We start from the raw sequence: 55,654 nt of genomic DNA on the forward strand, positions 1-55,654 counted from the left end.
GTTTCCCTTTGTGAAAGCAGGATGTTGCCGTGCAGCTCTTTTTTTTTATTTTAATTTGGAGGTTTAGCTCAGTTGGGAGAGCATCTGCCTTACAAGCAGAGGGTCAGCGGTTCGAGCCCGTTAACCTCCATAGATCCACGAGCCGTTAGCTCAGTTGGTAGAGCAACTGACTTTTAATCAGTGGGTCACAGGTTCGAATCCTGTACGGCTCATCAGCAAGTGATCATCCTATTATATTGCGTCCTTAGCTCAATTGGATAGAGCACCTGACTTCGGATCAGGCGGTTAAGGGTTCGAGTCCTTTAGGGCGCGTAGGTCAATATCAACTCAGCTGTTAAAAGGCTTCAGATTAAATTCTGAAGCCTTTTTTGTTACATGTAAAAGTGCAGAGCTTTGCGGCTTCTCTCTTTTCATTTTTTAGTTTTATTGTTATAATTAACAATAGTCAAAAATAGTCAAACAACTGTCGATACCTTAAATCTTCAAGAAAAGGAGGATACTAAAAGGACTTGATTCACAAAGGTAAATTAGGTAAAATTCAAGTCAATACTTTTAGTAGCGATTCGATATGGACAATCAGAATATGACGGACATTATTGAAGCCTATTTAAAAAAAGTACTGAAACAGAAAGAACAGGTGGAAATCAAGCGAAGTGAGATTGCGCAAATCTTTGATTGTGTGCCGTCACAAATCAATTACGTGATCAACACACGATTCACAATTCAAAAAGGTTATCTAGTGGAGAGTAAGCGTGGAGGAGGAGGCTATATCCGAATCATTAAAGTCCAGGTACTGGACGACCTGGATATGCTGAATACCATGATCGATATTATTGGTGAAACAATTACGGAAAAAGACGCACGATCTGTTGTTCAGAAACTTTACGATGAGGATATCATTACAAAAAGAGAGGCCAAGCTTATGCTAGTGGCAATGGACAAATCGTTGTATACAGGGGACCGGCGAATTGACGACCGGGTCCGGTCAAACCTGCTACGAACCATGCTGGCCAATTTAAAATACGAAGAGCCAAATAAACGAAAGGCGGACAACTGATGAATGAACTATTTACGGAGAAAGCAAAGAAAGCATTACTGATTGCTCAGGAAGAAGCTAAATCTTTCCGCCATCGAACTGTTGGAACAGAGCACTTGCTGCTTGGCCTGATTATTGAAGAAGAAGGTATTGCAGGGAACACGCTAAGAGAACTGAATATTACTGAAGAAGACATTAAAGAGGAGATTGAGCATCTATCGAGTCCTGGTACTGACGAAACAGCAGTAAAGAATGCTGTTCTGCCCTATTCTCCACGGGCAAGACAAATTATCAAGTATGCTACGGATGAAGCGCGCCGGATGAAAAGGCCGCTTGTTGGGACGGAACATCTACTCTTGGGATTACTGCGTGACGAAGAAATACTGTCTGCCAAGATTTTAAACAATTTGGACATCAATCTTGCCAAGGCCAGACAGCTGGTTTTGAAAAAACTCGGGGCACAGGAAACGAACAAATCCAGGACATCCGGCCGTCGTTCAGTTAAAGCACAACAAGCAGCTGCAGGAGGTACGCCGACATTGGATTCACTGGCACGCGACCTGACTCAGCTGGCGCGAGACAATCGGCTGGATCCAATCGTTGGACGAAGTAAGGAAGTACGTCGAATTATTCAGATACTCAGTCGCCGGACCAAAAATAATCCTGTATTAGTCGGAGATCCGGGGGTCGGGAAAACGGCTATTGCAGAAGGACTGGCTCAGAAAATTATTTCGGGTGAAGTGCCACCAGTTCTTTCAAACAAACGTCTAATGACACTGGATATGGGGTCTTTGGTAGCTGGGACTAAATACCGTGGCGAATTTGAAGAGCGTATGAAAAAAATCATTGATGAGATCTATCAGGACGGGGAAGTCATCCTGTTTATTGACGAACTCCATACACTGATTGGAGCAGGTGGAGCGGAAGGAGCTATCGATGCATCTAATATCCTGAAGCCTGCGCTGGCTAGAGGGGAACTGCAGACGATAGGTGCGACCACTTTGGATGAGTATCAGAAGCATATTGAAAAAGATGCTGCCCTTGAGCGGCGCTTTGCTTCTATTCAGGTAGATCCACCAACAGAAATGGAAGCAGAAGAAATTCTGCTAGGCCTGAGAGACCGTTATGAAGACCATCATGGAGTCAAAATAACGGATGAGGCAGTCAGAGCAGCTGTTCATCTATCTACCCGCTACATCACTTCAAGACAATTGCCTGATAAAGCAATTGATTTGATGGACGAATCAGCGTCCAAAGTCCGTATGGATCAAAGCGACGCGCCGACTCCTTTGTCCAAAACTACGGAGTCTCTAGAAACCCTCATTCGTGACAAGGAACGGGCCATCCAGTCGCAGGACTTTGAGCGGGCTGCGATGATCCGGGAAAAAGAAATGAAGCAGCGTAAACGGCTGGAAAAACTGCTTAAACAAGATAAGAAACCGGAGAAACATGCACTGGAAGTCACTGATTCAGACATTGCAGAAGTGGTTTCACAGTGGACCGGCATTCCTATGAATCAAATGGAGCAGAAAGAAAGCGACCGGCTGCTTAACCTTGAAAAAGAACTGCATCAGCGTGTAGTCGGTCAGGAGCAGGCAGTTGTAGCTGTATCCAAAGCAATCCGTCGCGCAAGAAGCGGACTGAAAGATCCGAACCGTCCGATTGGGTCATTTATGTTCCTGGGACCAACGGGTGTCGGAAAGACAGAACTGGCTAAAGCACTGGCCGAGTCCATGTTTGGCAGTGAAGAAGCGCTAATACGCGTTGACATGTCTGAGTACATGGAAAAATACAGTACTAGTCGTCTGGTTGGTTCGCCACCTGGTTATGTCGGTTATGATGAAGGCGGCCAGTTGACCGAAAAAATCCGCCAGAAGCCTTATTCAGTTATTTTGCTAGATGAAGTAGAAAAAGCCCATCCGGATGTGTTCAATATCCTGCTTCAAGTTCTTGATGATGGCTTGCTTACAGACGGTAAGGGACGCAAGGTGGACTTTAAGAACACCATTCTGATCATGACCTCCAATCTGGGTGCAACGGCCCTCCGAGATGAAAAGTCAGTCGGTTTTGGAGCTGTCGACAAGCGCTTCGATCATGCCTCAATGGAGAAGCGGATTCGGGAAGAACTGAAGAATGCTTTCAGACCTGAGTTTCTTAACCGTGTGGATGATACGATTGTATTCCAGTCTCTCAAGAAAGAAGAGTTGCGTGAAATTGTCAAACTGCTGACGAAACAGATCATCACACGCATGGAGGAAATCGGAATTCAGCTGAAAATCACCTCGGCTGCCATGGATGTTATTGCAGAAGAAGGTTTTGATCCGGAATACGGTGCACGTCCTTTGAAGCGCGCCATCCAGAGAAAAATGGAAGACCGGTTAAGCGAAGCCCTTCTGGCTGGTGAAATCAGTCTCAAAGACCAAGTCACTCTCGGTGCTTCCAAGGGAGAAATCACTCTTAGAATAAAAAAGCCCAACAGTAAAAAAGGCAAAAAAGAAGCACTGAAAAACTGAAACGAGCATAAGCGAAGCAGTAGTGAATTTTGAAGCCCATACAAGAGACTCCCGGCGCTGGATGAGCATAAAGTACAGCACGGGGGTTTTTAGTAGGCGTATAACAAGCGTGGCGTATCAGCTTGCCTGAGCGGCTCTTTTACTGACCGAATGCTTTTGCTTGGTATAAATGCAAGGTTTTTGATAAGATTAGACTAACACAAAATGGGAGGATGGAAACTACATGAACAACAACTACAAAATGAACGACACAGAAAAAAGTATCCTGATTGGGGTAGGTGTAGCCTTTGTTTTAGGCATAGCGACCTTTTTGCTGACATCAGGATCCACAAAAGAAAAAGCACAGGCGGCAATGAACCGTCAAAAAGCAAAATACTATATCAATGACACGTTCCACAATAAAAATGCCAAAAAGCTTGTAGACAAGCTGTCTGATGATGAGGTATCCAAGTTGGTTGCAACAACAGATAAAGTCAAGGACCTTGAAGACAAATTTGGAGACATGTCTGACGACTTGAAGGATTTCATGCAGGACAAGTCTAAAAGCGCTAAAAAAGCAGTGAAAAAAATTAAAAAATAAGCAGTCAAATAACCAGCAGACCCATCAGGGGTTTGCTGGTTATTTATATATATACTTATGTCGCATGGCAAGACCACTTTAGCTGCTGATTGTTAAGGGACAACTGCTGTTTTTGCAGTTACAGGATCAGCAAATAACAGACCAGTAACTCATTCATGTTTTTAAGTGACAGGCCGGTCTGTTCGTAGAAACGGTCCATTCGATACTGTAGAGTATTACGGTGGATAAAGAGGTTTTTGGCAGCGACTGAAACATTTCCCTGACTTTCCCATAAAGAATAAATCAGTTCTCTCCAGTCTTCTGAGGACTCGATTTGCAGCTTGAGTGCACTCATCAGCTGGCTTTGGGACAAAGCTTCCTTCGTAAAGTAACGCAAGGCGATTTCAGGCAAAGAGCCCACCTGATTATGCAGATGCTTGACTTCCTGCTGAAAAATGACTTGTTCTTCGCGTAAAATATCCTTAAGGTCGCCTTCTGTCGACCAGTAGTGTCCAATATAAGCATGGGTCCGTATTGAAAAATCATCTTCCAAAGTCTGCAGCAGTCCCTGCATCTCAGCCGTCTTGAATGTTGGAGCTGATGTGTCCTGAATAACCAGGCAGGTGTCGCTAGAAATAAAAAAGACATCCAGAACAGGATCTAGCAGCTGCCTGATTGAATCGATCCATATGGAATAGTCGAACTGGTTGTCCATTTTTTCCAGTAAAAATTGAGTCATACGGATACTTTCGACTTTGTCAGGTGGGGTGTCTCTTTTGCCTTCGAGATAAGCATGCCATCTGGATTGAGTTAGTGGGGTCTTTGATGGCTCTACTTCCTGTTTCAGAAGGCTCAGCAGCTGCCATTCTTTATCGCTGAGAGAGGCAGTCGGAATATGGATCCATTTGTTTTTGTACGGAATACGAAAGGTTTCTTTTTCTAGAAATGGAAAGCTGGACAGCTCAGCTTCGGGATACAGGTGCTTCAGTTTGATATAGTCCAAATCATTTCCTCCTTGGTGTTAACTTTATCATTTTACCATTGTTTAAACTAAAGAGAAACTGGGGTATAATGAAAAAAAGTGCAAGTTTGGAGCGACAAAAAATGAAGGAATTAAGCAAAGAAGAAATAAACTTCTGGATGCAGGCGGCTATCGAAGAAGCACGAAAAGCGGAAGACATCCGCGAGGTCCCAATTGGGGCGGTAGTTGTTAAAGATGGTGAAATCATCGGCAGAGGACACAATTTGCGGGAGACCTCACAAAACGCAACAACGCATGCCGAAATGATTGCGATTCAGGAAGCGAATCGGACACTGGGGAATTGGCGACTGGAAGGCTGTCAGCTCTTTGTGACGCTGGAACCTTGCGTTATGTGTGGAGGAGCTATTGTTTTATCTCGGATTGAGAGTGTTTATTATGGGCCGGCTGACCCTAAAGGTGGAGCGGCCGAGTCTTTGATGAATGTCTTGCAGGACGACCGGCTGAATCACCACTGTGAAGTCCACAGGGGCGTAATGGAAGAAGAGTGTCGAGATATGCTATCGAGTTTTTTTAGACGGCTGAGGGCTGAAAAAAAACAGCAGAAACAGCAGAAAAAAGAGCAGCAGGGCTGAGGCCTGCTGCTCTTTTTACTGTTCGGACATTTGCCGGTCTTTTTCCATCATCCGGTCAAAAGAGGTAATCAGTGCGTCAGAGAAATCGCTTTGGAGCAGGCTGGTGACCGCTTCAACTGTAATACCACCCGGAGAGGAGACACGGTCAATCAGATTCCAGGGAGAATCATCTGAGGCGATAAGCGTTTTACCGCTACCCATAACAGCCTGAGAGGCAATCTTTACTGCCTTGTCTTTAGGCATACCGTACTTGACGGCACTGCGGGCCAATGTATCGATGAACATAAAGACAAGGGCCGGAGAACTGCCGGCCAAGCCGATAAATATATTGAGCTGTTCTTCCGGCAGGAATACAGTCTCTCCTACGGCCTGGAATAGAGTATCTGCCTGCTGTTTTTGTTCGTTCGATACTTCTGGATTTTCAACGATAGCTGTCATCGAGGCTTCAACCTGAGCATTCAGATTGGGCATAACCCGAAGGATCTGCTTGGCGGACAAATAATGATGAAGTTTTTCCACGGTAAAGCCGGCAGCAACCGACAGGACCAGCTTGTCTTCAGGAATGCTCAGTTGGCTCAGGACATTGTCGATCTGGTGCGGTTTAACTGCTAGAATAAGGACATCTGAAAAATCCACAACCTGCTGATTTGATTGAGCGCCTTTCAGCTTCCAACCTTTTTCAATCAACTGACGGGATTCAGCTGAATAAGTGGAGAACAGCAAGTCTTCTCTATTGACTAGCTGCTTGTTCAGCAAACCTTTGGCAATTGCTCTGGCCATATTTCCAAAGCCTATAAACCCTATTTTCATCTCAATCACCTTTTCTTTACTATTTTCCTCCAGTGTAGCACATTTAAGAAGCGACAGCTAAACAGACTGAAGGATGGGAAAGCGAGTCGTCGGGGGCATGTAAAGTGTCATTAGAAGGATATTTTTTGGAAATTTAAATAAAAGTAAATCTCTGCTATAATAAATTCAGCTAGAAAAAGGGGAAGAAAAGGGGATTTTTATGACAAAAGAATTAGACTGGAAGAATTTAGGTTTTTCTTACATTAAAACGGATTACCGCTTTATCTCGCACTATAAAGATGGCCAGTGGGATAAGGGAGAACTGACCAGAGACAACCGCCTGCATATCGCTGAAGGGTCCACCGCCCTCCATTATGGCCAGCAGTGTTTTGAAGGCATGAAAGCCTACCGGACGGCTGACGGTTCAATCAATCTATTTAGACCCTATGAAAACGCTCGGCGAATGAAAAAAAGCTGTGACCGTCTGCTGATGGAAAGCTACCCTGAAGAGCAGTTTGTTGAAGCCGTCAAACAAGTGGTAAGGGCAAATGAGAAGTGGGTCCCGCCATATGGAACGGGAGCTTCCTTGTATATCCGTCCTTTCATGATTGGGGTAGGAGACAATATCGGTGTCAAACCAGCAGATGAGTATATCTTTTCTGTGTTCGCCATGCCGGTGGGCTCTTACTTTAAGGGAGGACTGAAAGCATCGAACTTTATTGTCAGCCCCTACGACCGGGCGGCTCCCCGAGGAACAGGTGCAGCTAAAGTCGGCGGAAACTATGCAGCCAGCTTGCTTCCAGGAAAGGAAGCTAAGGAGCGCAGTTTCAGTGATGCAGTCTACCTCGATCCGGAGACCCATTCCAAGATAGAAGAAGTCGGTGCAGCAAACTTTTTCGGTATAACCCATGACGATGTCTTTATCACACCGAAATCGCCGTCCATCCTGCCAAGTATAACTAAATACTCCCTGCTGTGGTTGGCAGAAAACCGCCTGAACCTTAAAGCGGAAGAAGGGGACGTATACATCGATGATCTAGATCAGTTCAAGGAAGCTGGAGCTTGCGGAACAGCTGCAGTGATTGCTCCTATCGGTGGACTGCAAGTAGAGGAAGATTTCCACGTTTTCTATTCGGAAACAGAGGTCGGTCCGATTACCAAGAGACTGTACAATGAACTCGTAGGCATTCAGTTTGGAGATATCGAAGCACCGGAAGGATGGATTGAAAAAGTCTGATTTCTGGCTGCAGGATGAACATCGCGGGGAACGAGAACAGGAGTGAGCGCATGGCTTATTTAAAACAGATGCATCTGAAAACCAGTCAAAAGCAGGATCTATACAAGCTGGACAGTTATCTGAAAGAGGCTCTTAAGGACTCAGGAGTCAGAGACGGTGTAATGACCGTCTACTGCCCCCATACGACTGGAGCTGTCACAATCAATGAGAATGCTGACCCGGACGTGCAGACAGATTTGAAAAAAGCACTGAATGATACCTTTCCCCATCACGACTACTTTGTCCATGCGGAAGGCAATTCAGATGGCCACCTGAAATCTTCTCTTATCGGAGCGAGTGAGACTCTGCTCATCAATCAGGGGGAACTGATTTTAGGTACGTGGCAGAGTGTCTATTTTGCTGAATTTGACGGCCCGAGAAATCGGCAATTTTATGTAAAAATTATGGAAGGCTGAAGCGGAACCTGAACAGGTCTACTTCTCCAAAGCCCAAGTGGAACGCGTGAACCTGACTAGTCTCAGTATTCACGCGTTTTTCTATTTTCTTAACCAGTGAAAGTAGTTCCCTGGACGGATGCATCCTGTAAGCGTTTAGGGTATACTTTAAATGAGCTGAGGATTTAAGCCGTACATATAAAGACAGAAAGGAAAGTGGAAACTACTATGCTCGAAGTGAAAAACCTGAATAAGACATTTGGGGAACTAACAGCTGTTGAAGCCGTTAGTTTCAGTATAAAGCCCGGGGAAATCATGGGTCTGATTGGACAGAATGGTGCAGGAAAGACGACTACCTTTCGGCTGATTCTGGATTTACTGACTCCGGATCAGGGAGAGGTGCTTTGGAAAGATCAGTTTTTGTCTAAACAAATGTTCAATACAATTGGCTATCTGCCGGAGGAAAGAGGCTTGTACCCTAAAGTATCCATAGAGGATCAAATTTTGTATTTTGCACAGCTGCGTGGCCGAAAGAAAGCTGATATCAGGCCGCAAATCGATGAATGGCTGAAACGTTTCGATGTGAAAGGTAAAAAGACGGATAAGGTTAAAACACTGTCCAAAGGAAACCAGCAGAAAGTTCAGCTGATCTGTACATTGATTCATGAACCGGAACTAATTATACTGGATGAGCCGTTCAGTGGACTAGATCCGGTTAACGCAGACCTGCTTGAAGCCGGCATAAAGGCGGCGCAAAAAAGAGGGGCCTGCATCATTTTTTCCAGTCACAATATGAACAATGTAGAGGAACTGTGCGACAGTCTGATTATGCTCAAGGACGGCAAGCAAGTCTTAAACGGCTCAGTGCATGCGATTCGCCAGAAGTTTGGACGGACTAAGCTTTTTTTGGAGTCAGATCTTACGACCGACGAGCTGCTGGCATTCCCTGGAGTACAATTCGTCAAGAAGAACAGGGAAGGTATCGATGTTGTTCATTTAAGCGAAGAGAGCAAGGGCCAAGCTATTTTTGATGCTGCTACAGCACAAGGATATATACCGACATTCAGTCAGCAGCCGCCGACATTGGAAGAAATATTCAAGAAAATGGCAGGTGAGTCGAATGAGTAAGTTCTGGGTGATCACCAAGGAAGTGTACAAAAAAAATATCAAGTCTTTCGGCTTTATCGTTATGGTACTGGCACCCATCCTGCTGGTCGGCTTCATCGCAGGGGTCGGCTACTATTTTTCTCAGCAAGATCAAACCAGTGAACCGACATCAGTGGCTATTTTGTCTAATGATCCGGAACTCCAGGCTTTATTCGCTAGTGAAGAATGGAACTTTGCAGTAGTTGAGGAAATTGAAAGTGAGCAGGATGCGCGTTCTGCTCTGGAAAATGAACAGATTGAAGCCTATATGATCATTGCAGCTGAGGGGCATACGTTGCAAAGTGAAATCGTGCATACGAATGCCTTATCCAGTCAGATACCGATGATTGCAGAAGTGCTGTCCAACTATCAGACAATGATGCGGGCGAATGAAATGGATATGTCGCCTGAAGAGGTTCAGACCCTGACAGAACCAGTGGAAATAGATGAAAGTGTGGTAAGTGTCTATGAAGGAGCAATGACAGAAGAAGACCTGTCGGGTCGGCTGATTCAGGAGTGGAGCGCCTACGCCATCAGTATTGCCATCGTAGTCTTTATCATGACCTATTCAGGGATCATAGCGGAGGAAGTGGCCAATGAGAAAGGTACACGCATTATGGAAATTATTCTGTCTAGTGCCAGTGCTACCAATCACTTCTTTGGCAAGCTGGCAGGAGTAGCGCTGGTCATGCTGACTCAACTGACAATTTATGCGGTCGTGGGAACGGGCACTTATCTTTACTTCAGAGATACTGCTTTTGTCAGTGGGCTGATTGGGGAGCTGGATGTTGTGTCCGTCTTGCGTGAACTGATGGGCTATACCCTGATTTTCTTTGTGGCCGGTGTCCTGATGTATGTTATCCTGGCGGCCTTCTTTGGATCCCTGGCAACAAAAATGGAAGACGTCAACAAGGCGGTGACTCCCATTGTCTTTATTGCGTTGGCAGGTTTTTATTCCGGAATGTTTGCCTTTGCCTCACCGGAAAATTCAATGGCGGTAGCCCTATCCTATGTTCCGCTCTTTACCCCCTTTGTTATGCCGTTCCGGATTGCATCCGGCACTGTGGGCACAGGTGCTGTCTGGTTGTCAATTATCGTGACATTCGGCTTTACTGGAGTGATTTCTGTCATTTCTCTCATGTTCTACCGATCCAACGTACTGGTCTATTCTGACACAAATTTAATCGGCACAATCAGACGATCCTGGAGCATCATGCAGAGTAATAAGCGTGCCAGAAACCTGAGAGCCTGATAAAAATTGAGCAGCTTGAGAGACGTCAAAAGCCTCCGTATCAATATTGATACGGAGGCTTTTTTTCTTGAGTTATCTGTAACTTAAGGTCATTCAGATAAAAATTAGCAAAGTGGAGTAAATGATCAGCCCGGTCATGAAGGAGGTCAGACCGTTTCCACGGCAGGCAGGAAGTTCGTCTTTTAAAGCATTGAGCACCAGACCTCCAGCCACAAAGGCTTCGAGCAAGCCAACATAGACATGAGGAACATGGACAAGCAGGCCAATCAGCCAGCCAAGGGTCACGGCTGCGGCCAGTAGATTGAGTCCATAACGGTCGAACTGTCTTTGAAAGTGATGGCGCAGGACCCAGTCATTGGTCACAAAGTGCACGCCGATGGCGACGAGGTACAATAAGGCTGTCAGAGTCGTTTCAAAGCGGTGCTGAGCCAGCAGGATACCTACAATAAAATTATACAGAGAATAAGAACCGATATGTGCCCAAAATATGCCGGAAGTGGAAAAGTCCCGCTTTGCCAGCTTCAGCCGGGAAGACTTGAGAGCCAGCTCCAGAAAGTAAAAGACTACGATTCCCAGCAGCATGGAGCCAAAGATCAGGTGTGAGGCATTCTGAGCAGAAACATGAAAAGTTTCCATGACTTCATGCTCATAGGCTTGAACAGCAGGAATCAGGTGAAAAAACACATAAGCTAGAGAAATCCCGCCAACAAAAGAGGTGAATTGATTTACCGAGAAAAAATGCAGTTTAAAATAGCGGGAACTTAAATGAATAAATGAAAAACCGAGTGCAACGATCAGGCCAGTAAATGGCATGTCCATTCCTTCTTTCAGATGTATGATGTTTAAACTAAAGTCAGCAAAAGTGCTGAGCGGATTTATTATAGTCCTCGGTTCGTCAATAGTCAATATCCTTACATGAAAGTTTCTGAAAAACTTCTGAAAAAGAGTCTAAACTCCTTTCTGACGCTATTTCTGCTTTCCTCTGTATAGCAAAAAATGGTATGCTTTTAAGGTATGAATAGAGGGGGAGAAAAATGGAAAGTATAAAGGTTTTACTGGCCAAGCATAGTCGCATTGAGTCACAGCGGCTGATCCTGCGCCCGGTCACACTTAATGACAGTAAGGATATGTATGAGTATGCCAGCGATGCAGAAACAGCGTACTATGTCTTTGACCGGCACGAGTCACTAGAGGCCACTGAAGAGTCGATTGTCAGCTACTTTATCGAACAGCCGCTAGGCAAGTTCGGTATTGAACTGAAAGAGACAGGCAAGATGATTGGAACGATCGATCTGAGGGTCAAGGACCGAAATAAGCGTGCCATCGTCGGTTATACACTCAATAAGGCATATCAGGGCAAAGGCTACATGACCGAGGCTGGCAGACGGATTCTGGAGCTGGGATTTGAAACACTTGGCCTGCAGTGTATCGCTTCTTTGCACGACGAGCGAAACAGTGCCTCGGGGCGGGTGATGCAGCGCATGGGGATGACACAAGAAGGTATACAGCGCTATGTCAGCACCTGGAAAGAAGGGGAATGGTTCAATGATGTGTATTATTCTATCCTTAAATCAGAATATGACGAACAAAACGTTCTAAAATAACAAGGGATATGGTTTGCAAACACCTGTCTGTTCTTTCTATACTGAGATTAGTAACCCATTATCAGAAGGAGGAGAACCATGCAGGAAACACGCGCGTTCCCGAAAGAAGATGGCCTGGAAAATGGGCTGAAGGTCCTCAGAGAAGGCTACATGTATGCACCGAATAGACACAAGATTTATCAGTCGGATGCTTTTGAAACAAGGCTGCTGGGAGAAGCGGCCATTGTGATCGGTGGAGAAGAGGCTGCAAAGCTCTTTTACGATGAAGATAAGTTTAAAAGAGAAGGTGCAGCACCGGAACCGGCAAAGGCGACGCTTCTCGGTAAAGGCGGTATACAAGGGCTGGATGATGAAGCTCACCGCCACCGAAAGCAGCTGTTCATGAGCCTGATGTCTAAAGAACGAATCGAAATCTGGTCCAAGCTTGTAGAAAAACACCTTCTCAAGGCTACCCGTGAATGGATGGACCAGGAGTCGATTATCTTTTACGAAGAGGCACAGAAAGTCCTCACCCGAGCGGTGTGTGAATGGTCAGACGTGCCCCTTCCAGAAAAGGATGTAGAAAAGCGGACAAGGCAGTTGGTCAGTATGTTTGAATCTCCCATGGCGGCCGGCAAACGTCATATAGAAGGGCGTATTGGCCGTAAGCAGGGTGAATCCTGGCTGAAAGAGCTGATCAAACAGGTCAGAAACGGTCAGCTGCACCCTAGAGAAGAAACCGCACTTTACCAGGTAGCCTGGCACAAAGAGCTGGATGGACATTTGCTGGATGAGAAAACCGCCGCTGTTGAGCTGTTGAATGTGCTGCGCCCGTCAGTGGCTATTGCCATTTATTTTGCCTTCACGGCTTTAAGTCTGCATCAATTCCCTGAAGTTAAAGAAAAAATCAATGGCGAAAACCCTTATTACCTGCATATGTTTATTCAGGAAATTAGACGCTATTATCCTTTCTTTCCATTTAATGGGGCTATCACAAGGAAAGATTTCACCTGGAACGGGTACACGTTCAAAGAAGGAACGCTGGTTATCCTAGACTTTTACGGGACCAATCATGATTCCCGGATCTGGGAGCAGCCCGGGCAGTTCAATCCGGAACGCTTCAACGACTGGCATACCAGTCCGACTGACCAAGTACAGATGAAACTTGTATCTCAGGGAGGTGGCGATTATGATACGGGCCACCGCTGTCCAGGCGAGTGGAATACCGTCCGGGCAATGGAAATTCTAACAGACTTTTTGATCAATAAAATCAGTTATGAAGTCCCGGAACAGGATGTTGGCTTCAGCATGGTCAAAGTACCGACCATACCGAAGAGCGGCATGGTTTTAAAAAATATCGAGTTTATCGGCTGAATCTTACCACTGCTCTTGAGACAGGAAGGAGAGCTATGAATGAAAAAAGTTGGTCTGGCCTTTTTGCTGATCTGTATCGGCCTGATTGGCGGTATGGGTGGTCCGCTAACATCAGACCAGTCAGTAGAAAAAGAATACCGGTCCGAGAAAAGGCAAGTAGACAGACAAAAGGTCAAAACCCAAAGAATGTGGTTTTGACCTTTTGTCTGCGTTGAATAAGGAGAGATACTCAATCGAAAAGCTTACTTTGGTTCATGGCTCCCTTTCCTTTCAGTGAGCCATGCTTTACAATAAGAGCGTACACGAAGCATAGTGAATATCAGCTTTTATGTGCTGTATTTTATATTTCTGTAGCTGCTTGTCTCACGTGTGCCGGAGCATCCGCTTGTTTTTAGTCTGGCAGTTCTGTCCGTAGGTGTTCTTAGTCCTCTAATGGCCTCTCAGTCGGCTGGAGTCGTCACGAGAAAAGTGAATGGCTTCGGCTGTTCGCGGTAACAGAAAGCTGTTTCCGCTGGGATCAAAGAAACTGGAAGGCAGATTGTCTTGGTCTGCCTGCAGTGTTGAATAAGGCTAGCCTGGAGGATCTATGCCGGACTTTTATGGTAAGAGAAAAACGAGTCGGTCGGCTAATTTTAAAAATACCTTTAAAAATCATGTGAGGTATGCTAATATAGTAATTGCCGAAAGGCCACATGACAATGGTGGGCGTATGAACCGTGTCAGGTCCGGAAGGAAGCAGCACTAAGTACTGCTCCACCATGTGTTATGTGATACATAGCTACGAATAATGCACTTCATTCATATAAATGCTCCCTTTTCGGGGGCATTTTTTTTGTTTTTGAAGACTTTGGGTATAAAATCCCTTCAGGTGGGGGAGAAATCTATGGGGACGGTTTGGACGTTGAGGACCGGAGGAAAGTGTCAAAATACTCCTTATATTTGCTCCTGATTTCCCCTATAATAGAATAGAGAAGACTTAAGAAAAGAGGGAAAACATGAGTTATCAAGCCTTATACCGGGTGTGGCGTCCGCAGCGTTTCTCAGATGTTGCCGGCCAGGAAGCTGTGACGCGTACGTTGAGAAACGCGCTAAGTCAAGGGAATACCAGTCATGCCTATTTGTTTTCCGGACCTCGGGGAACGGGCAAGACAAGTGCAGCCAAAATATTTGCCAAGGCAATGAACTGTCCGCATGCCCAGGATGGTGAGCCATGTAATGCCTGTGAAATATGTGAAGGGATCACAATGGGCAGATTGAATGATGTGATTGAAATTGATGCTGCAAGCAACAACGGGGTCGAAGAAATTAGAGATATCAGGGAAAAAGCGAACTACGCACCAACACAGGCTGAATACAAAGTATACATTATTGATGAGGTTCACATGTTGTCGATGGGAGCCTTTAACGCGCTACTGAAGACACTCGAGGAACCTCCACTGAATGTTGTCTTTATTCTGGCTACAACTGAGCCGCATAAAATTCCTCTGACAATCATCTCCCGTACACAGCGCTTTGATTTCAGACGAATTTCTGCCGGAGATATTGTCGAACGGATGGCGTATATTTTAAAAGAAAAAGCGGTGGACTATGAAGAGGATGCTTTGCTGGCGATTGCCAAGGCAGCCGAAGGTGGAATGCGTGATGCGCTCAGCATACTGGATCAGGCTTTGTCTTTTTCAAATGGACTGATCACTCTTGAAGAAACCCTGCGGATTACCGGCAGTATCACGCAGGATTTGCTGGGAGAATATGTGTCGTCAGCTTTGAACAGTGACACGGAAAAAGGGCTTGAACTGCTTCATCATATTCTTCAGGAAGGCAAAGATGCCAATCGCCTAGTGGATGATGCCATCCTTTTCTGCCGGGATCTTCTGATTTTTAAGAAAACCGGTGAAGAAACGGTACTGAAGATGAGTAAGGCAGACGACCGTTTCAAGAAGCTGGCCGAAGCTGCAAAAGCAGATAAATTATATGAAATCATTCGGGTCATGAACCAAACCCAACAGGAGATCAGGCTGTCGAGTCATGCTGAAGTCTATCTGGAAGTCGCAACAGTGAGACTGACTCAGCCGTCCGCACACAGTCAGGATCCGGTAGTGCACGGGGCTCCGGCAGACAGCCAGGAGCTTTCGGCGCTCAAAGGGAAGATGCAGCAGATGCAGAAAATGATTGAGCAACTTCAGGAATCAGGGGCCAAAGGACCCGCTCCTAAACCGGCTGCTGTTCAGGCCCGTAAGCCAAGAAAGCAGCAGGCTTTCAAAGTCAATAACGTTCAGGTTTTCAAGATTCTGGACAAGGCGACTAAAGATGACCTCAACAAGTTGAAAGATGTCTGGCCGGATCTGATTGACTACCTGCCCGCCGGTCAGAAAGCGATCATGAAGACCTCAAACCCTGTTGCAGCCAGTCCAACAGGCTTGGTTGTCACCTTCGATTATGATATTCTATGTGAGAGAGCGTCCACCGATACTTTTCTCCTGGAATCGATTGGTGACTATCTCGAGAAAGTAATTGGCCACCGTGCTGAACTCTGTACGGTTCCGAGCGAACAGTGGCCGACAGTCCGACAGGCCTTCATCAAGCAGATGAACGGCAATGGATCAGCTGATGATAGTAGCGGTGATGATGGGCAACAGGACCGTCAAGAAGACACAGCTCCGGCTGAAGAGGATGCGCTGGTCAGTGAAGCAATCGGACTGTTTGGGAAAGATATTGTACAAATCAAAGAATGAGAGAGGATGACTGCCCAATGCGTGGTGGAATGGGAAACATGCAAGGTATGATGAAGAAAATGCAGAAGATGCAGAAAGAAATGGAGCAGGCTCAGGCTGTGCTGAATGAAACAGAATTTACAGGAACAGCTAATGATGACCTGGTGACTGTGACCTTTACGGGCGACAAGAAGTGTAAGCAGGTCAGCATCAAGGAAGACATCATTGACCCTGAAGATGTCGAAATCATTGAAGACCTGGTCCTACTCGCCGTAAACGACGCACTCGGCAAGGTTGACGAAGAAACAGAAAAAACGATGGGTAAATACTCTAAAGGTTTGGGCATCCCCGGCATGTAAGCAGCCGGACTTGCCTACTGCAGGGATGGCCGATTAGCGGACTACAACTGCAGAAGAAAGGAAACGGTCATGCATTATCCAGAACCGATAGCACAACTGATGGAAAGCTATATGAAGCTGCCGGGAATAGGGGAGAAAACAGCTGCCCGCCTGGCTTTTTATACGGTAAATATGAGAGAAGAAGATGTCACGCGTTTTGCCAAGGCGCTGATCAGCGTTAAACGGGATTTGACTTACTGTTCAACTTGCGGCAACATGACACAGAATGATCCCTGCGATATCTGCCGGGACAAGAATCGTGACCAGTCTGTGATACTGGTCGTCGAACATCCCAAGGATGTCATTTCAATGGAAAAAATGCAGGAATTCAAGGGTCTGTATCATGTTTTGCATGGTGTACTGTCTCCGATTGAGGGAACGGGTCCTGAAGATATCAATATTCCTGTGCTAATCAAACGTCTGCAAAAAGAGGAAGTCAAGGAAGTAATTTTGGCGACAAATGCGACTGCCGAAGGGGAAGCCACGGCCATGTATTTGTCACGTCTGATCAAACCGGCCGGAATAAAAGTGTCCCGACTAGCTCATGGTCTGTCTGTAGGCAGTGATATTGAGTATGCAGATGAAGTGACTCTGCTTAAAGCAGTAGAAGGCAGAAGAGAAATGTAGAGGTCAAAGAATGGGAATGTTTAGAAAAAAGCATAAGCTGAAGAAAAAATATGATCAGAAACTGTTGGATCAGATAAAAAAGCAGAAAGAGCTGTACGAATCAGGCAGCCAGCTGGAAAAAATCATGGTCAAGGACCATCCCAAGTGGGAAGCAGAGATCAAACTTCAAAGAGCCAAGTACTTCTACCTTTTTAAAGAAGCGCGGATCCGCAAACTCAGAGGCGATTTGCTTAATTAAAAAAGTCGGGACCACTGTCCCGGCTTTTTTCTTTCTTTGTTAATCTGTCTATAAGTCAGCTGACGGTTTAAAGGCAGGGGAACAGCCGCTGGTCGACTGTGTCTCACAATGATTCCGGCTCGGAGCACAGACTCAGCTGCTTTGTGAGCGGCCTGCCATCTGCTGAGAGCAAAAAAGGGGCAGTAGTTCATACAAGAAAGAAATGGACAAGGTGGTTTCGTCTGCCGTATAATGAGGACAAGAATATAGAATTAGATGGAGGAAATCTCGTGAACGGATTATTTATCACGATTGAAGGACCGGACGGTGCAGGCAAGTCGACTTTGGTCAAAAAGCTGCAAACTGCTGTTGCGGCTGAGACAAAACGTCCTTTAGTTATAACAAGAGAACCGGGAGGGAGTGAGATTGCCGAAGAAATTAGAGACATTATACTGAACCCGTTACATACAAAAATGGATGCGCGGACTGAAGCGCTTCTGCTGGCTGCAGGTCGGCGCCAGCATGTGGTCGAAAAAATTCGGCCTGCACTGGAAAGAGGCGAAATAGTTTTGTGTGATCGATTTGTCGACAGTTCAGTCGCTTACCAGGGGCAGGGCCGGGGCATTGGGATGGACAAGGTTATAGCCATTAATGCTTTTGCTGTCGAGGACCTTAAGCCTGATATCACGCTTTACCTGGATATTGCATCAGACGAAGGCCTCAAACGGATTAAAAGCAAGCATTCCAATCGCAAGCAGGACCGGCTTGAACTTGAAGAAATAACTTTTCATGAAAAAGTCAGAGAAGGTTATGAACAGCTAATTGAAGAAGACCCAAACCGGTTCAGCCGGATTGATGCTTCTCAGGTGCCTGCCAAGGTGTTTGAAGACGCCTGGGCTATTTTAAAGCCTAGACTAAAGTAAGTGTGAGAGTATGTGAAACAAGTAAAAAGCGAGACATATAAGAGGAAGGATGATCACGATGAAATTGATTGTTGCAATTGTTCAAAATCAGGACAGCAAACGCCTGGCAGATGAATTTGTGGAAAATGGAATCCGTGCAACCAAACTGTCTTCAACCGGAGGATTTTTAAGGTCCGGAAATACAACATTCCTGCTGGGGGTAGAAGACCGAAAAATTGACGAGGTACTGGAGCTGATAAAGGAGAACTGTTCAACACGAAGTCAGACCATGATGAGCCCCCCCTCATACGATTTCACCCTGGAATCTGATCTGACTTATCCTGTCGATGTAGAAGTCGGTGGAGCTACGCTGTTCGTGCTTCCAATCGACCAATTTCTGCAATTTTAAACTCGAGGAGACCTGTAATGTCTACTTTAACCAGTAAACAGCCGAGCATTCAGCGGCTGTTTCTTCAGCTTTTAAAACAGAATACCCTGCAGCATGCCTATATCTTTGAAGGAAAGGCAGGCACGGGGAAGAAAGAAATGGCTCTATGGATCACCCAATCTCTCTTTTGTCCAGTGAGTGAGAACGGAGCCTGCGGAGAATGCCAGACCTGTAGGCGTGTTAAAGACCATCACCATCCAGATGTGGTTGAAATCCAGCCGGATGGTCAGTCTATCAAAATTGGACAGGTACGTGCGTTAAAAGAAGAATTTACAAAAAGCGGAATGGAAAGTCGACGAAAAATAGTGATTGTTCAAGATGTGGAGAAAATGACGGTCCAAGCGGCGAACAGCTTGCTTAAATTTTTGGAGGAGCCGGATGGCGACATTACCGTCTTTTTACTGACAACAGCTAGACACCGGGTCCTATCGACAATTCAATCCAGATGTCAGCTTATACATTTTCCTCAGCTTTCTAGACAGCAGCGGGTAGAAGAGCTCACAGCAGCAGGTATCAGTGATGATAAGGCAGCAATTTTGAGTCAGCTGACCAGTGACACGTCTCAGGCAGTTGCCTTGTCAAAAAAAGAAGAACTGCTTCAGCTGGTTATAGCAGTATGGAAATGGTACAGTTTCATATCCAAAAAAGATGACCAGGCCTTCGTCTATGTACAGACAGATCTCATACCTCTTGCTAAAGAAAAAGAAGAGCAGCAGAGGGTGTTGGATCTGATGATTATCCTGCTCCAGGATCTGCTGAATATACGGACGCAGTCGAACTATTCCCCTGCTTTTGTCAAACAGGTCAAAGAACTCGAAATAGATGCCTCCCGCTTTCGTCCGTTAACTGTTGCTCAGCTGATGGAAGTTGGCCTGACGGGAAAAAAACTGCTTGACAGCAACGTGGCAGCTCAGGGCGTATTTGAAGACTGCGCGCTTCAGATGCTTGCGGTGATCCGTAAAAATGGATAATGAAAGACTTCTCAGTTCGCTTGGCAATTTCAGCTTAATCATGGTATGCTATACAGGAACGTGAGGCGCTAGTGGACTCACGCTAAAGAACGTCAATGACGAGCGCTTAAAGAAGTGGTGACGAATGAATAAAAAAGAACTGCACGATACCTTTACTGATTTAGAATCTCAAGCAGAAGCCACCTTGCAGATCATTAAAGACATGAAGACCGAACTGTCTCATCTGACAGAAGACAATCATGTATTGCGGATGGAAAATCAGCACCTGAGAGATCGGCTGGCAGAGATCATCAAGGAGCAGTCTGTTGAAAAACAGGCAGTCGATACGGGCATGACAAAGTCCCGACTCAATCTGGAAAAAATATATGAAGATGGCTTTCATGTCTGCAATCTGTTTTACGGATCGAGAAGAGACGGCGATGAACCTTGCGCATTCTGCCTGGAAGTCATTTATGGCGAACGGAAATAGCAAACACAAGATATAGTATATTGAAAAAAACATTAAAGTATTTAACAACTAAACACTCCCGCCAAACGTGCGTTCTGACGTTTCTGCCGGGAGTGTGTTTTTGTCTGCACCACTATATATAGTGTTTGTGAGGTAGTTAATTAATATATGTAGTGTTTGATGCTTGCTTTTTTATTTTTCTGCTGTAAAATAAAATTATCGAAAAAATATCAGTTTATACTGCCTATTCCATTGGACCACAATATATTGTGGTCCGTAAAACCCTATATACACCCCAACGGAGGAGATCATTATGAAAAATTCACCAGTTATTGTCTATTCTAAACCGAACTGCATGCAGTGCAATTTTACAAAAAAATTCTTGGAAGACAAAGGTATTCCTTATAAAGTGAAAGACATCGAAGAAAATGAACAGGCGGTAGATGAAGTGAAAAGCCTGGGCTTCAGTTCTTTGCCCGTCGTGATTGCCGAAGGTCTGGAGGCTTTCCATGGTTTCCGTCCGGATCTTTTGAATAGACTGGCTTGAGCATGAAAGTCGTTTTTTTCTCACTGACAGGTCAGACAAGAAAGTTTGTAGATAAGTTGAATATGGATAGGCTGGAGCTGAATCCGGCAGATCCTTTTATCGAAATAGATGAACCGTTTATTATTGTCACACCGACGTATGACGGTGAAGTAAAAGAGCTGCTGAACGATTTTCTTGAGACCGGCAACAATGCGACGCATTTTAAAGGCATTGCCGGGGGAGGAAATCTCAACTTCGGGCAGCTTTTCATTTTTACAGCCAAAGAACTGGCAGAAACATATGATGTTCCGCTGCTCCACCAATTTGAGTTTCAGGGAACAGACGACGACGTATCAAAATTGAAGAAAGCGGTGAAAGATCTTGGCTTCGACAACCACAGCTAAAGACACAACAAAAGAGACCACATATTTTCAACTAAACAATCAAATCAACCGACCGGTCAACAATCAGATTCCTTTGCACAAGGACCAGGAGGCTGTCAGGGCTTTTTTCAAAGAGCACGTCGAGCCCAAAACGGTCCCTTTTGCCTCAGTCGCTGAAAAAATAGACTATCTAATTGCCAATGACTTTATTGAAGAAGGCTTTATCAGTAAATATTCGCAGGCCTTCATTACAGAACTATTTCAGGCACTTTATGAAAAGCAGTTCCGTTTTCGTTCATTTATGGGAGCCTATAAATTCTATACTCAGTATGCTCTGAAGACAGATGACGGTGACCGTTACCTTGAACGTTTTGAAGACCGGATTGCTTTCAATGCCCTGTTTCTGGCTGATGGGGATGAAAATCTGGCCCGCCACATTGCGGAAGAGATTATTAACCAGCGCTATCAGCCAGCTACACCAACCTTCTTGAATGCCGGAAGAAAGCGTCGTGGCGAGCTTGTATCCTGTTTCCTTATCCAGGCAACTGATGACATGAATAGTATTGGGCGTGTCATCAATTCGGCCTTACAGCTGTCTCGTATTGGAGGCGGCGTGGGCGTCAACCTGACCAACTTGAGAGCAGCAGGAGATCCAATCAAGAAAATAGAGAATGCCTCAAGTGGTGTACTGCCGGTCATGAAGCTTCTGGAAGACAGCTTCAGCTACTCCAACCAGTTGGGTCAGCGAAATGGTGCAGGGGCAGTCTATCTGAACGTATTCCATCCGGATATCCTGCGTTTTCTCTCCACTAAAAAAGAAAATGCAGATGAAAAAGTGCGGGTCAAGACCTTGTCGCTTGGCGTTGTAATCCCGGATAAATTTTACGAGCTGGCAGCTTCCGGTGAAGAGATGTATCTGTTCAGTCCGTACGATGTCGAGCGCATTTACGGTGAACCTTACGCTTATGTGGACATTACAGAGGAATACGACAAATTGGTTGCCCATCCGGATATCAAGAAAACAAAAATCAATGCTCGTGAGCTGGAAAACGAAATTTCCAAGCTGCAGCAGGAATCAGGCTATCCTTATGTCATCAATATTGATACCGCCAACCGTGAAAATCCGGTATATGGGACCATCACGATGAGCAATTTGTGTAGCGAGATTCTGCAGATTCAGGAGCCGTCTCTCATCAAAGACAATCAGGAATATGAAGTGATGGGGACTGACATCAGCTGCAATCTCGGATCGACCAATGTGGTCAACCTGATGAAAACACCGGATTTTGGACACTCTGTTGAAACCATGGTCCGGGCCCTGACTTATGTCACGGATAAATCAAGTATTGAAGCCGTGCCGACAGTAAAAAACGGGAACGACAAGTACCATACAATCGGTCTGGGGGCTATGGGGCTGCACACCTTCTTTGCCCTGAAGCAGATGCACTACGGTTCTCCAGAATCCATTGAATTCACCGATGCGTATTTTATGCTGCTGAACTACCATACGCTTAAAGCCAGTAATAAAATGGCCGCTGAGCGGGGCACAGTCTTCCACAATTTTGAGAAGTCAGCCTATGCCGACGGGAGCTACTTTGACCGTTATACTGAAGCATCGTTTGAATTTGCTCACGAAAAAGTAGCAAAAATATTTGAAGAGCAAGGAATTGCCGTGCCGACACAGGCGGACTGGCAAGAACTGAAACAGGATGTTCAAAAGAATGGACTTTACCACCAGAACCGTCTGGCCGTAGCACCGACCGGTTCAATCAGCTATGTAAATGAAACATCGGCCAGCATCCACCCAATTACCCGTCTGGTTGAAGAGCGTCAAGAAAAACTGACTGGCAAGACGTACTACCCGGCTCCTTATCTTTCAAATGTAACGATGCCTTATTATGTCAGTGCTTATGACATGGATATGCGGAAAGTCATTGATGTCTATGCTGCAGCGCAAAAGCATGTAGATCAGGGCATGAGTCTGACCCTGTTCATGCGTTCCGTTATTCCAGAAGGCCTGTACGAATGGAAAGAAGGCCGGACGGACAAGCAGACAACACGGGATCTGACACTGTTGAGACACTATGCGCATAAGAAAGGCATCAAATCTATCTATTACATCCGTACTTTTACGGACGATCAGGAAGAGATCGGTGCCAATGCCTGTGAGAGTTGTACAATCTAATCAGTCGGCTGAATCAACGTAAGCTGCTGGCCGAATTACCGCGAACTGAATGAAGGAGCGTTTAAAGTGATAGAAGCATATAAAGCGATCAACTGGAATCGTATAGAAGATATGATTGACAAGCTGACTTGGGAAAAGCTTGTAGAACAATTCTGGACGGACACGCGTATTCCGCTGTCCAATGACCTGAACGACTGGAACAAGCTGTCATTGGAAGAAAAAGACATGATTGCTAAAGTGTTCGGCGGACTGACGCTGCTGGACACGCTCCAGTCTCAGGACGGAGTGGAAGTATTGAAAAAATCCAGCCGGACCCAGCATGAAGAAGCTGTATACAACAACATCGAGTTCATGGAATCGATGCATGCCAAGAGCTACAGTGCCATCTTCAGTACGCTTAATACTAAGTCTGAAATCGACGATATATTTGACTGGACACACAGTAATCCGATGCTGCAGAGAAAAGTTCAAATCGTCAATGATATTTACCAAAATGGAACAGAACTGCAGCTAAAAGTAGCCAGTGTATTTCTGGAATCTTTCCTGTTTTATTCGGGATTTTATGCCCCACTGCGGTATCTGGGTAACAGCAAGCTGACAAATGTCGCTGAGATCATTAAGCTGATCATTCGTGACGAATCCGTTCACGGGACCTATGTGGGCTACAAGTTCCAGATCGGCTTCAACCAGCTGTCGGAAGCAGAGCAAGAAGAGCTTAAAAACTGGACGTATGAACTGCTGTTTAAGCTTTATGAAAATGAAATGGCCTATACCAGCGATCTTTATGACAAGCTGGGCTGGACCGAAAGCGTGGGGGTCTTTCTTCGCTACAATGCCAATAAGGCCTTGCAGAATCTGGGCTTCGATCCCCTGTTCCCGGATACAGCCGAAGATGTCGATCCCATCATCATGAACGGCATTTCGACCGGTACCAGCAACCATGATTTCTTCTCTCAAGTAGGAAACGGCTATTTGGTCGGCATGGTCGAGTCGATGTCCGACAGTGACTACGACCAGTGGTTCAACTGAAGAGACGAATCATGAAGGGATTGGGCAAGTATCAGTCACTGCCCGCCGAATAGAATAGGACAGACTATACTTTATATTGAAAGATTCCAAAGTGCGAACAGGCCGGACTCAGGAGCCCGGCCGTGCACTCCTGGGATACATAGATTCACAAGTATATTTTTTTAAAGCTCCTTGTGAAGTTTTTAACTTGAAATGAAGGACAAAATAAACAAAGGATGGTGCTTTTTCATGCAAAAGGTAAGAGGGAATGACAAAATGGCAGCCGATCATAACGAAAAGATGATCAATAAGTCATTAATGGAAGTCCAGAAGCGCGATGGGCGGATGCAGAAGTACAGTCGAAAAAAAATCACAGAGGCACTCTTTCAGGCAGTGGAACAGCTGGACCTTGACTATGCGATTGAGGACCTCAAGCTGATTGCTTATGAGGTCGAGACTCAGATCATGAATAAAAAGTGGAAGATTCTGGATACCAAGGCAATCGACCTGTTGGTCCTCGAAATCCTGGCGTCCTCTCATTATCGTGATCTGGCAGAGGGTTATATCCAGAGACGGGAAGAAAAGGAAAAAGAGCGGGAAACAAGACGTGACGTGAATGCCATGATTAAAAGTCTGCTGGATAAAGAGAAATCAATCGTCAATGAAAATGCCAATAAGGACAGTAAAGTGTTCAATACCCAAAGAGATTTAACAGCGGGTATCGTCGGTAAGGCCCTGGGACTCAAAATGCTGCCGGCTCATGTCGCCAATGCCCATGAAAAAGGAGAGATTCATTACCATGACCTGGATTATACACCTTATGCCCCGATGAGTAACTGCTGTCTGATTGATTTTAAGCATATGTTTGAAGAGGGGTTCCAGATCGGTAATGCGGAAGTCGATTCGCCCAAGTCGATCCAGACAGCGGCTGCTCAGACAGCTCAGATCATCGCCAATGTGGCTTCCAGCCAGTATGGCGGCTGCAGCTTCGACCGGATCGACGAAGTTCTGGCCCCTTATGCCAGTCTGAATTATCAGAAGCATCTGAATACAGCAGAAACCTGGATAGAAAGAGAAGACCGGAAGCAATCCTTTGCAGAGGAAAAAACAAAGAAAGATATTTATGACGCCATGCAGAGTCTGGAGTATGAGATCAATACCCTTTACACTTCTCAGGGGCAGACGCCTTTCACCAGTCTGGGTTTCGGCCTGGGATCAGACTGGATCGAACGGGAAATTCAGAAAGCGATCCTAGAAGTCCGGATTAACGGGCTCGGGAAGGAACGGCGTACGGCGATTTTTCCAAAGCTGATCTTTACGCTGAAACGCGGGCTAAATCTACAGCCTGAGGATCCGAACTATGACCTCAAACAACTGGCTCTAAAGTGCTCCACTAAGCGCATGTATCCGGATGTTTTGAGCTATGACAAGCTGGTCGACATCACCGGCAGCTTCAAAACACCGATGGGCTGCCGTTCCTTTCTACAGGGATGGACCGATGACAAGGGCGAGGATGTGGCAGCTGGACGAATGAATTTGGGGGTAGTGACTTTAAATATCCCGCGGATCGCCATCGAGTCCAGGGGCAGTCAGGAACGCTTTGAAGCGCTGTTGGAGGAACGCCTGGCAGTGGTTAAGGATGCTCTACTCTTCAAAGCCCGACGCGTCATGGAGGCAGAGCCGGCCAATGCACCGATCTTGTACATGCATGGAGCTTTCGGCAAGCGGCTGTCAAAAACAGACAAAGTGTCCGATTTGTTTTTGAACAAGCGGGCGACGGTATCATTGGGGTATATCGGCCTGTATGAAGCTGCGGCACAGTTTTTCGGCTCCGACTGGGAAAAGGATACCATAGCTAAAAGCTTTACGTTGTCAGTGATGAAGAAACTGAAGAAACATGCAGATATCTGGGGAGACGAGAGCGGGATCCATGTGAGTGTCTATTCTACACCAAGTGAAAGCCTGACTGACCGCTTCTGCAAGCTGGATACAGAAAAATTTGGACAGATCAAGGACATTACGGACAAAGGCTACTATACGAACAGCTTCCATTATGATGTGCGGAAAAATCCTACCCCTTTTGAGAAAATCGACTTCGAAAAAGAATATGCCAAGTATACCGGAGGTGGCTTCATCCATTACTGTGAGTATCCTAAGCTGCAGACCAACCCTAAAGCACTGGAAGCGGTCTGGGACTATGCCTATGAGCGGGTAGGTTATCTGGGGACCAATACTCCGATTGATCACTGCTATGCTTGTAGTTATGACGGAGATTTCAAGCCCACAGAGAGCGGCTTTAAATGCCCGAATTGTGGCAATACTGATCCGGAAACCTGTGACGTGGTGAAACGGACATGCGGCTACCTTGGAAACCCACAGAAGCGTCCGATGGTGCAGGGGCGACATAGGGAAATTGCTTCTCGTGTCAAACATCTAAAGGGGACTGATTGATATGCCGGCAGATCCAGTTAACTGGACATCCAAGCGGTTTAGTAAAAACTTTGTGGCCGACTATAAACCGTATAACTTCGTGGACGGGGAAGGTGTCCGCTGCAGCATTTACGTCAGTGGCTGTCCCTTTGCTTGCAAAGGCTGCTACAATAAAGCGGCGCAGGACTTTAGTTACGGCGCTCCGTACACGGAAGAACTGGAAACCCAGATTATACGTGATCTGAAAGCTGAATACTGCCAGGGCCTGACTCTGTTGGGCGGGGAACCTTTTTTGAATACAGGGGTAACGGTGCCTCTCTGTGAAAAGGTCAGAGCAATATTTGGACAAAAAAAGGATATCTGGTCCTGGACGGGCTACACCTGGGAGGAGCTGTTGGCCGGAACGGCCGACAAGCGCCGCCTCCTTGAGTTGATCGACGTGTTAGTAGACGGGCGCTTCGAGCAGGACAAGATGGACCTCAACCTAGCTTTCAGAGGCAGCTCCAACCAGCGCATCATCGATGTCCGGCAGTCACTGAAAAAAGGTGCCGTAGTATTGTGGAGTAACGGTGACTACTGCTGAGCAGCTAAGGCGTCTAATAATGACGCGCGCCGACGAAGAGACAGTCAGGAAAAAAATACAAGCCTTAACATTCATATAAGCATCTGATTTGGCTTTGTGCTGATTAAGTGGTATACTGTTAAAACGTCAAGAATGAATACCAAGTATTTTATATAAACTGTTTTATCGAAGTTTATCCGCACTGGCGCAGCTAGAGAGCTGTAAGGACGCGATAGAGGTAGGGATCGGGTCGTTTAAATGAGAAACTTAGTAGTATAGATATGAATAGAAATAACCAGCGTTTACTTTAGAAGTATTTGTTCTGGACCAGAAAGCCACTCATCTGATGAGTGGCTTTTGTCAATTTTATGGATAAAAGCCTGAAACAGTTGCTTGATATTTGGTATACTGAATGCATTCAATCAATGTAAGGAAGAAAAGTGTGAGTATAGAATTAAGAAACGATGAACGCATCGATCAGCTGATGCAGTATAACCTGGAAATCATTCAAAGTCCTTCTGTTTTTTCTTTTTCTCTGGATGCGGTCCTGCTGGGAAATTTTGCCAGAGTCCCGCATCATAACCGGGCTCACGTGGTTGATTTGTGTTCAGGTAATGGAGTGGTCGCCCTGATGCTGAGTCAGCAGACACAAAGCCAAGTGCAAGCAGTGGAGCTGCAGGACCGGCTGGCGGATATGGCTGAGCGGAGCATTCAGTTGAACGGTCTGACCGACCAGATTCAGATGATTCACGCAGACGTCAAGCAGGCGACTGAGTACATTAGAAAAGACTCCGTCGATGTCATTACCTGTAACCCGCCTTACTTTACAGTTACCGAGAGCAGCCGGAAAAATCCAAACAGCCATCTGGCGATTGCCAGGCATGAGCTTCATCTGACGCTTGAGCAGCTGATGCAGACGTCAGCTGGTTTATTAAAGACCCGGGGCAAAGCTTTTTTTGTTCACCGGCCCGAGCGCTTTTTGGAAATCATGGAAACGATGAAGGCTGTCGATCTGGCGCCTAAACGCATCCGTTTCGTGCATCCAAAAGCGGGAAGGGAAGCCAATATGCTGCTGATTGAAGGCATCAAGCAAGGGAAGCCGGATGGCCTGAAGATCCTGCCCCCGCTGGTGGTCTTTGATGACGATGGCCACTATCTGCCGGAAGTGAAGAGGATGATTTATGGGGATAAATGAAAAGAAGGCCGGAGGGGAAAACAAGCCCAGTAAACCCAGCTATTTTTACGTGCTGCACTGCAAGGATGGGAGCTTATATGGCGGCTATACGACGAATTTAAACCGCAGACTGGCTGAACACAACAGTGGGGCCGGAGCGAAATACACACGCCCCAAGTGTAGGCGACCACTGCGCATGATTTATGCGGAGGCTCATCCAACTAGAAGCGCGGCAACCAAGGCGGAAGCGGCGTTTAAAAAGTTGGTCCGCAGACAGAAAGACAGCTATCTGATCCGAGAAGGCGTGCAAAAGCCTTTTTCTAAACAGACAGTATGCATAGTGAAAGAGGTGACCGAGTAGTGACGATCCGTACACAGAAAAGTTTTGAACAGCAAGAAACCGGAAGCTTGTATCTTGTTCCGACGCCAATCGGCAATCTGGATGATATGACCTTTCGTGCCGTTAAAATACTGGAGCAAGTAGACTGTATTGCGTCGGAAGATACACGTAATACGCAGAAACTGCTCAATCATTTTGACATCAAAACCCCACAGATCAGCTACCATGAACACAATACCCATGAGCGGACCCCCCAGCTGATTGGTCGGATGCTAAAAGGAGAATCGATTGCTCAGGTAAGCGATGCTGGTATGCCCTCAATCAGCGATCCGGGTGTTGACCTGGTTAAAGCAGCAGTCGAAGCTGGCCTGCCGGTTGTTCCGCTGCCAGGGCCTAATGCCGCTTTGACTGCTCTGATTGCTTCCGGCCTGGCGCCACAGCCTTTTTACTTCTACGGTTTTTTGCCAAGGAAGAAGAAGGAGCTGGTTGAGAGTCTAGAGGAGTTGAACCGCCGGGAAGAAACGCTGATTTTTTATGAATCACCGCACCGGATCAAGCAAGTCGTGGAGCAAATGCTGACTGTTTTTGGAACAGACCGGCAGCTTGTGCTGGCCCGGGAAGTGACCAAGCGGTTTGAAGAATTTATCCGGGGAACAACTGAAGAAGTACTCGACTGGCTGGAGGAGACCCAGGTCAGAGGAGAGTTTGTGCTGATAGCAGAAGGCAACAGTAAGGTTCAGGAAGACGAACCAGCTTTATGGGAAGCAATTAGCCCGAAAGCACATGTCGAAGCTTTGATGGAACAGCAAGGCATGGCAAGTAAAAAGGCTATCAAGGAAGTAGCTAAGCTCAGAAATCTCCCCAAACGGGACGTCTATGCAGCTTATCATGATATCGACCAGCAGGAGGAGGATAAAAGATGAAAAAAGAACACTGGATTATACCGCTGACCGCCCTGACATTGGGACTGTCAGCCTGTGGATCAGACGAAGCGGGATTGGATGGAGTAGGAGAAGACACAGCGATTGAAGAAATGCCTGAGACTTCTGAAGAAGATGCGGGTTTGACAGAAAACGAGCAGTCTGAAGCAGATACTGAGGAAGATGGAGCAGATAGGGATACAGAAGAAACGGCTGAACGTGAAGACTACTACCAAGAAAGGCTGGATAAGGCCCGGCAGGAATATGCTGCTGGCGAACTTGATGCGGCATCCGGAACGCTGAGCCGTTTGCTGAAAGCTGATTTAACCAGTCATCCTACTGTTCAAAGTGAAGGAGAAGAATTGAAGCAGGAAATTCATGACCAGCAGTCCCAGCAGGCTCAGGAAACAGCTCAAGTCCTGGGAGAACAGTCTACATATCAGGAAGAAAGGCAGTCTGCTCTGCTGGCAGAAGAATACATGAGAGCTACCGGTGAGTCTATCGACCAGGCATCAGATGAGGAGCTAGAGGGCTGGTTTGAAGATAGAGAAGGCCAGGCAGAAGCTGGCGAGGCGGATGACGAAAGAGAATGGACCAAAGAAGAAGCAGAAAGCTACGCCTTTGATCAGTTGCTTATCCGAGAAGATCTGGATTATGACCAGTACTTCTTTTTTGTAAATCTTACAGAAGAGGATTGGGTACAAATCGAGGCGCGGGAAGCGGTCGAACAGGATGGCGTGACCTGGTCCAATCTGATTGGCCTTTACCGCTACAATGTGTCCACAGACGAACTGGAAAAACTGGACAGTGTAACGGGAGACTTCTATTCTCTTGATTGATTCACTGGTGTTCAAGCGAGCAAGTACAAGAGACCAGTATAGATAAGGAGCGAGATGATATGAAAAAAGCGATACTCAACTTGAGACCACTGGAAGAAAAGCACCTGAAAAAAATTCAGGAACTGGCACCTGACTATACGGTCGTTTCTTCTCTGAAGGAAGCAGAAGACCGATCAGCAATCAAAGCTGTGTACGGCTGGAACACGGAAGACGGACAGGCATTGATAGATGACTCTGCAAGCGATGTTCAATGGATTCAACTGGCCTCGGCAGGAGCTGACTATATGGATTTCGACAAGCTGAAAAATCAGAAGATTACCCTGACCAATGCCAGCGGGATTCATAAATTCGGCATTGCGGAATCCGTGTTTGGTATGCTTTTGAGCTATACCCGAGGAATCGGCTATTCCATCAAGATGCAGGCACAATCCAAATGGGAACCAATCTCAAGCGGTCAGGAAATGAATGGGAAAACGATGCTGATTGTGGGAGCAGGCGAAATTGGTCAGCAGACGGCCAAGCTTGCTCAAGTATTTGGAATGAAGACCATTGGGGTCAACCGCAGTGGTAGATCTGTTGACTACATGGATGAACAGGTCACACAGAGAAACTTGAAAGAGGCACTTTTCAAGGCAGATGTGGTGGTTAATATTCTCCCTTTGACCGATGAGACGAGAAATCTGTTCAACTTAAGTCTGTTTCGGGAAATGAAAGAATCAGCGGTGTTTATTAATGTCGGCCGGGGGCAGACGGTCGTGACGGATGACTTGATGACAGCACTGGATGAGAAATACCTGGCCTTTGCAGCTCTGGATGTGGTCCACCAGGAGCCGCTGCCGTCAGATCATCCGCTTTACAAGCGGGAAGACGTGCTACTGACTCCTCACATTTCCGGAAATCTGGATGCCTATGACGAGAGTCTGTTTGCCATTTTTGAGGAAAATCTGAAGGCCTTTGCTGCAGGCGAAGATCTTCCTAAAAATGTAGTGGATTATTTAGCTGGCTACTGAACACATGAGACAGCTCAAAGTGAACCAGCCAATCCTGACAGAGTAACAGATCGAGAAATGACCTGAAAATAAAGCTGATAAAAAGCCGTGCGGAGCCTAGTGCTTCGGGCGGCTTTTTGTTGTTTAAGACGTTTGAAAGTGTGAGAGAAATAGATTATGAAAGCAAGTCTGTTTGTAAGCGAACGGTCCTCAGTTTGAAACATCGGGCGTGGGTTGCTGGCTAGAGATTATTTTGCACTCTTTGGCCTGTAGACTTAATAAAGGGGATAAAATCGGGTTCAAGTCAAGAAGCTGAGAGCCAGCCAATCGGATAGAAGAAAGCGAACGAGTCTGAGAGAGGGGACTGCCTTTATTTGTAAATGTGTCTGAAATGTGTCTTTAATGAAAGCGTTAGCAATATAGAAAAATAAAGTGTTTCCCTGTATTAATATTAGTTTAGTGTGAATATATCATGAGTAATTTCTAATGTTTTTCTTTGCTTTTTTTAAAGGCCAAGCTATAATTAGCTCAGTTATCTGCAAGGAGGATGTTTCAAGGCAAGCTTATGCAATGCCACAGACAGGGAAGAGCAGTTGCTCGTTCTTATCTAATTAGAAGATCATTTTAGATCATAGGAGGAAAACCGAATGAGTAAATATGTAAAGTATGCATTGAGCGCAGCCGCTCTGCTAACACTCACAGCCTGTGCAGGCGGAACAGAAGAAGCAGAGGGAGTGGAGGGGGACAGCAGCACAGCCAGTTCTGGACAGACCCTATCAGCTGTAACGGATAGAGGCGAACTGAATGCCGGGGTCAACGACCAGCTTCCTGGTTTTGGCTATGTAGACAGTGACGGAAACTATACTGGTTTTGACATCGATATTGCCCGGGCTGTAGCCGCTGCAGTTCTGGGAGATGCGGATGCCGTCAACTTTAGGCCGCTTTCCGCCCAGGAACGCTTTACAGCTGTGCAGACCGGTGAAGTGGATGTATTGGTCCGCAATACAACCTGGACAGCGAGCCGTGACACAGAGGTCGGCTTGAACTTTGCACCGGTCACTTTCTATGATGGTCAGGGAATGATGGTCAATGCCGATGCGGGGGTCTCATCACTTGAAGATCTGGAAGGCATGATCATTGGTGTGGAGACAGGAACGACAACAGAACTGAACCTGGCTGATCAGATGGATGCAATCGGTGTCTCTTATGAAACGCAGACCTTTGATGACCGGGATGCCCTGATTGCAGCCTATCAGGCCGGTTCCGTTGATGCCTGGACCACCGACCGTTCCGGCCTAGTCTCATCCTTTGCTGTACTGGATGATCCGGATGGCCATGTTATCCTGGAAGAAACCCTGTCCAAGGAACCCCTGGCTCCGGCAGTGCTGCATGGAGACGACCAGTGGATGGATGTCGTGAGCTGGACTGTTTTTGCCCTGATTCAGGCTGAGGAATTCGGCATCACTCAGGACAATATCGATGACTTCATGGACAGCGATGATCCGGATGTTAGACGTTTGTTGGGAATAGAAGAAGATCTGGGAGGCTACTTGGGACTGGATAGTGATTTTGCCTATCAGGCCATCTCACAAGTCGGGAACTACGGAGAAATATACGACCGTCACCTGGGGCCGGATACACAGTTCGATCTGCCAAGAGGAATGAACGCCCTGTATGAAGACGGCGGCCTGCATTACTCTATGCCGTTCAGATAAGTCAGCAGTAGGGGGAGAGCGAATGAATGACGCCCCCCCTTATAATAATCAGCTTGACCGGTTTAGACTGTACCGTGACGTGCACTAAAAAGAGGCCTGCTGCCCTGTTAAATGGCAGGTCTCTTTTCGGGTCTGTCAGCCGGTTTTGTTTAGAGGCTAAACTAAAAGAGGTGAAGAGACACATGCAAACACAAAATAAAAAAGTGAGCACACCGATCTGGCGAAACAAAAAAGTCGTCCCTGTGATCCTGCAGGCTGTGTTCGTTCTGCTGGTGGGGATAGTATTCTGGATATTGATCCAGAATACACTGACCGGTCTCGAGCGGATTGGGATCCGCTTTGGTTTCGACTTTTTAAATGCCCGTTCCGGCTTTAATATTAATGAAGCCATGATTGCCTACAGTACAAGTGATCCCTATTACCGGGCCTTGCTTGTCGGGATTGTCAGTACACTGAGAGTGTCCTTTTTCGGCATCATCCTGGCGACAGTTATTGGCGTCGGTGTCGGGGTGGCTAAAATGTCCGACAACTGGCTCTTAAGCAAAGTCGCCTCGATCTATATCGATGTGTTCAGAAATACGCCACTGCTGCTGCAGATATTCATACTGAACTTTGCTGTTTTCCTTCCCCTGCCTAGAATACAGGAAGCGGTCAGCTTCGGTCCCTTTTATCTCTCTAACCGTGGAGCCGTGATTCCCTGGGCACGCGTGCACGATGCGACCGCTCTTTGGCTTCTTTTGCTGCTGGTCTTTATGGCAGCGGCCCTGTTTCTTTTCAAATATTTAATGCGTCTGGAAATGGAGGGTGGCCAGCACCGCTATCCTTTTCTGTCCGCTTTGGGACTTCTGGTTCTGCTTTCGGGTCTGACCTACCTTTTGGTTGGACGGGGACCGCTGGAACCGACGATTCCGTCACATACAGGTGCAGCGGTCGCCGGGGGGCTGTCTTTGACGACACCCTTTTTATCCGTCCTTTTAGCACTGACGATTTTTACGTCCACCTACATCGCTGAAATCGTCCGTGGAGGCGTACAGGCCGTGCCGAAAGGTCAGGTTGAAGCGACCAAGGCGCTCGGCTTTAAATCCCGTACGGCCATGAGACTGGTTATTTTTCCGCAGGCCATTCGGATCATTATTCCGCAGATGACCAGCCAATATCTGAACCTGATCAAAAACTCGTCTCTGGCTATGGCAGTAGGCTATCAGGAAATAGTCGGTGTCGGCAATACAGTCATCAACCAGTCAGGCCGGACGCTTGAGGTGATTGCCATTATGATTGCAGTCTATCTCTTCTTCAGTCTGACGACGTCGCTGTTTATGAACTACTTCAATAAAAAATTCCAGCTGGTTGAAAGGTAGGTGGATAAAATGATTGATGAAAGACTACACATCAAAGGAGAGATGGATAGCCGTCTGGAAGTGACGGATGCGCCCAGACTGAAACAGGATGGCCAGACGCCTTTTTTCAAGGCTTTAAAAAAGAACCTGTTTGACGGTCCTAAAAATACGCTACTCACTTTGCTGACGGCCCTCTTTTCCGGCCTGGTGCTGTACCAGGTGGTCCAGTTTGCGGTCACCAACAGCTGGGATGTTGTCTATATCCATTTGCGCCTGCTAATGATCGGACAGTATCCGCTGGAAGAATTATGGCGTCTCTGGTTTGCTCTATACTATGCCTCTCTGATGATTGGGGGGACATGGGGGCTATTTAAAGGAGCAGGCAAGGCCGTTGCGCTGACTTTCGGCTCCGTTTTTCTGGCCTTTGCCATTATTCCGTGGACGACCCTGAATACTACGTTGAATCTGGTAGCCTGCCTACTGCTGATGGCAGGAGGCTACCTGCTAGGCAGCCGCTTTTCTGTACTGAAGATTCCGGCCCTTGTGCTCTGGGCTCTTTATTTCCCGCTTACCCTGGGCCTGATTATGGGGTTTGGAGGACTCTTGGATCCGGTTTTGAGCCGGTACTGGGGAGGCTGGCTGCTAACGGTGATTTTGGCTTCGGTAGCTATCATCGGCTGCTTTCCGCTGGGGATTCTTCTGGCGCTGGGACGCCGCAGCGAGCTGCCGGTTGTCCGTTATTTCTGTATTGCTTATATTGAACTGGTAAGGGGAACACCTCTGATCATGGTTCTGTTTATTGGCCAGTTGCTGATTCCCTTGTTTTTAGGGGGACAGACGGGTATGGACAATGTAACGCGGGCCATGATTGCCTATGTTTTCTTTGCCGCTGCTTACCTGGCTGAAGATGTCCGGGGTGGGCTGCAATCCATACCAGGTGGCCAGTATGAAGCCGCTCAGGCATTGGGTTTGAATAAAATCAAGACGACTTTTTTTATTATCCTGCCCCAGGCGCTTAAAGCTGTTATTCCGGCCATGGTCGGGCTGTTCATTACTATTTTGAAAGATACGTCTCTGGTGGCCATTATTGGACTGTCTGACTTCCTGGGTACTGCCCGACGGATTTCAAACAATCCGGAATACCTTGGGCGTTATCTGGAACTGTATGTCTTTGTTGCCGTATTTTATTTCATTTTCTGCTACCTAATGGCGTATGTCAGCCGTTATCTGGAACGCAGCCTGTCTAAAGGCAGCCGCTAATGATTAAAGGCAGCAGTTATACTGGTAGAAATGCCGTGATCCATAAGGAAAGAGAGGAAAAGATTATGAAGGAAGTTGTTGCAGCCAAGTCAGCTGTTGAAGCAGCTGCAGACAAGAACCCAATCATCAAAGTCAGCAAACTGAACAAGTGGTATGGAGATCTCCATGTCATCAAGGATGTGGACCTTACCGTGACTCAGGGAGAAGTGATCGTCGTGCTGGGACCCTCGGGTTCAGGTAAGTCCACATTTATCCGGACACTGAATGCACTGGAAGAATTCCAGAGTGGATCCATTGTGATCGACGGAATCGAACTGACGGATGATCTGAAAAATGTAGAAGAAATACGCAAGGAGACCGGGATGGTTTTCCAGCAGTTTAATCTCTTCCCGCACATGACGATTTTAAAGAATGTTTCACTGGCACCGATCTGGGTCAGAAAATGGAAGAAAGGCAAAGCAGATGAAATTGCCCGCGATTTGCTTGAACGCGTTGGAATTCCTGAACAGGCAGACAAGTATCCTGGCCAGCTTTCCGGCGGTCAGCAGCAGCGGGTAGCCATTGCCCGTGCATTGGCGATGCAGCCAAAAATTATGCTGTTCGATGAGCCGACTTCCGCGCTGGATCCGGAAATGGTCAATGAGGTCCTGGACGTCATGCGCAGCCTGGCTGAGTCCGGGATGACAATGATCGTGGTGACGCATGAAATGGGCTTTGCCCGGCAGGTGGCTGATCGTCTAGTCTTGTTCGATAAAGGGGAGATTATTGAAATGGCTGAGCCGAAGGCCTTCTTTGATCACCCTAAACACGAGCGGACCAAGCTGTTTTTGAGCCAAATCCTCTGAGCTTATCTAAAGCCAGGGCAGCTTTGTACTCTAGCAAGAATGTTGCATGAAAGCGAAACAGTCAGCTTCAACACAGAAGTTATTCTTCAGGTCTGCTGAGATCCAGTCAGCAGGCCTTTTTTTATACTGAAAAAAAGAGACAGGAAGCTGGTTTGCCTTGCAGGGTTACGCTGCTGAAATACAGGCAGAGGTTAACTTGCTCTTTAAAAATAAAAGAAAGGTGCTATAATAAAATAAGAAAGTGAATAGAGAAAAGGGGAATGCTTTAATCAAGTATTCATTTTTTTAAACAGAATGTGACACTTTGTCATATTTAATCGTTCACTTGTTCATATAAAAAGGAGAGAGTACTACATGTCAGAACAATTACTCAAACGATCAGACGTAGCTGATGAACTGAAATGGGACCTGTCTGCTATTTTTAAAACAAAAGAGGAGTTTGAAGAGGCGGCAAAGCAGCTACCTGAAGATGTCGCAGCTTTTGCTGGCAAGTATGACGGACAGCTGACAGAGGCAGAAACGGTTGTAGAAGCGATTGCTGCTTACGAAGAACTATCAGCAGCTGCGTCACATTTGGGACAGTACGGCCATCTGCCGGTTTCAGTGGATATTACCGACAGCGAAGCCCAGCAGGTCACCCGTCATGTTTCCAATGTCCTGGCCGGTGTTAGTGCCAGACTCAGCTTTTTCCAGTCACAGATGGAAGAGCTGGATGAGGCTACTCTGGATGCAGTCAAGGAACAGGAGCCAGCCTATGCAGCTTATATCCGAAAAATAAAGAAAACTAAGCGGGCCAAGCTGGATCCGAAAGTGGAGGAAGCCCTGGCTCAGCTGTCGCCGGTCTTCAGTTCACCGGCCGAAATCTTTGAACAGGCCCGGTCTAATGATGCGGATTATGGCACCTTTGAAGTGGACGGTAAGGAGTATCCACTGAGTTTCGTCTTGTATGAAGAGGTATACATGTACCATGAAGATCCAAAAGTCCGCCGGGCTGCCTATGATCAGTTCAACAGTGTGCTTGGCCAGTATAAGAATGTGGTGGCTACGGCCTACTACACCCATCTGCAGCGCGAAAAAACGATTGCCGATATGCGCGGCTATGACTCGATTTTTGACTACCTTCTGGAAAGTCAGGAAGTGGATCAGGACCTCTACCACCGTCAGATCGATACGATCATGACCGACTTTGCACCGGTCATGCGTAAATTCATTACGCATCTAAAAGAGGTTCATGGACTGGAGAAGATGACTTATGCCGATCTAAAGGTGGATCTGGATCCGGATTATACCCTTCCGGTTTCAATCGAGGAATCCAAGACCCTGGTCAAGGAAGCCCTGGAGCCACTCGGACAGGACTATGTTGATATGATTCTGCGATCTTATCCCGAGCGCTGGGTGGACTTTGCACAGAATCTGGGCAAGCGGTCAGGGGCTTTCTGCTCGACGACCTACGGCAAACATCCTAATGTCATGGTGACCTGGACCGGACAGCTGACCGATGCCTATACGCTTTTTCATGAGCTGGGCCATGCCGGCCAGGGGGTCTTTTCTAATGAAAACAACCCGCTGACCAGTGCCCGACCGTCGCTTTATCTGATTGAAGGACCCTCGACATTTAATGAGCTGCTTTTAACGGACTATCTGAAAAACAAGACGGATGATCCGCGGATGGAGCGTTCCGTGCTGTCTAAGATGATCTCCCGAACCTATTTCCATAATTTCGTGACGCACCTGCTTGAAGCAGCCTATCAGCGAGAAGTTTATCGCCTGATTGATGCCGGCAAGAGTTTTGATGCCAACAAGCTCAGCGAACTAAAGCGCGAGGTGCTGGAGCAGTTCTGGGGCGAGGCCGTCGAGCTTGAACCGGGTGCGGAACTGACCTGGATGCGTCAGATCCACTACTATATGGGGCTGTATCCCTATACCTATTCAGCGGGACTGACAATCGCCACGCAAGCCTTCCTGAAAATCAGCAGTGGAGAAGAAAAAGTTGACGGCTGGCTAGACTTCCTAGCTCTGGGTGGTCAGAAAGAGCCGGCAGAAGCGACACAAGTGTGCGGGGTTGATATTACTACCGACAAGCCTTTGAAGGATACGATCAACTATCTAGACGAATCGGTCGACCGCATCATCGAACTCACAAAAGAACTGGATCAGAACTGAGCGGACCGCTGACGGTCAAGCAAGCTCACGGATCCGTGAAACAGACTGGATCAGGGGAATAGCCTGGTCTGGTCTTTTTTATGCTTAAAAAGTATGTTAATTGTATAAAAACGGGCTTTTTATCAAAAAAAGACAAAAATATACATTAAATTAAATATTTTGTGTTGACACGGCTGCTGGTCTGGTGTAGACTACCGTTAACGTCAAAGAACAAGAAAAGTAAATGATCTTCTTCATTACAGCGAGTCAGCACAGAGTGGAAGGCTGACATGACGGGTCATTGAAAACGAGCTTATAAGACGCTTTTGAACCTGGGAGCCAAAGAAGGCAGGAGCGATTGGTCCGGCCGAAGAAAGACTAGGGTGAACGGGGGTAAAAGCCGTGTGCAGCGTTAATGCAAAGAGTTGGCAGATGGGCGATAACCGCTCAAACAGGAGTTCTTACCCGTGATACGGTAGGGCACTGGATATCTGCAAATAGAGTGGTACCGCGAATCGATCGTCTCTGTGTGAAAGCACAAAGGCGTTTTTTTTTATACCCAAAAAGACAGTAGACCAAAAAAGCAGACTAGAGGCATAGAAAACACCAATAAAAAGGAGCATATTTATTATGACTGAGAAAACTTACAAAAAAATCGTACTGGCCTATTCCGGAGGCCTGGATACGTCCGTCATTATCCACTGGTTGAAAGAGCATTATGGGAGTGAAATCATTGCGGTCACCGCTAATGTGGGTCAGGAAGACGAACTGATCGGACTGGAAGAGAAAGCACTCAAGACCGGGGCCTCCAAGTTCTATCTGGCCGACATCGAAGAAGCATTTGTTTATGACTCCATTTTTCCGACGCTCAAGGCGGGAGCAATTTATGAAAACAAGTATCTCCTAGGCACGGCAACAGCACGTCCAATCATCTCCAAGGCTCTGGTGAATATTGCCAAGCAAGAAGGGGCGGATGCGATCTGCCACGGCTGTACCGGCAAAGGAAACGATCAGGTTCGTTTTGAAATGGGGATAAAAGCTCTGGCTCCGGAGCTGGATATCATTGCGCCCTGGAGAACCTGGGAGATTAGCTCCCGTGATGAGGCCATCGATTACTGTGAGAAGCACCAGATTCCGCTAAAAGTTTCTAGAGAAACAAGCTATTCCAAGGACAAGAACCTTTGGCATCTGTCACATGAAGGGCTGGATCTGGAAAGCCCGCTCAATGAACCTAAATATGATTCTATTCTTGAAATGTGTGTCTCTCCTGAGCAAGCGCCGGATCAAGCCGCCTATGTCAGCATTACTTTTGAACAGGGCGTGCCGGTAGCGGTGGACGGCGAGGAAATGGACGGGGTGACTCTGATTAAGACACTCAATGCCATCGGGGGCGAGCACGCGGTCGGCATCCTGGACATGATCGAAAATCGTCTGGTCGGCATGAAGAGCCGAGGCGTCTATGAAACACCGGGAGGTACCTTGCTCTATTTCGCACACGAGCAGTTGGAGATGATCACTTTAGACAAAGAAACAATGCAGCACAAGCAGGAGCTAGCACAGAAATATGCCAAGCTGATCTACAACGGCCAGTACTTCACGCCCTTGAAACAGGCGCTGGATGCTTTCGTCGATGAGACACAGAAGACAGTGACCGGAACGGTCAAGCTGAAACTGTATAAAGGCAACATGATTGTATCCAGCGTAGACTCTCCTTACAGCCTGTATTCCGAAGCTTTTGCCACGTTTGAAAATGACGAGGTCTACGACCAGAACGATGCCAAGGGCTTCATCAATCTGTTCGGCCTGTCGAGCGTGATCCAGGCGGAAATGCAGCAGAAAACACAGTTTGGCAAGCTGGCTGATCAGGTTAGTGTCTACTCTCAGGAAGGGATGCAGGCATGAGTATGATCCAGGCAGGAGTCATTGGGGCTAGCGGCTATGTCGGTTCGGAACTGATCAAAATTTTACTCGGACACAGCCATGTGGACATTGCCGGCGTGTCGTCTGATACTTATGCCGGCCAGTCCTTTTCCTCGGTCTATCCGACGTTCAAAGGTCAGTTTGACGGTGTGTTCGAGCAAGCAGAGCAAGTGATCGCCAAGGCAGACATCATCTTTATCTGCCTGCCCCACGGCATGAGTGAAGACCTGGTGAAGCAGTGTCTGGACTTGGGGAAAAAAGTCATCGATGCCGGAGCAGACTTCCGTCTGCAGGACTTGACTGTTTATGAGGACTGGTACAAGACAGCCGTCAGATACCCTGAGCTGCATGAGCAGGCGGTCTACGGTCTGACAGAACTGAACAGAGAAAAAATCCAGGAGACGGATTTGGTGGCCAACCCAGGCTGCTACCCGACCAGCATTCTGCTGGCGCTCTATCCGGCAGTGGCCAACGGACTGATCAAAACAGACTCTCTAATCATCGATGCCAAATCAGGCGTGACGGGAGCAGGCAAGAGTCTGTCAGAAGCGACCCACTTTGCTACTAAGAATGAAGGCTTCGCCGCCTACAAGATTGGTTCACACCGGCATATCCCGGAAATCGAAGAACAGCTGGCCGTGATGGGGGGGCAAAAATCCTCCATTGCCTTTGTTCCCCATCTGCTGCCGGTCAACCGGGGCATTCTGGCGACGGTCTATGCCGATCTGCAGACGGACGCTCAGGCAACAGACATTCAGACGATTTATGAAGACTGGTATGAAGACGCCCCCTTTGTCCAGGTCAAAGGGCCCGGACAATGGCCCGACATCAGCCATGTCCAGCATTCCAATCAGTGCCATATCGGTTTAACGGTAGATGAGCGGACTAGCCGGCTGATTCTGGTCAGCGTGATCGATAATATGCAGAAAGGGGCTGCCGGTCAGGCAGTCCAGAACCTGAACGTTATGTATGGACTGACAGAAACAGAAGGACTTGCGATGGTAGCCCCATCGTTTTGAGGTGAGAAAGATGCAAACAGATACACTAGAAAAACTAAACAAGCAGATCTGTCCAACACAGGGGAATGTGACCGCAGCTAAAGGCTTTCAGGCTGCCGGCATCCATGCGGGCTTTAAAAGAAAAAGAAAGGACCTGGCGCTGATTTACAGTGAAAACCTGGCGGCTACTGCCAGTGTCTATACACAGAACAAAGTCAAGGGCGCGCCCCTTGAGATCACCCGACTCAACAGTCTGAACGGCTGGGCCCAGGCGCTGATTTGTAACAGCGGTAATGCCAATGCCTGCAATGCCAACGGGCTGGAAATCGCCGGCAAGACTTGTGAGCTGCTGAGTCAAAGTCTTGGCATAGAGGAGCAAGATGTCCTGGTCGCTTCAACTGGAGTCATTGGTCAGCCGCTCAGTATCGAACCCTTTGCAGCCGGTATTCCCCAGCTGGTGTCAAAGCTCTCTGAAGACGCCGGCAGTTTGGCAGCTGAAGCAATCCTCACGACCGATACCGGGATCAAGGAAAAGGCAGTGACTTTTGACCTGAACGGCTGCACTGTAACACTGGGAGGCATTTCCAAAGGCAGCGGGATGATTCATCCGAATATGGCGACCATGCTCGGCTTTATCACCACAGATGCAAACATCGAGCCGGCTGTATTGCAGCAGGCTCTGACGGAGGTCACTTCAGACACTTTCAACATGATCAGTGTGGACGGAGATACCTCGACCAATGATATGGTGACGATTCTGGCCAATGGAAAAGCCAGCAATCCTTTGATCCAGTCCAGCGAGCAGGAAGAGTACCGTCTGTTCAAGCAAGCCTTGCATCTGGTCTGCAAAGACTTGGCTGTAGCGATTGCCGCTGACGGGGAAGGGGCAGGGACACTGATCACCTGCAATGTACTCCAGGCTAAAGATGAGCAGCAAGCCAAGCTGCTGGCCAAGCAAATCATCAGCAGCAGCCTGGTCAAGGCCGCCGTTTACGGGCGTGACGCGAATGTCGGCCGTCTGCTTTGCGCTATGGGTTACAGCGGGGCCGAGCTGAATTATGAACAGGTGGACATCTATCTGCGTTCAGCAGACTACCGCAGTGTCTGTGTCTGTGAAGCCGGCGCCGTTGTACCTTTTGATGAAGACAAGGCCTATGAGGTTCTGGGAACGGATAAGCTCTTTATTGATATTTATCTCTATGCAGGCACAGAGCAGGCCACAGCCTGGGGATGCGATCTGACGAAAGAGTACGTGACCATCAACAGCGCCTACCGCTCCTGAAAGCAGCTTTTTCAGCCAGAGTATAAGAAAAGGCTGCTGACTGGATAAGAGCGCAAGTTGATTTAAAAAAGAGAAAGCAAAGGAGCACTTATGGATACATTTGATATGGCAAAAACACTCACTGGTGCTTTGCCGCACATCCAGCATTATGATCAGAAAATGGTCGTGATCAAGTACGGCGGCTCAGCAATGATGGACGAAACCCTCAAGGAAAAGGTTCTTCGCGACATCATGCTGCTGGCCAAGGTCGGCATGAACGTCGTCATCGTTCATGGCGGCGGGCCGGACATCAATTATTGGCTGGAAAAAGCGGAGGTGGAAGGCACCTTTGTCGAGGGCCTGAGAAAAACTGACTTGGAAACGATGGAGATTGCTCAGATGGTCCTAGCGGGAAAGATCAACAAGGACCTCACTCGAAAAATCCAGACTCTGGGTGGAAAAGCGATGGGCATCAGCGGGGTCGATGGAGGTCTAATCAAAGCCAGGCTGAAGGATCCGGGTAAGTTGGGAGCCGTCGGTGAAGTCGATCAGGTCAATACTGAGGTGATACATGATCTAGTCCAGAGCGGCTACATACCTGTGATTGCCTGTATCGGAATGGATGAAGCAGGAGAGGCCTGCAATATCAATGGAGATGAAATGGCTGCAGGAATCGCCAAGGCGCTGGAGGCAGACAATTTTGTCCTGATGTCAGATGTTCCCGGCGTTCTGGAAAAGCCTGACGATCCTTCGACCCTTATTTCACAGATCGAAGTCGATAGCCTGGATACACTAAAGGAAAAACAAGTCATTACAGGTGGCATGATCCCGAAAGTCAGCTGCTGCGTGGATGCTGTCAGTACGTCAGTCAGACAGGCCGTTATTCTGGATGGGAGACTTCCACATGCACTGATTGTCGAGTTTCTGACAGACAGTGGAATCGGGACCTTGTTTTACAAGAGTAAAAGTCAGATGGAAAGGAGCGCAATATGAACACAATCGACAAGACGCAGGCACATATCACCCCCACATACAACCGGCTTTCAGTAGTTATGGAAAAAGCAGAAGGCTGTCATCTCTACGATACCAGTGGCAAGGGCTACCTGGACTTTACGGCGGGGATTGGTGTCAACGCACTGGGCTACAACCATCCCAAATGGGTCAACGCGACGCAGAGCCAGCTGACTGCGCTTCAGCACATCTCCAATATATACTATACCAAACCCTCTGCTGATGTAGCCGAAACATTGTGCACACGCACGGGCATGAAGCATGTGCTGTTTGTTAATTCCGGAGCCGAGTCCAATGAAGTAGCGATTAAAGCCGCAAGGAAATACGGCCATCAGCAGAATAAGGACAAGCACAAAATCCTGACTCTCAAGAATTCCTTTCACGGGCGGACCGTAACGACATTAGCAGCCACCGGTCAGGATGTTTTCCACCAGTATTTCGATCCGTTCACGGAAAGTTTTGATTATGTAGAAGCCAATAATATCAGTGATTTGATGAACAAAGCGGATCCGACCGTCTGTGCAATCATGATCGAGGTGATCCAGGGCGAAGGGGGAGTGATCCCGCTTGAACCAGCATTTATTGAGGCCATCGACCAGCTGTGCCGTCAGCAGGATATGCTGCTGATCATTGATGAAGTCCAGACCGGGATTGGGCGAACAGGCAAACTGTTTGCCTATGAACACTTCGGCCTCCAACCGGACATTGTGACCAGCGCTAAAGGCCTGGGCAACGGCCTGCCAATTGGTGCTATCCTTTTCGGAGAAAAAGTTAAAGGCACCTTGGAAGCGGGGGATCACGGCTCGACCTTCGGAGGCAATCCCGTAGCAGCTGCCGGAGCGACCGTCGTGCTGGATGAGCTGTCGGAAGCTTTCCTGGAAAAAGTCCTCGAAAAGGGAAGTTATCTGAAAGAAAAACTGGAAGCTTTGGATGCGGTAGAAAGCGTCAGCGGCATGGGCCTCATGCTTGGGGTGACTTTCAAGCAAGCAAATGCCAAGGCCGTAATGCTGGAAGCGATGGAAGAAGGACTTCTGTTTCTGACAGCCAAAGACAAGCTGAGACTGCTGCCACCGCTGATCATCGACCAGGCTTCACTGGACGAAGCAGTCAGCTGTCTGGCGCATATTCTGGCTGAAAAAATGCAGGAGGTCACGAAATGAAGCATTTACTGAAACTGTCCGATCTGAGTCAGGACGAACTTCTTCTGCTGCTGAAGACCGGCCATGAACTGAAACAGAAACAGAAAGAAGGAATAGAGACTTCTTACTTGAAAGGCAAGACGCTCGGGATGATTTTCCAGAAGGCTTCGACCCGGACCCGGGTGTCCTTTGAAGTCGGCATGAGTCAGCTGGGAGGCCAGCCGCTTTATCTGAGTGCGTCAGATTTGCAGCTAAACCGGGGTGAATCGATTCAGGATACAGCGCGAGTGCTGTCGCGGTATTTGGATGGCATCATGATCCGCACCTATGACCAGCAGGACGTTGAAGATCTGGCTGCCTTCGGTTCGATTCCTGTTATTAATGGGCTGACGGATCTCTATCATCCCTGTCAGATATTGGCTGATCTGATGACTGTCCAGGAATACAAGGGACAGCTGGATCAGCTTAAGTTTGCCTTTGTAGGAGACGGGAACAATATGGCCAACTCGCTAATTGTCGGCTCCCTGCTTGCAGGGGCATCTATCGCTGTCGCTTCACCCTCCGGCTATCAGCCTGATCCGGCTATATTAGAACAATATGCAAGGCATGCAGGCTTCCTCCTGACGGAAGATCCTGTTGAGGCTGTCAAAGAAGCCGATGTTGTCTTTACAGATGTCTGGGCAAGCATGGGAGATGAAAGCGAGGCAGAAAAGCGCCAGCAGGTATTCAAGGATACCTACCAGGTCAATGCCAAGCTGCTGTCGGCAGCTGCACCGGACGTCATGGTTCAGCACTGCCTGCCGGCTCACAAGGAAGAAGAAATCACAGCAGAAGTATTCGAACAGCATGCCGAAGCAATTTTTGATGAAGCTGAAAACAGACTGCATGTGCAGAAAGCTGTGCTGCTTCATCTGATGGGAGTGAATGCACATGTCAGCTGACAAGAAAAAAATATGGCAGGGGCGCTTCAGTGGCCAAAGTGCTCAGGAGGTGGATGTGTTCAACTCCTCGATCAGCTTTGACCACATTTTATATAAGGAAGACATAACAGGCAGCATCGCGCATGCGCGGATGCTCGGCCAGCAAGGAATCATCTCGGCTGAAGATGTGAATGAGATTGTTGAAGGGCTGGAAGGCATTCTGATGGATATCCAAACCGGCGACCTGCCCTTTGATCCTGCAGCAGAAGATATCCACATGTTTATCGAAGCGGAGCTGACGCAAAGAATCGGCGAGGCCGGCAAAAAGCTGCATACCGGCCGCAGCCGTAATGATCAGGTTGCACTGGATTTGAGACTGTACGTCAAAAAAGAGGCATCCGCAGTCATTAGCCAGCTCAAAGACTTTGAAGCGGCCCTGATCAAGCAGGCTGAAGCGCACTTGGAGACGATCATGCCGGGCTATACTCATCTGCAAATTGCCCAGCCGGTCACCTTTGCCCATCACCTGATGGCTTATGCCCAGATGATTTTGAGGGATATCACCCGTCTGCATGAGGTGATTGCCCACACAGACAGCATGCCGCTGGGTAATGGCGCTCTGGCCGGCACTACTTATCCACTGGACCGGCAATTTGTAGCTGACCAACTTGGCTTTGGCCAGGTTACCGCCAACAGTCTGGATGGCGTATCGGACCGCGACTTTGTAATTGATGCGGTCTATGCATTAAGCATGGTCATGATGCATTTGTCCCGCCTGTCTGAAGAAATCATTCTCTGGTGCTCACAGGCTTTTCATTTTGTGGAACTGGATGATGCCTTTGCGACAGGCTCATCCATCATGCCGCAGAAAAAGAATCCGGATGTGGCAGAATTGGTCCGCGGCAAGACCGGCCGGGCTTACGGCAACCTGCAGACTTTGCTCACTATGATGAAAGGTATTCCGCTAGCTTACAATAAGGATATGCAGGAAGACAAGGAAGCTTTATTTGATAGTATGGAGACAGTCAAACTGGCCTTGTCAGCGATGACTCCGATGATTGCGACCATGACCGCCGACACAAAGAGTATGCGCCAGGCAGCGTCCAAAGGCTTTATTAATGCGACCGACTGTGCCGACTACCTGACGAAAAAAGGCATGCCATTCAGAGAAGCTTACGGAGTGATTGGCGGCCTGGTCAAAAGCTGCATTGAAAAGGATCAGACGCTTGAAGACCTGTCACTGGAGGCTTACCAGTCCTTCAGTAAGCTGTTCGAAGAGGATATTTTTCAAGTGATTGATTTGAAGACCTGTGTTGAAAAGCGTGATATCGAAGGAGGTCCGGCCCCCAAGGCAGTCAGCCAGCAGATCGAGAAGCTAAAAGCAGAGTTGGACAAGCTGGATTGAAAAAAGAAGGAAACGGGGATAACGGTTTCCTGCTAACGAAAGAGAACACGGCAAACTCTTGGAATAGGGTGCCTGCTGTGTTCTTTTTTGTGTAAGTGAAGGTTCAAGAGTTGGCCTGGCGGCTAACTGAATCGAGGCGACCTTTATTTTGAATAGTCTTTGAGGTGAAAGCGGGAAACGATGCAAGAATAAAAGCTATCTCTCAATTGTACTGCCTTGCGGATCAGCTGAAAGAGAAGGGGTTTCGAGTTGCGCCGCAAAGGTGGTTTGCGGGTCAACTGGGAGAAAAGGGGTCTTGAGTTGCGCCGCAAAGGTGGTTTGCGGGTCAACTGGGAGAAAAGGGGTCTTGAGTTGCGCCGCAAAAATGATTTGCGAGTCAACTGAAAGAGAAGGAGTCTCGAGTTGCGCCGCAAAGGTGGTTTGCGGGTCAACTGAAAGAAAAGGGGTCTCGAGTTGCACCACAAAGGTGGTTTGCGGGTCAACTGGGAGGAAGCTCATCCTTGAGTTGCGCCGCCGTAGATGACTCATAGCAACTGGAAAAAGAATTATAAAGACAAAATAAAGAAGAGTTCAGTCTGCCTGAACTCTTTCAGATCAACGGGGAGCTGTTGATTTGCTTAGCTTGGAAATAGACAGATACTAAAATCGGACAAAAAAGATGCCGGCAAACTGGCCGGCACCTCAGCAAATACTATAGAAGAAAGACTGTTTTCAAACAGCTCGTTTTAAACGGAAGTCAGTAAGCCGCTGTACTCAAGGCAGCTTGCGCCGCATGCATGCCAGCAATACGGCCAGTAATAAAGGCTCCCGTTATATTGTAGCCTCCAGTATAGCCGTTATAGTCGAGAATTTCACCGGTAAAGTAGAGATTTTGCATCAGCTTGCTCTCCAGTGTCTTCGGGTTCACTTCTTTCGTGTTAACACCGCCACCGGTCACAAAGGCTTTTTCAATCGGCAGGGAACCATGCACATTGAAACGGAAATCTTTCAGGAAATGGATAACTGTTTCCAGCTCCTTCTGGTTCAGTGTTTTGAAGGCTCGTTCACTATCGATTCCAGACTGGTCGAGTCCAAACAGAATATAACGCTCAGGGCCGAACTGCTTGAGGGTATTCTTGATACTTTTTTCGCCTTCCTTGTTCATTAGGCGTTCCAGTTTCTGCCTGAGCGATCCCAGTGTTTCGTCAGGCTGGCTGTCCAGACTCATGACGGCATGGTCAGTCTTGTCACGCTTCATAGTCTGCAGCACAAACATCGAGCAGCGCAGCACAGCTGGTCCGGAGATGCCGAAGTGGGTGAAAATCATGTCCATTCGGTGAGCGACCGCTGTTTTCCCTTTTTTATTCAGAACTTTCAAATCGACATCTCTGAGAGAAATCCCTTGAAGAGTCCGGTCAAGAATGAAAGACTCCTCAGACGTGATTGGGACTTCCGTCGGATATAACTCCTTGATTGTATGTCCAGCTTTTTTTGCCCATTTATAGCCGTCACCGGTTGAACCAGTCTTGGGCATCGCCCGGCCGCCTGTGGACAAGATGACCGAGGCGGACTCGAGTACGCGTCCGTCCTGCAGCTTCACACCATAAGCCGACCCGTTTTTATAAAGCACGGTATCCACGGGTGCGCCTGTAAAGACTTCGATTTCTGAATCTTCCATAATCTGACTCAAGGCGTTGACAATCGTCCGTGACTTGTCCGTAGTTGGAAACATTCGGCCGTGATCCTCTTCCTTCAGCTTGATGCCACGGGACTGGAAAAAGTGCATGATGTCATAGTTGTCGTACTGGTAGAAGGCGCTGTAAAGAAAGCGTCCATTTCCGGGAATATGGGAAATGATTTCTTCCTTGTCCCGGTTATTGGTCACGTTGCAGCGGCCGTTTCCAGTCACCAGCAGTTTACGTCCCACAAATTTATTTTTCTCAACAACGGCGACTCTGGCTCCGTGCTCAGCAGCCGAAATCGCAGCCATCATACCGCTTGTCCCGCCGCCAACCACCAGAACGTCATAGTGTGTCATATATAATATCCTCTTTTCTGTAATTACCTATATCTCGAACACTTTACCACATTCTGTCCAGGCTATCCATATCATTGGAGAATCGTCAGATAAAATTCACCTTTTCGCTTGTATGTAATGGATTACACTCTTTACACTGACAAAGTAAACGATTTAAATTCATCTACAGGAGGAATAAAACATGAGTTTCAGAAAAGATTTTCTTTGGGGTGGCGCTACAGCTGCCAACCAGCTTGAAGGCGGATATGATGAGGACGGCCGTGGGCTGGCTAACGTTGATGTCGCTCCAGTGGGAGAAGACCGTCACGCTATTATCTCAGGAGACAAGAAACATCTGGACTTTGATGGGGAACATTTTTATCCAGCTAAAAAAGCCATCGACCATTACCATCGTTACAAGGAAGACATCGCCTTGTTTGCAGAAATGGGCTTCAAAACCTACCGTCTGTCAATCGGATGGACGCGCATCTTTCCTAAAGGAGACGAAAAAGAGCCAAATGAAGCTGGCCTGAAATTTTATGAAGACCTCTTCAAGGAATGTAAAAAACACGGCATCGAGCCTCTGGTCACGATCACACACTTTGACTGCCCGATGCACCTGATCAAGGAATATGGCGGCTGGCGCAACCGTAAAATGGTGGACTTTTATGCCAACTTGACCCGCACACTTTTTACACGTTACAAAGGTCTGGTCAAGTACTGGCTGACCTTCAATGAAATCAACATCATTTTGCACGCACCGTTCATGGGCGCCGGCATTGTCTTTGAAGAAGGTGAAAACAAAAAACAGGTGCTCTACCAGGCGGCTCATCACGAACTTGTGTCCAGTGCAATGGCGACAAAAATCGCCCGTGAAGTCGATCCAAATATTCAGATCGGCTGCATGTTGGCAGCAGGGAAGACCTATCCGAACTCACCGCGTCCAGCTGATGTTCTGGCAGCCCAGCAGGCGGACAGACAAAATTACTTCTTTATCGATGTCCAGTCCCGCGGAGAATACCCGGCCTATGCACTGAAAGAACTGGAAAGAGAAGGCGTTGAAATTCCGTTTAAAGAAGGCGACAAGGAACTGCTGAAGGAGTACACAGTTGACTTCATCTCCTTCTCCTACTATTCCAGCCGAGTGGCTGCAGCGAATCCTGAAAACCAGGATGAGACATCCGGCAATATCTTCTCATCCGTCAAGAACCCTTATCTGGAAGCGAGCGAATGGGGCTGGCAGATTGACCCACTGGGTCTGCGCATCACCATGAACGACATCTATGACCGCTACCAGAAACCGCTCTTCATCGTCGAAAACGGACTGGGTGCTATCGATACACCGGACGCCAGTGGTTATGTGGAAGACGACTACCGGATCGACTATCTGTCTTCACACATTGCTGCCATGAAAGAAGCTGTGGAACTGGATGGGGTAGACTTGATGGGTTACACATCCTGGGGCTGTATCGATTTAGTCAGTGCCGGAACAGGTGAAATGAAGAAACGCTACGGATATATTTATGTGGACCGTGACAATTACGGAAATGGCACGCTAGAACGGACACCGAAAAAGTCCTTCTACTGGTACAAAAAAGTCATCGAAACAAACGGCGAAGACTTAAGCAACAACTAAAAAGTTTACACACTTATAAAGTGCCTGTCATTTTGACGGGCGCTTTTTTTATCACCGGAGTGTTCAGTTAATCGTTATATAGTGATCAGGTGAATAATGTAAACCAATGTGACTTCAACCCCGTTAATGAATGAATGGAATCAATCGGGTACTCTCTTTAACTATTTGATAAGATGAAACTATTAATAGAAAGGTGGATGGTGAATTGAATGATTTATATCATATGAATCAAGCGATGCAGTATATAGAAGACCACTTGGAAGAAAATATTGAGAGTGCTCAACTGGCAAAAATTGCCATGACTTCGGAAACGTATTTTAAACGTTTGTTTTCATTTTTGTCCGGTATGTCGCTGCAGGATTATATTAGAAAAAGACGCTTCACTCAAGCTGCCTTTGAACTAAAGGAGTCAGATGTAAAAGTGATTGATTTGGCTTTTAAGTATGGTTATACTTCGCCAGATGCATTTACAAAAGCCTTTCAACACGTCCATGGACTGACACCGACTCAAGCAAGGGAGTTAAATAGTTCTTTGCTGTCTTATCCTAGGTTGACGTTTAGACTTGATATAGAGGGAGGAACACCAATGAAATATAGATTAGTTGAAAAAGAAAGTTTTATCGTGGCAGGCTATCAGACTGAAGCTACAATTGGCAGTGAGGGTGAATCAGAAGAAATTCTCGAATTTTTGAGTAGTTTGACTGAGGATAACTTTGACAGATTAAATAACATTTCCAACGGCCAGTTTGATGGCAAGCAATTATTTGTCTCTTCAGACGTGACTGGGGGTGAAAAGCAGAGTTCTCAGAACTTCTATGTGGGAGTACCAGTTGATACTGTGCCAGCAGATCTGAATAGCATAACAATCACTAAGCAGTTATGGGCAGTATTTACTATTAAAGGGGAGTGGGATGCTGTTAACGATGCATGGTCTAGAATTTACACAGAATGGTTCCCGTCATCAACATTTGAACCGGCTTCATCTCCAGAATTTATGATCTCTAAAGATAATGAATCCGAAGTGTGGGTCGCTGTGAAAAAGAAGTGATGTTTCATTAATGCAAAGTGAAAAAAATTCTCTGCTGAATAGTTAGCAAGGAGTTTTTTTGTCTATCCGCTGCAAGAGTGAGTATAATGGGACTAAATAAAAACAGCTATGAAAGTGGAGGCGATCAGATAATGACGACACTAAGACACTTGACGAGTGAGGATTTTGAAGAAGTATACAATTTAAATCTGTATGCTTTTCATTTTAAGCACACGACTGAAAGCAAAGAAAAGATGCAGAAGGAATTCGAATATGGCAGTGCTCTAGGTTCGTTTTCAGGGGAGCAACTGACCAGTTCACTTATACTGTTCCCCTTTGAAGTCTATTATCACGGACAAGTGTTTAAAATGGGCGGCATAGGAAATGTCACCAGCTATCCGGAAGTGAGAGGTCAGGGGCAGGTCCGTCAGTTGATGACCGCCAACTTGAAAGAGATGAAGGATAAAGGAATGGTCTTGTCTTACCTGGCCCCTTTTTCCTATCACTTCTACCGCAAGTTTGGTTACGAAGTGACGTTTGAAGAGCGCCAGTATGACATTAAGCCGGAAGATTTTGGTTCGTTCAAAGCACCTGAACAGAGGGTGAAGAGAGTCCGCTGGGAAGACCATAAAGAAGAAATTAAAGCAGTTTATGCTGAAAAAATGATGGATGCCATAGGACCGGTAAAAAGAAACAGCTGGATATGGGACAACCGGATTATGGTTTCAAAAGAGAAAAAGCTGGCACTTTATGAGGATAAAAAAGGTGCTGCAAAAGGCTATGTTCTTTATGGGTTTTCAGGAGAAAATCAGAACCGTTTTGAGATCAAAGAACTAATGGCACTGACAGGTGATGCTGAACAGGCTCTGTGGACATTTATTGGCTCACACGCTGCCGGCTTCGAAAACTTCAGCTTCAGCGTGCGTTCAGACCAAAAACTGTCCCATCTATTTCGTGAAGCAAGGCTTGAGCAGAAGATGGAAGCCGGGATGATGGTCCGCATCGTGGATATGGAAAACTTTTTGAAGCAGTTCCCGTTTAAAGGAATTGAGAAACAGACATTCTATTTAAATGTCACGGATGAAACAGCAGAATGGAATGACAAGGTATTTAAGCTGGTACTTAACGAAGGAAACATTAGTGTAAGGACAGTTGATGAGCCGGAAGACAAGACTTTTTATATGAAAGCCAGCATTCAGACTTGGACACAGTTATTTATGCAATACAAAAAAGCAGCTGACTTGAGATTTGAGGGTTCGCTTGATTGCACAAGAGAAGCAGCACATGCATTACAGAGTCTCTTGCCAGCCGACGTTCCTGAGCTTCATGATTTCTTTTAAATGAGAGCAAACAGATGAACGATTCTAACACACACATCACCGGATAATACAAAGAATAAATACAAGAGGAGGAGAAAAAGTGAAGAAACTATATTTCTTATGTACCGGCAATTCCTGCCGGAGTCAGATGGCTGAGGGCTATGCCCGAAATATACTGAATCCTAAGGTATTTGATATCAGAAGTGCTGGGATTGAAACGCACGGACTGAACCCTATAGCGGTCAAAGTGATGGAAGAGGATGGGGTGGATATTTCTACCCAGGCATCCGATCTGATTGATCCAGACTATTTCCAGGACGCTGATTTGATTATTACCTTGTGCGGAGACGCTCTAGACAAATGTCCGGCTATTCCATCCGGGGCAGCGCATGAGCATTGGGACCTAAAAGATCCGGCCAGAGTAGAAGGTACAGAAGATGACATCCTTCAGGCCTTCCGGGAAACGAGAGACTTGATTAAAGCGCAGATTCAGACCTTGAATTGACAAGAAAGTATCCACCTTGTTTAATAGCAAGTGGTAAGCACTGTTTTTTTCTGGCTGAAAGAATATTAATGAAGTAAAGGTTTTTAGAGGAGGCATGTGCATGACCAGAGCGTTCGATGACAAGCTGAACACTATCAAGTGGATTGGTATACTGACCATGCTAATCGACCATACCGGCTATTTTTTGTTTCCCGGGCTGATCTGGATGCGAATGATTGGCCGGCTGGCTTTTCCCTGTTTTCTCTACAGTACGGTAGAAGGGACTGAACGGACGTCGGATTACAAGAAGTATATTACCCGGTTGTTTGGCCTAGGAGTTCTGTCCATGCCAGTGACGCCAAATACTATTAATGTGCTCTTTCTGCTGGGTATTTTTTCTCTTTCACTCAAATACCGGCGCTTTTTCCCCCTCTGGCTTCTGCTGAGTTTCTTTGCGGAATACAGTGTTTACGGCTTTTTGTTTGGCTGGGCCATCTACTGGATGATCCGGAAAAACCGGTGGGAAGGAGTGCTAGCCATAGGCATCGTACAGTTTTTCTACTTGCTGCTGTTCAGCTGGCCAATTCAGTTGCTATCTGTTCTGTCGGTCCCGCTTATGCTAGGAACAAAAGGTATTCAGTTGCCGAGACTGCCCAGGTATTTCTTTTACTGGTTTTATCCACTGCATCAGGCCCTGCTTTTGCTGATCGTCTGGGTCCGATGACAGCGAAATTATCCACCCTGTTTCCTGTATGTGAGGTGTGTTAAGCTTGTCTTAACAGTCTTCAGTCAACATATAGAGCACCTTGCTGCTCTAGACGCAAGAGACTTAACGCACAAACTGAAAAGGAGGGATAGAATGTGGCCGACCATTCACTTGCTGTTGATCAGTTCAGCTTTTTTTATGATATCTAGCTTAGCGTTTAAAGTCGATAAACTGGCAAAAAAAGTGGACAAACTGGAAGCAAAAAAACTGGATTCGTCAGAATACAGTAATTAAAGACAGCGAAATGAGGGGGGGGGAAGGTGAAAGTGAACAAACAGAAAATAGATACATTATCGGTATTGACAGGTCTAATCCTCATGAATATGTTCTTAATTTTGCTCTGGGACACGTCCTGGTGGATCTGGCTGCTGACAGGTGCGGGTGCTGCTGTGATAAGCCACCTTGTAGGAACAGGACTAACAGCTGCATTCACAGACAAGCAGCAGTCCGGTGAAGATACCGCTGATCCTGAAGATAAAACAACAGCTCAGGCTTATATCATAGCTCCAGCTATATTGTTTACCGCTCTTTTTTTGCCGGAAGCGACTCAAAGTGGCTCTGTCAGGTTTGAGGCAGTGCTGTCAGCTGCGGGAGGAGTCGGTTTTTATTACATAATCCTGCACGGTTACAGTTATTTTATGGAAGATATCGTCGACAGGAGAGTCTCCCCAAAACGACAGGAGCAGATCAGGCTGGTTCTGATGTGCTTATTTGTCGCCTTAGGCATAGGTTTTGTCTTTTTTAACTGATGATAAATCGGAAGGATATTTTTGAAAAACAAAAAACTGTCCCCATTTTAGACTAACACAACGAAATGAGACAATATAAAACACCTTCGAAATGGTATAATTTACAAAA

The 55,654-nt window shown here is 47.0% G+C and carries 54 protein-coding genes, 3 tRNA genes and 1 other RNA gene; 53 read left to right on the plus strand and 5 right to left on the minus strand.

Annotation, left to right across the window (positions count from 1 at the left end):
- Window positions 1-57: 57 nt before the first annotated feature.
- The 6 genes from ADIAL_RS03840 to ADIAL_RS03865 all read left to right on the plus strand — a co-directional run bounded on the left by ADIAL_RS03840 (window position 58) and on the right by ADIAL_RS03865 (window position 4,129).
- Window positions 58-130, plus strand: a tRNA-Val gene (locus ADIAL_RS03840).
- A gap of 9 nt (window positions 131-139) precedes the next feature.
- A tRNA-Lys gene (locus ADIAL_RS03845) sits at window positions 140-212 on the plus strand.
- Window positions 213-238: 26 nt separating this feature from the next.
- Window positions 239-312, plus strand: a tRNA-Arg gene (locus tag ADIAL_RS03850).
- A 256-nt stretch (window positions 313-568) separates the two neighbouring features.
- Window positions 569-1,057, plus strand: a complete 489-nt coding sequence (locus tag ADIAL_RS03855; RefSeq protein WP_034300271.1) for a CtsR family transcriptional regulator — start codon at window positions 569-571, stop codon at window positions 1,055-1,057.
- Complete coding sequence (locus ADIAL_RS03860; RefSeq protein ID WP_034300272.1) at window positions 1,057-3,549, plus strand: ATP-dependent Clp protease ATP-binding subunit; 2,493 nt, start codon at window positions 1,057-1,059, stop codon at window positions 3,547-3,549. Before ADIAL_RS03855 ends, ADIAL_RS03860 begins: the two co-directional genes overlap by 1 nt.
- Window positions 3,550-3,772: 223 nt before the next feature.
- Window positions 3,773-4,129 (plus strand): hypothetical protein, encoded by a 357-nt coding sequence (locus ADIAL_RS03865; protein ID WP_034300274.1) that lies wholly within the window; start codon window positions 3,773-3,775, stop codon window positions 4,127-4,129.
- A gap of 118 nt (window positions 4,130-4,247) precedes the next feature.
- Here ADIAL_RS03865 and ADIAL_RS03870 read toward each other — a convergent pair whose 3' ends face one another.
- Window positions 4,248-5,111, minus strand: a complete 864-nt coding sequence (locus ADIAL_RS03870) for a helix-turn-helix domain-containing protein (RefSeq protein WP_034300277.1) — start codon at window positions 5,109-5,111, stop codon at window positions 4,248-4,250.
- A 101-nt stretch (window positions 5,112-5,212) separates the two neighbouring features.
- On the opposite strand from ADIAL_RS03870, the gene tadA reads away from it, so the two are divergent.
- Entirely contained in the window at window positions 5,213-5,722 is a 510-nt protein-coding gene (gene tadA, locus ADIAL_RS03875; RefSeq protein ID WP_034300408.1) for a tRNA adenosine(34) deaminase TadA, read from the plus strand.
- A 15-nt stretch (window positions 5,723-5,737) separates the two neighbouring features.
- Here tadA and proC read toward each other — a convergent pair whose 3' ends face one another.
- Window positions 5,738-6,532, minus strand: a complete 795-nt coding sequence (gene proC / locus ADIAL_RS03880; RefSeq protein WP_034300282.1) for a pyrroline-5-carboxylate reductase — start codon at window positions 6,530-6,532, stop codon at window positions 5,738-5,740.
- Between the two features lie 199 nt (window positions 6,533-6,731).
- On the opposite strand from proC, the gene ADIAL_RS03885 reads away from it, so the two are divergent.
- The 4 genes from ADIAL_RS03885 to ADIAL_RS03900 all read left to right on the plus strand — a co-directional run bounded on the left by ADIAL_RS03885 (window position 6,732) and on the right by ADIAL_RS03900 (window position 10,580).
- Complete coding sequence (locus ADIAL_RS03885; RefSeq protein ID WP_034300285.1) at window positions 6,732-7,748, plus strand: branched-chain amino acid aminotransferase; 1,017 nt, start codon at window positions 6,732-6,734, stop codon at window positions 7,746-7,748.
- A 50-nt stretch (window positions 7,749-7,798) separates the two neighbouring features.
- Window positions 7,799-8,203: a secondary thiamine-phosphate synthase enzyme YjbQ gene (locus tag ADIAL_RS03890; RefSeq protein ID WP_034300288.1), complete on the plus strand. Its 405-nt coding sequence runs from the start codon at window positions 7,799-7,801 to the stop codon at window positions 8,201-8,203.
- 207 nt (window positions 8,204-8,410) lie between these two features.
- Window positions 8,411-9,310 carry an ABC transporter ATP-binding protein gene (locus ADIAL_RS03895; RefSeq protein WP_034300297.1) on the plus strand — a complete coding sequence of 300 codons (900 nt, stop codon included), beginning with the start codon at window positions 8,411-8,413 and terminating at the stop codon, window positions 9,308-9,310.
- The gene (locus tag ADIAL_RS03900) at window positions 9,303-10,580 is read left to right on the plus strand and encodes an ABC transporter permease (protein WP_034300299.1); all 1,278 of its coding nucleotides are present in this window, start codon (window positions 9,303-9,305) and stop codon (window positions 10,578-10,580) included. Before ADIAL_RS03895 ends, ADIAL_RS03900 begins: the two co-directional genes overlap by 8 nt.
- A 93-nt stretch (window positions 10,581-10,673) precedes the next feature.
- On the opposite strand, the gene ADIAL_RS03905 is transcribed toward ADIAL_RS03900, so the two are convergent.
- Complete coding sequence (locus ADIAL_RS03905; protein ID WP_034300302.1) at window positions 10,674-11,393, minus strand: hypothetical protein; 720 nt, start codon at window positions 11,391-11,393, stop codon at window positions 10,674-10,676.
- 221 nt (window positions 11,394-11,614) lie between these two features.
- Between ADIAL_RS03905 and ADIAL_RS03910 the strand changes: the two genes are divergently transcribed.
- From ADIAL_RS03910 to argH, 35 genes are all read left to right on the plus strand, one after another.
- The gene (locus ADIAL_RS03910; RefSeq protein WP_034300304.1) at window positions 11,615-12,184 is read left to right on the plus strand and encodes a GNAT family N-acetyltransferase; all 570 of its coding nucleotides are present in this window, start codon (window positions 11,615-11,617) and stop codon (window positions 12,182-12,184) included.
- A 78-nt stretch (window positions 12,185-12,262) separates the two neighbouring features.
- On the plus strand, window positions 12,263-13,537 hold the full coding sequence (locus ADIAL_RS03915; protein ID WP_034300312.1) for a cytochrome P450: 1,275 nt from the start codon (window positions 12,263-12,265) through the stop codon (window positions 13,535-13,537).
- 39 nt (window positions 13,538-13,576) lie between these two features.
- The gene (locus tag ADIAL_RS11355; protein WP_155849172.1) at window positions 13,577-13,735 is read left to right on the plus strand and encodes a hypothetical protein; all 159 of its coding nucleotides are present in this window, start codon (window positions 13,577-13,579) and stop codon (window positions 13,733-13,735) included.
- A gap of 488 nt (window positions 13,736-14,223) precedes the next feature.
- Window positions 14,224-14,313, plus strand: an RNA gene (gene ffs, locus ADIAL_RS11215) — signal recognition particle sRNA small type.
- Window positions 14,314-14,532: 219 nt separating this feature from the next.
- Window positions 14,533-16,269: a DNA polymerase III subunit gamma/tau gene (gene dnaX, locus ADIAL_RS03920; RefSeq protein WP_034300315.1), complete on the plus strand. Its 1,737-nt coding sequence runs from the start codon at window positions 14,533-14,535 to the stop codon at window positions 16,267-16,269.
- 17 nt (window positions 16,270-16,286) lie between these two features.
- Entirely contained in the window at window positions 16,287-16,607 is a 321-nt protein-coding gene (locus tag ADIAL_RS03925) for a YbaB/EbfC family nucleoid-associated protein (protein ID WP_034300318.1), read from the plus strand.
- 69 nt (window positions 16,608-16,676) lie between these two features.
- Complete coding sequence (gene recR / locus ADIAL_RS03930) at window positions 16,677-17,273, plus strand: recombination mediator RecR (protein ID WP_034300320.1); 597 nt, start codon at window positions 16,677-16,679, stop codon at window positions 17,271-17,273.
- 10 nt (window positions 17,274-17,283) lie between these two features.
- Window positions 17,284-17,511 (plus strand): DUF2508 family protein, encoded by a 228-nt coding sequence (locus tag ADIAL_RS03935; RefSeq protein WP_051503698.1) that lies wholly within the window; start codon window positions 17,284-17,286, stop codon window positions 17,509-17,511.
- A 269-nt stretch (window positions 17,512-17,780) separates the two neighbouring features.
- Window positions 17,781-18,413, plus strand: coding sequence for a dTMP kinase (gene tmk, locus ADIAL_RS03945; protein ID WP_034300326.1), 633 nt, complete (start codon window positions 17,781-17,783; stop codon window positions 18,411-18,413).
- A 58-nt stretch (window positions 18,414-18,471) separates the two neighbouring features.
- Window positions 18,472-18,801, plus strand: a complete 330-nt coding sequence (locus ADIAL_RS03950; RefSeq protein WP_034300329.1) for a cyclic-di-AMP receptor — start codon at window positions 18,472-18,474, stop codon at window positions 18,799-18,801.
- Window positions 18,802-18,818: 17 nt separating this feature from the next.
- Window positions 18,819-19,811: a DNA polymerase III subunit delta' gene (gene holB / locus ADIAL_RS03955; RefSeq protein WP_034300332.1), complete on the plus strand. Its 993-nt coding sequence runs from the start codon at window positions 18,819-18,821 to the stop codon at window positions 19,809-19,811.
- Window positions 19,812-19,935: 124 nt separating this feature from the next.
- Window positions 19,936-20,280 carry a DNA replication initiation control protein YabA gene (locus tag ADIAL_RS03960; RefSeq protein ID WP_034300334.1) on the plus strand — a complete coding sequence of 115 codons (345 nt, stop codon included), beginning with the start codon at window positions 19,936-19,938 and terminating at the stop codon, window positions 20,278-20,280.
- A 292-nt stretch (window positions 20,281-20,572) separates the two neighbouring features.
- Window positions 20,573-20,806, plus strand: coding sequence for a glutaredoxin-like protein NrdH (nrdH, locus tag ADIAL_RS03965; RefSeq protein WP_034300337.1), 234 nt, complete (start codon window positions 20,573-20,575; stop codon window positions 20,804-20,806).
- Window positions 20,807-20,808: 2 nt separating this feature from the next.
- Window positions 20,809-21,189 carry a class Ib ribonucleoside-diphosphate reductase assembly flavoprotein NrdI gene (nrdI, locus tag ADIAL_RS03970; RefSeq protein ID WP_034300340.1) on the plus strand — a complete coding sequence of 127 codons (381 nt, stop codon included), beginning with the start codon at window positions 20,809-20,811 and terminating at the stop codon, window positions 21,187-21,189.
- Window positions 21,167-23,353, plus strand: a complete 2,187-nt coding sequence (nrdE, locus tag ADIAL_RS03975) for a class 1b ribonucleoside-diphosphate reductase subunit alpha (RefSeq protein WP_034300344.1) — start codon at window positions 21,167-21,169, stop codon at window positions 23,351-23,353. The genes nrdI and nrdE overlap by 23 nt, the downstream gene beginning before the upstream one ends.
- A gap of 66 nt (window positions 23,354-23,419) precedes the next feature.
- Window positions 23,420-24,382 carry a class 1b ribonucleoside-diphosphate reductase subunit beta gene (nrdF, locus tag ADIAL_RS03980; protein WP_034300347.1) on the plus strand — a complete coding sequence of 321 codons (963 nt, stop codon included), beginning with the start codon at window positions 23,420-23,422 and terminating at the stop codon, window positions 24,380-24,382.
- 228 nt (window positions 24,383-24,610) lie between these two features.
- A complete protein-coding gene (gene nrdD, locus ADIAL_RS03985) occupies window positions 24,611-26,812 on the plus strand; it encodes an anaerobic ribonucleoside-triphosphate reductase (RefSeq protein ID WP_051503699.1) in 2,202 nt (733 codons plus the stop codon).
- A gap of 1 nt (window position 26,813) precedes the next feature.
- Complete coding sequence (gene nrdG / locus ADIAL_RS03990; protein ID WP_034300356.1) at window positions 26,814-27,374, plus strand: anaerobic ribonucleoside-triphosphate reductase activating protein; 561 nt, start codon at window positions 26,814-26,816, stop codon at window positions 27,372-27,374.
- Window positions 27,375-27,765: 391 nt separating this feature from the next.
- Complete coding sequence (locus tag ADIAL_RS03995) at window positions 27,766-28,548, plus strand: tRNA1(Val) (adenine(37)-N6)-methyltransferase (protein ID WP_051503700.1); 783 nt, start codon at window positions 27,766-27,768, stop codon at window positions 28,546-28,548.
- On the plus strand, window positions 28,535-28,888 hold the full coding sequence (locus ADIAL_RS04000) for a GIY-YIG nuclease family protein (RefSeq protein WP_051503701.1): 354 nt from the start codon (window positions 28,535-28,537) through the stop codon (window positions 28,886-28,888). The genes ADIAL_RS03995 and ADIAL_RS04000 overlap by 14 nt, the downstream gene beginning before the upstream one ends.
- Window positions 28,889-28,893: 5 nt before the next feature.
- On the plus strand, window positions 28,894-29,790 hold the full coding sequence (rsmI, locus tag ADIAL_RS04005; protein ID WP_034300415.1) for a 16S rRNA (cytidine(1402)-2'-O)-methyltransferase: 897 nt from the start codon (window positions 28,894-28,896) through the stop codon (window positions 29,788-29,790).
- Window positions 29,787-30,626, plus strand: a complete 840-nt coding sequence (locus ADIAL_RS04010; protein ID WP_034300362.1) for a hypothetical protein — start codon at window positions 29,787-29,789, stop codon at window positions 30,624-30,626. The genes rsmI and ADIAL_RS04010 overlap by 4 nt, the downstream gene beginning before the upstream one ends.
- 59 nt (window positions 30,627-30,685) lie before the next feature.
- Window positions 30,686-31,636, plus strand: coding sequence for a phosphoglycerate dehydrogenase (locus ADIAL_RS04015; RefSeq protein WP_034300365.1), 951 nt, complete (start codon window positions 30,686-30,688; stop codon window positions 31,634-31,636).
- Between the two features lie 626 nt (window positions 31,637-32,262).
- A complete protein-coding gene (locus tag ADIAL_RS04020; RefSeq protein ID WP_081757644.1) occupies window positions 32,263-33,330 on the plus strand; it encodes an amino acid ABC transporter substrate-binding protein in 1,068 nt (355 codons plus the stop codon).
- 182 nt (window positions 33,331-33,512) lie between these two features.
- Complete coding sequence (locus tag ADIAL_RS04025) at window positions 33,513-34,688, plus strand: amino acid ABC transporter permease (protein WP_034300368.1); 1,176 nt, start codon at window positions 33,513-33,515, stop codon at window positions 34,686-34,688.
- Window positions 34,689-34,697: 9 nt separating this feature from the next.
- On the plus strand, window positions 34,698-35,927 hold the full coding sequence (locus ADIAL_RS04030; RefSeq protein WP_155849173.1) for an amino acid ABC transporter permease: 1,230 nt from the start codon (window positions 34,698-34,700) through the stop codon (window positions 35,925-35,927).
- Window positions 35,928-35,992: 65 nt separating this feature from the next.
- Window positions 35,993-36,772, plus strand: coding sequence for an amino acid ABC transporter ATP-binding protein (locus ADIAL_RS04035; protein ID WP_034300424.1), 780 nt, complete (start codon window positions 35,993-35,995; stop codon window positions 36,770-36,772).
- A 354-nt stretch (window positions 36,773-37,126) separates the two neighbouring features.
- Window positions 37,127-38,935: an oligoendopeptidase F gene (gene pepF / locus ADIAL_RS04040; RefSeq protein WP_034300371.1), complete on the plus strand. Its 1,809-nt coding sequence runs from the start codon at window positions 37,127-37,129 to the stop codon at window positions 38,933-38,935.
- 609 nt (window positions 38,936-39,544) lie between these two features.
- Entirely contained in the window at window positions 39,545-40,816 is a 1,272-nt protein-coding gene (locus ADIAL_RS04045; protein ID WP_051503702.1) for an argininosuccinate synthase, read from the plus strand.
- The gene (gene argC, locus ADIAL_RS04050) at window positions 40,813-41,853 is read left to right on the plus strand and encodes an N-acetyl-gamma-glutamyl-phosphate reductase (RefSeq protein ID WP_197017760.1); all 1,041 of its coding nucleotides are present in this window, start codon (window positions 40,813-40,815) and stop codon (window positions 41,851-41,853) included. The genes ADIAL_RS04045 and argC overlap by 4 nt, the downstream gene beginning before the upstream one ends.
- A gap of 10 nt (window positions 41,854-41,863) precedes the next feature.
- Window positions 41,864-43,114 carry a bifunctional glutamate N-acetyltransferase/amino-acid acetyltransferase ArgJ gene (argJ, locus tag ADIAL_RS04055; protein ID WP_051503703.1) on the plus strand — a complete coding sequence of 417 codons (1,251 nt, stop codon included), beginning with the start codon at window positions 41,864-41,866 and terminating at the stop codon, window positions 43,112-43,114.
- A gap of 90 nt (window positions 43,115-43,204) precedes the next feature.
- Complete coding sequence (gene argB / locus ADIAL_RS04060; RefSeq protein ID WP_034300374.1) at window positions 43,205-44,086, plus strand: acetylglutamate kinase; 882 nt, start codon at window positions 43,205-43,207, stop codon at window positions 44,084-44,086.
- Window positions 44,083-45,264: an aspartate aminotransferase family protein gene (locus ADIAL_RS04065; RefSeq protein WP_034300377.1), complete on the plus strand. Its 1,182-nt coding sequence runs from the start codon at window positions 44,083-44,085 to the stop codon at window positions 45,262-45,264. The genes argB and ADIAL_RS04065 overlap by 4 nt, the downstream gene beginning before the upstream one ends.
- Window positions 45,261-46,184: an ornithine carbamoyltransferase gene (gene argF / locus ADIAL_RS04070; RefSeq protein WP_034300380.1), complete on the plus strand. Its 924-nt coding sequence runs from the start codon at window positions 45,261-45,263 to the stop codon at window positions 46,182-46,184. The genes ADIAL_RS04065 and argF overlap by 4 nt, the downstream gene beginning before the upstream one ends.
- Entirely contained in the window at window positions 46,174-47,568 is a 1,395-nt protein-coding gene (argH, locus tag ADIAL_RS04075; RefSeq protein WP_197017761.1) for an argininosuccinate lyase, read from the plus strand. The genes argF and argH overlap by 11 nt, the downstream gene beginning before the upstream one ends.
- Before the next feature lie 195 nt (window positions 47,569-47,763).
- On the opposite strand, the gene ADIAL_RS04080 is transcribed toward argH, so the two are convergent.
- Both ADIAL_RS04080 and ADIAL_RS04085 read right to left on the minus strand, forming a co-directional pair.
- On the minus strand, window positions 47,764-48,066 hold the full coding sequence (locus ADIAL_RS04080; protein WP_155849174.1) for a hypothetical protein: 303 nt from the start codon (window positions 48,064-48,066) through the stop codon (window positions 47,764-47,766).
- A 238-nt stretch (window positions 48,067-48,304) separates the two neighbouring features.
- Window positions 48,305-49,585, minus strand: coding sequence for an NAD(P)/FAD-dependent oxidoreductase (locus tag ADIAL_RS04085; protein WP_034300389.1), 1,281 nt, complete (start codon window positions 49,583-49,585; stop codon window positions 48,305-48,307).
- 181 nt (window positions 49,586-49,766) lie between these two features.
- Between ADIAL_RS04085 and ADIAL_RS04090 the strand changes: the two genes are divergently transcribed.
- The 7 genes from ADIAL_RS04090 to ADIAL_RS04115 all read left to right on the plus strand — a co-directional run bounded on the left by ADIAL_RS04090 (window position 49,767) and on the right by ADIAL_RS04115 (window position 55,545).
- Window positions 49,767-51,200: a 6-phospho-beta-glucosidase gene (locus tag ADIAL_RS04090; protein ID WP_034300392.1), complete on the plus strand. Its 1,434-nt coding sequence runs from the start codon at window positions 49,767-49,769 to the stop codon at window positions 51,198-51,200.
- A 205-nt stretch (window positions 51,201-51,405) separates the two neighbouring features.
- Window positions 51,406-52,248: an AraC family transcriptional regulator gene (locus ADIAL_RS04095; protein WP_034300395.1), complete on the plus strand. Its 843-nt coding sequence runs from the start codon at window positions 51,406-51,408 to the stop codon at window positions 52,246-52,248.
- An 86-nt stretch (window positions 52,249-52,334) separates the two neighbouring features.
- Window positions 52,335-53,567: a GNAT family N-acetyltransferase gene (locus ADIAL_RS04100; RefSeq protein WP_034300398.1), complete on the plus strand. Its 1,233-nt coding sequence runs from the start codon at window positions 52,335-52,337 to the stop codon at window positions 53,565-53,567.
- A gap of 79 nt (window positions 53,568-53,646) precedes the next feature.
- Window positions 53,647-54,051, plus strand: a complete 405-nt coding sequence (gene arsC / locus ADIAL_RS04105; protein ID WP_034300402.1) for an arsenate reductase (thioredoxin) — start codon at window positions 53,647-53,649, stop codon at window positions 54,049-54,051.
- A 100-nt stretch (window positions 54,052-54,151) separates the two neighbouring features.
- Window positions 54,152-54,754, plus strand: a complete 603-nt coding sequence (locus ADIAL_RS11020) for a TraX family protein (RefSeq protein WP_051503704.1) — start codon at window positions 54,152-54,154, stop codon at window positions 54,752-54,754.
- A gap of 135 nt (window positions 54,755-54,889) precedes the next feature.
- Complete coding sequence (locus ADIAL_RS11360) at window positions 54,890-55,030, plus strand: hypothetical protein (protein WP_155849175.1); 141 nt, start codon at window positions 54,890-54,892, stop codon at window positions 55,028-55,030.
- A 26-nt stretch (window positions 55,031-55,056) separates the two neighbouring features.
- Window positions 55,057-55,545, plus strand: a complete 489-nt coding sequence (locus tag ADIAL_RS04115) for a hypothetical protein (protein WP_034300405.1) — start codon at window positions 55,057-55,059, stop codon at window positions 55,543-55,545.
- Window positions 55,546-55,654: the final 109 nt, after the last annotated feature.

It is taken from the genome of Alkalibacterium sp. AK22 (assembly GCF_000585255.1).
Taxonomy (GTDB): Bacteria; Bacillota; Bacilli; order Lactobacillales; family Carnobacteriaceae_A; genus Alkalibacterium.

Bases quoted from the DNA above. Each gene is read 5' to 3' on its own strand.
- argF (WP_034300380.1), top strand. From the start codon at position 45,261: ATGAAGCATTTACTGAAACTGTCCGATCTGAGTCAGGACGAACTTCTT.
- ADIAL_RS04015 (WP_034300365.1), top strand. From the start codon at position 30,686: ATGAAAAAAGCGATACTCAACTTGAGACCACTGGAAGAAAAGCACCTG.
- tadA (WP_034300408.1), top strand. From the start codon at position 5,213: ATGAAGGAATTAAGCAAAGAAGAAATAAACTTCTGGATGCAGGCGGCT.
- ADIAL_RS04030 (WP_155849173.1), top strand. From the start codon at position 34,698: ATGATTGATGAAAGACTACACATCAAAGGAGAGATGGATAGCCGTCTG.
- ADIAL_RS03905 (WP_034300302.1), bottom strand. From the start codon at position 11,393: ATGCCATTTACTGGCCTGATCGTTGCACTCGGTTTTTCATTTATTCAT.
- nrdH (WP_034300337.1), top strand. From the start codon at position 20,573: ATGAAAAATTCACCAGTTATTGTCTATTCTAAACCGAACTGCATGCAG.
- ADIAL_RS04000 (WP_051503701.1), top strand. From the start codon at position 28,535: ATGGGGATAAATGAAAAGAAGGCCGGAGGGGAAAACAAGCCCAGTAAA.
- proC (WP_034300282.1), bottom strand. From the start codon at position 6,532: ATGAAAATAGGGTTTATAGGCTTTGGAAATATGGCCAGAGCAATTGCC.
- ADIAL_RS11020 (WP_051503704.1), top strand. From the start codon at position 54,152: ATGACCAGAGCGTTCGATGACAAGCTGAACACTATCAAGTGGATTGGT.
- ADIAL_RS03860 (WP_034300272.1), top strand. From the start codon at position 1,057: ATGAATGAACTATTTACGGAGAAAGCAAAGAAAGCATTACTGATTGCT.
- ADIAL_RS11355 (WP_155849172.1), top strand. From the start codon at position 13,577: ATGAAAAAAGTTGGTCTGGCCTTTTTGCTGATCTGTATCGGCCTGATT.
- ADIAL_RS03995 (WP_051503700.1), top strand. From the start codon at position 27,766: ATGCATTCAATCAATGTAAGGAAGAAAAGTGTGAGTATAGAATTAAGA.
- recR (WP_034300320.1), top strand. From the start codon at position 16,677: ATGCATTATCCAGAACCGATAGCACAACTGATGGAAAGCTATATGAAG.
- ADIAL_RS03895 (WP_034300297.1), top strand. From the start codon at position 8,411: ATGCTCGAAGTGAAAAACCTGAATAAGACATTTGGGGAACTAACAGCT.
- ADIAL_RS11360 (WP_155849175.1), top strand. From the start codon at position 54,890: ATGTGGCCGACCATTCACTTGCTGTTGATCAGTTCAGCTTTTTTTATG.
- ADIAL_RS04010 (WP_034300362.1), top strand. From the start codon at position 29,787: ATGAAAAAAGAACACTGGATTATACCGCTGACCGCCCTGACATTGGGA.
- ADIAL_RS04100 (WP_034300398.1), top strand. From the start codon at position 52,335: ATGGGACTAAATAAAAACAGCTATGAAAGTGGAGGCGATCAGATAATG.
- ADIAL_RS04065 (WP_034300377.1), top strand. From the start codon at position 44,083: ATGAACACAATCGACAAGACGCAGGCACATATCACCCCCACATACAAC.
- argJ (WP_051503703.1), top strand. From the start codon at position 41,864: ATGCAAACAGATACACTAGAAAAACTAAACAAGCAGATCTGTCCAACA.
- pepF (WP_034300371.1), top strand. From the start codon at position 37,127: ATGTCAGAACAATTACTCAAACGATCAGACGTAGCTGATGAACTGAAA.
- ADIAL_RS03960 (WP_034300334.1), top strand. From the start codon at position 19,936: ATGAATAAAAAAGAACTGCACGATACCTTTACTGATTTAGAATCTCAA.
- ADIAL_RS04090 (WP_034300392.1), top strand. From the start codon at position 49,767: ATGAGTTTCAGAAAAGATTTTCTTTGGGGTGGCGCTACAGCTGCCAAC.
- ADIAL_RS03915 (WP_034300312.1), top strand. From the start codon at position 12,263: ATGCAGGAAACACGCGCGTTCCCGAAAGAAGATGGCCTGGAAAATGGG.
- argB (WP_034300374.1), top strand. From the start codon at position 43,205: ATGGATACATTTGATATGGCAAAAACACTCACTGGTGCTTTGCCGCAC.
- nrdI (WP_034300340.1), top strand. From the start codon at position 20,809: ATGAAAGTCGTTTTTTTCTCACTGACAGGTCAGACAAGAAAGTTTGTA.
- nrdD (WP_051503699.1), top strand. From the start codon at position 24,611: ATGCAAAAGGTAAGAGGGAATGACAAAATGGCAGCCGATCATAACGAA.
- argC (WP_197017760.1), top strand. From the start codon at position 40,813: ATGAGTATGATCCAGGCAGGAGTCATTGGGGCTAGCGGCTATGTCGGT.
- ADIAL_RS03925 (WP_034300318.1), top strand. From the start codon at position 16,287: ATGCGTGGTGGAATGGGAAACATGCAAGGTATGATGAAGAAAATGCAG.
- ADIAL_RS03900 (WP_034300299.1), top strand. From the start codon at position 9,303: ATGAGTAAGTTCTGGGTGATCACCAAGGAAGTGTACAAAAAAAATATC.
- ADIAL_RS03950 (WP_034300329.1), top strand. From the start codon at position 18,472: ATGAAATTGATTGTTGCAATTGTTCAAAATCAGGACAGCAAACGCCTG.
- ADIAL_RS03935 (WP_051503698.1), top strand. From the start codon at position 17,284: ATGGGAATGTTTAGAAAAAAGCATAAGCTGAAGAAAAAATATGATCAG.
- ADIAL_RS04025 (WP_034300368.1), top strand. From the start codon at position 33,513: ATGCAAACACAAAATAAAAAAGTGAGCACACCGATCTGGCGAAACAAA.
- ADIAL_RS03855 (WP_034300271.1), top strand. From the start codon at position 569: ATGGACAATCAGAATATGACGGACATTATTGAAGCCTATTTAAAAAAA.
- ADIAL_RS04085 (WP_034300389.1), bottom strand. From the start codon at position 49,585: ATGACACACTATGACGTTCTGGTGGTTGGCGGCGGGACAAGCGGTATG.
- ADIAL_RS03865 (WP_034300274.1), top strand. From the start codon at position 3,773: ATGAACAACAACTACAAAATGAACGACACAGAAAAAAGTATCCTGATT.
- ADIAL_RS04020 (WP_081757644.1), top strand. From the start codon at position 32,263: ATGAGTAAATATGTAAAGTATGCATTGAGCGCAGCCGCTCTGCTAACA.
- argH (WP_197017761.1), top strand. From the start codon at position 46,174: ATGTCAGCTGACAAGAAAAAAATATGGCAGGGGCGCTTCAGTGGCCAA.
- nrdG (WP_034300356.1), top strand. From the start codon at position 26,814: ATGCCGGCAGATCCAGTTAACTGGACATCCAAGCGGTTTAGTAAAAAC.
- holB (WP_034300332.1), top strand. From the start codon at position 18,819: ATGTCTACTTTAACCAGTAAACAGCCGAGCATTCAGCGGCTGTTTCTT.
- ADIAL_RS04035 (WP_034300424.1), top strand. From the start codon at position 35,993: ATGAAGGAAGTTGTTGCAGCCAAGTCAGCTGTTGAAGCAGCTGCAGAC.
- ADIAL_RS03910 (WP_034300304.1), top strand. From the start codon at position 11,615: ATGGAAAGTATAAAGGTTTTACTGGCCAAGCATAGTCGCATTGAGTCA.
- dnaX (WP_034300315.1), top strand. From the start codon at position 14,533: ATGAGTTATCAAGCCTTATACCGGGTGTGGCGTCCGCAGCGTTTCTCA.
- ADIAL_RS03890 (WP_034300288.1), top strand. From the start codon at position 7,799: ATGGCTTATTTAAAACAGATGCATCTGAAAACCAGTCAAAAGCAGGAT.
- ADIAL_RS04045 (WP_051503702.1), top strand. From the start codon at position 39,545: ATGACTGAGAAAACTTACAAAAAAATCGTACTGGCCTATTCCGGAGGC.
- ADIAL_RS03885 (WP_034300285.1), top strand. From the start codon at position 6,732: ATGACAAAAGAATTAGACTGGAAGAATTTAGGTTTTTCTTACATTAAA.
- ADIAL_RS04080 (WP_155849174.1), bottom strand. From the start codon at position 48,066: ATGAGCTTCCTCCCAGTTGACCCGCAAACCACCTTTGTGGTGCAACTC.